The organism is Meiothermus sp. Pnk-1 (assembly GCF_003226535.1).
Lineage (GTDB): Bacteria > Deinococcota > Deinococci > Deinococcales > Thermaceae > Allomeiothermus.
In genome coordinates, this window is sequence record NZ_QKOB01000002.1 from 278,858 (window position 1) to 336,528 (window position 57,671).

The following is a 57,671-nucleotide window of genomic DNA, read 5'->3' on the forward strand; positions in this document are numbered from 1 at the left end:
GCGCTACACCGGCGCCTCGGCTCATTCTTCACATAAAACTTTAGCCACATCTTGTCAAGATTGCTGCTTTATTTCATTTAGATTTCATTTTTGTGCCCTAGCTTCAAAATTGAGAAACTAGGCGTTGGAGGTGCGAAAGGTGCTACGTATCTTCGCTGCGTTGGTGTGGTGCGTTGGGATGCTGGCCTCCGCTCAGCAAAACTATCGGGGACTGGCGCTGTACACTCCCTACCCCAGCCAGAGCGTGGGCACGGAGGAGAGTGTCACCTTGCCCATCACCGTCAAGGGCTTCGGTCTGAGCCCCCAGGTGGTGCAGGTCCAGGTGACCGAGGCTGCCCCAGGCTGGAAAGCCAGCCTGCTGGGGTCGGGGCGGGTGGTGAGCGCGGTATACGTTTTACCGGACGGGGAGCAGAGCCTTACCTTGCGCCTGGAGCCTCCTTCCAAGGTCAAGCCCGGCACTTACCGCTTCCGTTTGGTGGCCGCGGGGCAGAACACCCGGGCCGAGCTTCCCATCTCGCTTACGGTGGGACAGGTGCTGCCCCGCAGGCTTAGCCTCGAGACCGACTTGCCCGTACTCAAGGGGCCTCCTTCGGCCAGCTTCCGCTACCGGGTAACCCTCAAAAACGAGAGCGACCAGGATCTGTTGGTCAACCTCGAGGCCGACGCCCCCAAGGGCTTCCAGGTAAGCTTCACCCCCTCCATCGGCAGCCAGGAGGTGACTAGCCTGCCGGTCAAGGCCGGAGAGTCCAAGGACCTGGACGTGGCGGTGACGCTGCCCCAGGACGTGGAGGCCAAGCCCTACGCGGTCACCCTGCGGGCTTTGGCCGGGGAGACCAAGGCCGAGCTGGTGGTGAACCTCGACGTGACCGGTACGCCGCAGCTCAGCCTCAGTACCCCGGAAGGCAGGCTCTCCGGACGGGCCTACGCTGGGCAGGAGAACCCCGTCAAGCTGGTGGTGAAAAACACCGGTAGCGCCCCGGCGGAGGGGGTGAGCCTCTCCTCCAGCGAGCCCTCGGGCTGGGAGGTCAAGTTTGATCCAGAGAAGATCGACAGCATCGCTCCGGGGCAGGAGTCGCAGGTCACGGCCCGGATCAAACCCTCCCCCCGGGCCGTGGCGGGAGACTACATGGTGACCCTGCGGGCCTCGGCGGGGAGCGCCTCAGCTTCCGCCGACTACCGCGTCACCGTGCAGACTTCGACGTTGTGGGGCCTGGTGGGCATAGTCCTGGTGGCCCTGGCGGTAGTGGTGGTAGGGTTCGCGGTGTCTCGCTATGGCCGGCGGTGAGGCGGAGTGGGGGTATGGTCATTCAGACGCATGGGCTGAGCAAGCGCTACGGTCGGGTAGTGGCCGTACAGGACCTTGACCTCAACATCGAGGCGGGCGAGGTGTTTGGCCTGCTGGGCCCTAACGGCTCGGGCAAGACCACCACCATCCTGATGCTGTTGGGGTTGACCGAGCCCAGCGGGGGTTGGGCCCGGGTGTTGGGCTTTGATCCGGCGCGCGAACCGCTCTCGCTCAAGCGGCGGGTGGGGTATCTGCCCGACTCGGTGGGGTTTTACGGGGAACTCACCGCGTGGGAGAACCTGGCCTATACCGCCCGCCTCAACGCCATCCCCTCGCGCGAGGCGGAGGGGCGAATCGGGGCAGTATTGGAGCGCATGGGCCTCGGCGAGGCGGCGCACCGCCCGGTGGCGACCTTCTCGCGGGGGATGCGCCAGCGGCTAGGGCTGGCCGAGGTGCTGCTCAAAGAGCCTCAGGTGGTGATCCTGGACGAACCCACTCTGGGCCTCGACCCCGAGGCGGCCCAGGCTTTTTTAGGCATGATCCGCCAGCTCAAGGAGGAGGGCATCACCGTACTGCTCTCCTCCCACCTACTGCAGCAGGTGCAGGCGGTATGCGACCGGGTAGGGTTATTCCACCAGGGCAAGCTGGTGCTAGAGGGGAAGGTGAGCGAACTTGCCCAGCGGGTGTTGGGCGGGGCTTACCGCATTCACCTCGAGGTAGGGGCTGCGGATGGCCTAGCCGAGCGGCTACGGGCTTTGCCTGGGGTGAGCCGGGTGGAGCCCGACGGGGCCGGGCTGCGCCTGGAAGCCGCCCAGGATGTGCGGTCGCTGGTAGCCCGCACCGTGCTCGAGGCCGGAGGAGAGCTGCGCGCGTTGAGGCTGGAGATCCCCAGCCTGGACGAGGTCTATGCCCGCTATTTCCAGGAGGTGCGCCATGCTGCCTGAGGCCAAACAATCGCGCCGCTTTCGTGAGGGTTCGCCCTGGGCGGGAATGTGGGCGGTGTTCTTCAAAGAGATGGCCGACCACCTCTCGAGCGTGCGCATGCGGCTGCTCGAGGTGTTGATCTTCCTCTCGGCCATCGGCGCGGTGTACGCCAGCACCCAAACCCTGCGGCAGACGGTGGGCGAAGACCCTTTCTTGCTCCTCCAGGTATTCACCGCCGCGCAGGATCCGCTGCCTTCGTTCGTCACTTTTTTGAGCTTCTTCCTGCCGCTGGCGGCCATCGCGCTGGCCTTTGACGCGATCAACGGCGAATACAACCGCAACACCCTTTCGCGGGTGCTCGCGCAACCGATCTACCGCGACGCCTTGCTCTCGGGGAAGTTTTTGGCCGGCCTGGCCACCTTGGGGCTGGTGTTGCTGGCGCTGTTTTTGTTGGTAGTGGGGCTTAGCCTGCTGTTCTTAGGGGTGCCTCCGGGAGGGGAGGAGGTGGGGCGGGCGCTGCTGTTTTTGCTGGCTACGCTGGCCTACACCGGAGTCTGGCTAGGGGTGGCCCTGGTGTTCTCGGTGTTGTTTCGTAGCCCCGCCACCTCGGCGCTAGCGGCGATTGCGGTGTGGTTGTTCTTCGCCTTGTTTTGGGGGATCATCGCCCAGCTGCTGGCCCAGGCGATCGCCCCGGGGGATGCCCTCGATCCGGAAAGCGCGCTGCATCAAGCCCAGACCTTGGTGGCCGTCTCGCGCCTCTCGCCCAACACCCTCTATGCCGAGGCTTTGCAGGCCTTGCTCAACCCCGGGGTGCGCAGCCTGGGACCGGTGCTCTTCAGCCAGCTCGAGGGGGCGGTGTTGGGCACCCCGCTCTCGTTGGGGCAGAGCCTGCTGCTCGCCTGGCCGCAGCTCACCGGCCTGATCGCGCTGACCCTACTGCTGTTTGCTTTGGCCTACGTGCTGTTCCAGCGGCGAGAGGTGCGGGCCTGAAAAACGCCTAACCAGCGAGGGTCTCCTCGCTGGTTTTCGATTGGGGATGCCCTAGGCCTTGGCAGGTTCCCGCATCATGAAGCCCACGTAGCCCAACACTACTCCTATCACCAGGTGCAGGAAGTGGTCCGCCGTGTTGGTGTTGAGCAGGCTATTCATGAAGCCGGAAGCGATGAAACCCAGCACGGTCACCACCAGGTAGACGACGCCGAAGATCTGGTTGTAGCTCCTGGGCCAGCCGCTGTAGCTAGCCCAAAGGCCGAGCAACCCGCTCACCAGATGCACGATGTTGTGCAGGGCGTTGATCCCAAAGCCGAGAAGGCTGGAGCCGCTGAAGAAGCCCACCAGCCCTACCACCGTCAGCACCGCACCGACGATCCGTGCTGCTAAGGTTTGCGTGCCCATGATGGACCTCCTTTCTTCTGTCGTGCCCTTACTTTCTACCCAGGGCTCCTAGAGGACAAGCTTCCAGTGCACAATTGCGCCTTGCTCCTCGAGGGCGGCGACGGACATTTGACTAAGCGCTCATATATTGCTATGCTCTGCTTATAGATGAGCGGATGCTCATATATTGAGTTTCCTCTCTCAAGAAAGGAAGATTATGGCCACATACTCCTCCGAGATCTCTCCACCGGAGTATTGCTACCGGGTGGAGGGTATGGACTGCGCCGAGTGCGCCAGCAAAATCGAGACCGCGATCCGCAAGATCCCTGGGGCTAGCGATCCGCGAGCGGTGTTGGCCACCCAAACCCTAAGGTTTCGCCTGGATGAGTCGGTTACGCCGAGGGAGCGGGTCGAAGCCAGCCTTCGGTCGCTCGGCTACCAGCCAACCCTGCAAAGCGCCCCGGGGGAAGGGCAGGCTGCGGGGCTCGAGCGCGATCACGCGCCTCGGCCCTGGTACGCTACCCCCCAGGGGCGCGGGGTGCTCTTTACCGGGGCCCTGCTGGCGGCGGCCTTCGCCTTCGGCTTCCTCGAGCCCCGCCTCGCGCACTGGGGCTATGTCGCCGCCACGCTAGCCGGGGTCTGGTCGCTGGCCCTTAAAGCCTGGGCCGGGGTGAGGCTGGGCAATCCCTTTGGCATCAACACCCTGGTCACGGTGGCGGCCATAGGCGCACTCCTCATTGGCGAGGCAGCCGAGGCCGCGGTGGTGGTTTTTCTGTTCGCGGTGGGCGAGTTATTGGAAGGCATCGCCGCCGGAAGGGCGAGGGCGGGGATCAAGGCTCTGGCTGCGCTGGCCCCCAAGACCGCCTTTCTCCTCGAGGGGAACCGTACCCGCGAGGTCCCCGCCAGCAGCCTGCGAGTCGGGCAGGTGGTGCAGGTGCGCCCAGGTGGACGGGTTCCCGCCGACGGTACCATCCTGAGCGGGTTCTCGGCCCTGGACGACTCGCCGGTGACCGGAGAATCGGTGCCGGTGGGCAAAGGCCCCGGCGACAGCGTGTTCGCTGGCTCCATCAACACCGACGGGGTACTCACCGTACGGGTGGACAAGGACCCCTCCGACAACACCCTAGCCCGCATCATCCACCTCGTGGAGGAGGCCCAGGAAAGCAAAGCCCCCACCGCCCGCTTCGTCGACCGCTTCAGCCGCTACTATACCCCTGGGGTTCTGGCGGTCGCGGGCTTGGTCGCGGTGGTGCCCCCCCTGTTTTTGGGCGCAGCCTGGCACGAGTGGCTCTATAAGGGCTTGGCGCTGTTGCTCATCGGCTGCCCCTGCGCGTTGGTGCTCTCGGTGCCGGCGGCCATGGCTTCGGCCATCGCGGCGGGGGCGCGAAGGGGGCTTTTGCTCAAGGGTGGGGCCGTGCTGGAGACCCTCGCCCGGGTGCGCACCATCGCCTTTGACAAGACCGGCACCCTGACCGCCGGCAAGCCCCGGGTGACCGATGTGGTTACCCTGGAAGGCTCCGAGGCCGAACTGCTGGGCCTCGCTGCTGCGGTCGAACAAGGCTCCTCCCACCCTCTGGCTAAAGCCATCGTGGAGAAGGCCGAGGAGGTGGGGGCCACGGTGCCCCCTTCCGGCAACCAGCAGGCCATCCAGGGCAAGGGGGCGCAAGCCGTCGTGCAGGGCCGAACCCTGGTGGTCGGCTCGCCCAGGTACGCAGCCGAACTCGCTCCCCTGGCCACGGAGGTGGCCGGGCAGATCGAGGCCATGGAGCTTCAGGGCAAGACCGTGGTGCTGCTCTTGGACCCTCCCGCTTTGCTAGGTCTTATCGCCATTCGCGACGAGCTTCGTCCCGATGCGCGGGAGGCCTTGAGCCAACTCAAGCGGCTGGGCGTGGAAGGGGTGATGCTCACCGGGGATAACCCTCGCACAGGCCAAGCCCTGGCGGCAATGCTGGGCATCAAGGCGTATGCTGGGCTATCGCCGGAGGACAAGCTGCGCATAGTTACAGCGCTCGAGCGCAGGGGGCCGGTGGCGATGGCGGGGGATGGCATCAACGACGCCCCGGCCTTGGCCCAGGCCGATGTGGGCATCGCCATGGGCACCGCTACCGATGTGGCGCTTGAGACCGCCGACGCGGCGGTGCTACAGGGATCGGTACGGGGGGTGGTGGGGCTGGTGCAGCTCTCGCGGAGTGCCATGCGAATCGTCGCGCAGAACATCGCCCTCGCGCTGGGCTTGAAGGCGTTGTTCCTCGCCACCACGCTGCTGGGCCTCACCGGGCTGTGGCCCGCTGTCCTAGCCGACACCGGGGCCACTGCCTTGGTCACGCTAAACGCGCTACGGTTGTTGCGTTGGCGCTCCGGATCGTGAACTGCTCCCACCGCTGATGTGGCATACTCGAGCGTGGAGGTAATGATGCCGGTTTCCTCAGATCGGGGTGGCTGCGAGGAGCGGGGCATCCACCCTGAAGCCCTGGAGAAGGCCCGCCAGGCGGTGCCCGACGGGGTGCAGATGGCTCGAGCTAGCCGGTTGCTCAAGGCGGTGAGCGACCCCACCCGGCTGCGCATGCTGGCCGCGCTGGCCGCGACCGAGCTGTGCGTGTGCGACCTGGCCGCCCTCACCGGCATCAGCGAGTCGGCCGTGAGCCACCAGTTGAGGCTGTTACGGGAGGAGCGTTTGGTGACTTTTCGCAAGGAGGGGCGGATGGCCTACTATCGCCTGATGGACCACCACGTCACCGAACTCATCCGTAGCGCCCTCGAGCACGCGCGAGAACTGGATTGAGGGGCTGGTAAGTTGATTGGCCGCATGTCTTATGCGCCAAGCGCGGCTTACGTCGTACGCTGTAGGTCTTACGCTAAACGCGGGGGACCGGCGGGGCCGGTACACCCGGGGTAGATTCCCTGTCGGGACGGGCTACGCCCGTACACCCGGAGGTAGATTCCCTTTGGGACGGCGTACCGCCGTACACCTAGGGGACGATTCCCTGCGTTCGACGTACGACGTAGGACGTTTGACGTATGACGTACAACGTCGGATAGTCGCCAGGGCATTTAGTACTCTTCCAGCAGGTGCTCGAACTCCTGCTGGCCGCTCCGGATGGCCACAAGCCCTTCGCGGTAGAGCATGCACAGCAAGCTTGCCGTCTCTTCGGCGCTGGCTTTGACCTCCTGTCCAACCTGCTCGGCGGTGCGTTCCCCGTCGCAGGCTTTCAGGAAGAGGTTGGCTCGGATGGAAGCGGGCGGATGGTAGTTGTTACCCAGATGGGCCCGCTCCGGTACGATCAGCCGCAAACCCTGCACCGCGGCGGGCTCCAGCAGGCCTTTAGCCAGCAGGCTCCTTATCGCGGCCCGTCCTTCCGCCTGGCCTAACCCGGAAAGCTCCAGCGCACTGCCCAGGGAGCGCCGCCCGTTGAGCCAGCGCAGCAGGGACCACTCGGCCGCCTCGAGGTGGAGCGCGGCTTCGGAGCGGGCCAGCCGAAGCGGTTGGGACAGCGGCAGGGGAATTGGCTGTTCGGCGGCCTCCAGCAAGGCTTGGGCCACCGGGAGGGCGGCGGTAGGGGGGGGCAAGGGGGGGTGGCGGTAGAAGGCGTAGCGCTGATTCTGTAACCGCAGCAGGTAGCCAAGACCTTGCCGGATCTGCTGCCGTAGGGCTTCGACCAACCCCTCCGCACTCAGCAGACCTTCTAGCAACAACCGCCGGTGGAGGTCGGGGCTGTGGGGGTTGATCCGGGCTAACGCGCTGGGGTTGACCATCCCCAGGCGCACCAGGGTTTCGCCCAGGCTCTCGACCCCCTCTAAAGCCTCCATCAGCCCCGCGCGCAGGTGAATCCGCGCCCCCGAGGGGGAGAGCACCAGCACCCCGGCGGCTTTTTCCCCCGCCAGCCGAAGCAGCGCCGATTGGATCGAGAGCTCGTCCTGGTGCCCGGTGAGCAGGGGCTCGGTGCGCAGAAAGAGGCCCTTGGTCAACACCTTTCAAGGTAGCCGCGGCGCATCATTGCACCGTCAAACCACCGCCGGTGCAGGTGCACCCCGGAGCGGTGGCGCCCTTTGCTACCCTTAGGGGGGGTCAACCTTACCTTGGGCCCTAAGGACTGCATGGCACGAATGGATCCCGGCGTCTCCCGACCAGCGGCCCACCTGAGCCTTCCCTGCGAGGTTACCCACAGCATCTTCGTGGTGCGCACCGACCTGGAGGGCCGCATCACCTATGCCAACCGGGCCTACCTGAGCTATATGGGGTGGGAGCAGCCCCCGCTGGGGGCCGACGCGCTGGAGCAGGTGGAGCCCGATGAGCGGCCTCGCGTGTTGGAGGCCGTGCGCCAGGCCCTGAGCCGACCGGGGCAGCCGGTGTGGTTAGAGTTCGGAAAACCCCGTGCGGCTACCGCCTGGAGCCGCAGCCGGTGGGAGTTCGTGGTGGTATGCGACGCTTTGGGGCAGCCGGCGGAGGTGCAGTGTACGGGTTACGATATCTCCGACGCCTACCGCCAGGAGCGCTTTCGCGAGGAGGTGACCGCGCTGTTGGCGCGGGCCTTGCAACAGGAAACCTCCCCGGCGGCGCTGCTGCGCCGGGCCTTGGCGGCGGCGATGGGTACGGTTCCGGTGGCCCAGGCCGGTAGCGTAACCCTGAAGGGGCCCGATGGCCGTTTCCACTTTGTGGCCGCCCAGGGCTACGATCTGGCGGCGCTCTCTAAGGTGAGCCTGGATCCCTCCGAGCCGCTTTCCCTAAGCCGCCACATCCGCGCTCGGGTGTTCGGCCCCGCCGATCTGGCCAGCTTCAACGCCAGGCTGGATCCAAAGCGCAGGGAAATCCTCGAAACAGCGGGGTGCTCCAACCGCATCCAGGCCATGCTCTCGGTTCCGGTGGTGGTGGCAGGGGAGCCGCGGGCTTACCTCTACCTGGACCACTTCGAGCGCAGCGATGCCTTTGACGCGCTGGACATGCAGCACCTCGAGGCGTTGGCCTACTACGTAGCCTTGATGTTGCAGGAGAGCGATCTGCAACGGCAACTGCTCCACCTCCGCTACCACGATCCGCAGACCGGGCTGGCCAACCTGCGGCTTTTGCTGGAGCGGCTGGGGCGGCGCTTGGCCACAAGGCGGCGTCAGGATGCCACCCACCTGGCGCTGCTGGCCGTTCGCATCCCGGCCCTCGAGCGCCTGCAGGAGCTATACGGTCCGCTAGGGGGAATCACCGCCATACAGACCGCCGCTCGGCGCATCCTCGAGGCCATCCGCTCCGACGATCTCCTGGCCTGGGACTTGCGGCAGTTCTGGCTGCTCCTGGGTGGGCTGGCCCGCCCCGAGGATGTTTGGCCGATAGTGGAGCGATTGCGACAGGCCCTCTCCTCGCCGCTGCTCCCAGGGTGGGAAGGATATGCTTCTACCCCTATGCTGGGGGTAGCCCTGGCAGCTCCGGAGAGCAACCCGGAAGACTTGCTGCAACAGGCAGAGGCGGCGGTGAGCCAAGCCTCGAGGCCGGGAACGGTGGTCTTCTTCGATCCTGCCTTGCGGGAGGCGTTGCAAGAGGAGCGCTGGTTGAACGAGGCGTTGCGCCAGGCCATCTCCCTTCGTCGGCTGGTGCTGTATTTTCAGCCGGTGGTAGAACTCTCCAGCCGGCGCCTGCTGCACCTGGAGGCCCTGTTGCGCTGGCCCCATCCCGAGCGAGGGTTCATCCCTCCTGCCCTCTTTATCCCCTTGGCCGAGCGCCAGGGCTGGATGGGGGAGCTGGGGGATTGGGTCATCGCCGAAGCCGCCCGTAAGGCTGCCGGTTGGGGGATTCCCGTAGCGGTCAACCTATCCGCGTCGCAGCTCACCCCCGCCCTCCCTCAGGCCATCGCTGCACGCTGCCGGGAAGCGGGTATCGGACCGGAAGGGCTGATCCTGGAGATCACCGAGAGCCAGGCGCTCGAGCCCGCGGCGTTGGAGGTGCTACAGGCGCTGGCGGAGGAGGGGTATGCGCTGCACCTCGATGATTTTGGTTCCGGCTACTCCTCGCTGGAACAGATCACTCGCTTGCCCATCCGGGCAGTTAAGCTGGGCCAGGGTTTTTTGAGCAGCCTAGGAAAAGATCCCCGCCCGGAGTCTCCTCCCGCTCGGGTGCTGACCGCGGTGAAGGGCATGGGGGAGGGGTTAGGCTTGGAGGTGATCGTGGAGGGGATCGAGACCAAAGCCCAGCATCGCTATTTGCTAGCGCAGGGCTTCCGTTTCGGTCAGGGGTACTTGCTGGGTCGTCCGGTGGAGGCCCGGTTTATAGCCAGGCGGCTCAGACAAAGAGGCTGAGAAGGGACCCCCCTATACCAAGCCGTGGGGCCGGTCGTAGACTGGTGCAAAGCACCATGCGGACGCTTTGGATCCTGTTGGGGTCGCTCGGGGGGCTCGCCGGAACTTATCTGCTTCACCTTGGCGAGGGGTACCGGTTTCCCTGGCTGTTGATCGCCGTAGCTACCCTAGCCTCGCTCTTCGGCCTGGCCTGGGGGCTGCTGGGAGCAGCCGCAGCCTGGGGGTTGGAGGGGCTGCTCCCGGGGGGCCATCCGGGGTATGCCGCGCCGGTCCTATTGGCTGCGGTGTTGCTCGCCGACTTTGGGGGCAAGGAACTGCGCCGCGCGTACCAGCGGCAAAGGGAGACCGCGGCTCAGCTGACGCTGCTGGTAGCGGCGCTGGAGGAGCTCTCCGGCCTCACCAGCCAAGAGGCCATTCTGCGGGCCTTGCCGGGGTTGCTGGGGCGCTATGACCAGGGGCACGTGGCGGTATGGCAACCTCAGCCGGGTGGGCTGCGCCTGGTATGGGTAGAAGGCCTCGATGATCAGCCTCCGCTCTGGGTTCCTGACAGCGGGGTGATGGGGCGCTGTGTGCGCGAAGGCCGGGCGGTATACGTCCCGGATGTGCGCCAAGACTCCACCTACATCGCTGCTCCCCAGCGCGGTCTCCGAAGCGAACTGGCCTTGCCGCTCAAAGAGCGCGGCCAGGTGGTGGCGGTGCTCAACCTCGAGCGCAGCCGCCCCTTTGGTCGGCACGAGCTAGAGGGGCTCGAGCGCTTCGCCCGTGCGGTGAGCTTGCAGCTTAGCCAGCTCTCCGAGCGGGCCGAGCTGCAATTTTTGAACCAGCTTTCGGCTTCGTTGGACTCGGCCAGTACCCCCTCTGGAGTAGCCGAGCGGGCCTTGGCCTTGCTAGCCCAGGCGCTGGGGGTGGATCAGGGCAGGTTGTGGATGCAGCAAGGTAGCCGGATGGTGGCGGTGGCGGGGTTTGGCGGGGTGGATGAGGCAGAGGAGATCCCTTACGGCCAGGGGTTGGTGTGGCAGGTCTACGCCACCGGTCGGCCTATCTACGCGCAAAACTACGGCGATGTCCCCCAGGCGCTACCCCGCTTTCGCGAGGCTATCGGAGGGGTGGTGGTGCACCCGGTCTTGCTGCCTAACCAAGAGCGCCCACGTCTGGTGCTTTCCCTCTACCAGGGTTCCCCTCGGCGTTGGCGGGAGAGCGAGCAGGACTTGTTGGCGGCGGCCTGCCGTACCCTGGGCCTGGCCTTGGAGGGGGTGTTGGCTGCACAACAGCGCGACGTGCTCATCTCCTTGGCGCGCGAGGCGGTGGAGATCCCCGCGGAAGCGGTGTACGAGAGGCTGCTGCGGGCAGCGGTGCACATGGTGCCGGGGGCGGAAGCCGGCAGCTTGGTGGTGCGGGAGGGATCGAGGTTTTGCTACAAGGCCCTTCTGGGCTACGAGGAGGGGCTGAGGGGCCAGTCCTTCAGCGAGGCCGAGGAGCTTCGCTGGTATGCCGGGGCGGCTGACGACTGGCGAAGGGGCGAGCCGCGTATCCTCTCCAGGCTTTCCACCGATTTCACCCGCCTCAAGGGTGAAGCTCTGGGGGCGGCGGGGCGGGTCGAGGAGATCGCAGCCAACCTGGCCTTACCCGTGGCCCACCGCGGAGAAGTGCTGGCGGTGTTGTACCTCGATAACTTGCACGACCCTGCGGCCTTCGGTGAGGACTCCCTGTACGCGGCCCGGTTTTTCGCCGCTCCCATCGCGGCTTTGCTGCACGGGGTACGCTACCGGGAGCTTTTGGAACAGGCCGCCACCACCGACCCGCTGACCGGGCTGGCCAACCGGCGGGCCTTTGATCAGCGCCTGGAAGAGGAGTTCGGGCGCGCAGAGCGTTACGGCCAGCCGCTTTCCCTGCTGGTGATGGACCTCTCCGGCTTCAAGCAGGTCAACGACCGCCTGGGGCACGCCAAGGGCGATGAGGCGCTGGTGGAGGTGGCCCGGGTGCTGAGGGCCAACCAGCGCGATGGCGATACCCTGTTTCGCTGGGGTGGGGACGAATTTGCGGCCCTATTGCCCCACACCGAGCTGAGCGGCGCGGTAAAAGCGGCCCAGCGCTATGCGGAGTCCATCCGGCGGATTTGTCTCGAGGGCCTCGCCCTCGGGGTAAACATCGGGGTAGCTACCTATCCGGGCGATGCGGATGATCCCGAGGCGCTGCTGCGGGAGGCCGATGAGCGGATGTACCGGGCCAAGCGCTGCGGGGTGTCAGTGCTGGAGGCTTAGGGGATGGGCATTTTTTACAGCGCGGATGAGCCAGCCTGGGTAAGATTCTATTGATGAATCCGCCCGACCCCGGCTCGGAGAAGCCCCCTTCCTTTCCCAGAGGTCAGAGGGAGGAAGTGGCGCTGCTGCTGGAGTTGAGCCGGATCTTGGCGGTCCAGCTGGAGCTACCCCAGATCTACCGCCAAGCCGTGGAGGCTGTGGCGCGCACCTTCGGCTACGCCTTGGTTTCGCTGTACACGGTGGAGGGGGCGGAGCTGGTGCTGCAGCACCAGGTGGGGTACAGCCGGTTCATCGAGCGTATCGCCCTGGGGGAAGGAACCATGTCCCGTGCGGTGAGCAGTGGCCAGACCGTGTTTATCCCCGAGGCTGCGCGCGAGCCGGATTTCCTCTACGCCCTCCCGGGAATTACCTCAATGGTGGCGGTGCCGATCTATGCCCGAGGCCAGGTGCGCGCGGTGCTATGTGTGGAGAGCATAGGTTTCTCGCTCTGCGAAGGGGATTGCCGCCTGCTCGAGGGGGTGGCCTTGCAGGTGGGTGGGGCGGTGGAGCGGGGGTTGCTGGCTGCTGCGCTGCTGGAAGGGGAGCGGCTGTACCGTGCCCTGGTAGAGACCATGCCCGCGGCGCTGGTGCTGTTCGACGAGAAGCGCTTCGTCTACGCCAACCCCCGGGCGTTAGAACTCCTCGGGGTATGTTCTTTGGAAGGGTTGCAGCAGCGGAGCCTGGCCGACTTTAGCCACCCGGAGGCCCCCTTGAGCCTCGAGCGCTACCTCCGGGTGCTGCAAGGAGAAGCCATAGAACGCGCCGAGGACCGGCTAAACAACCTGCGGGGGGAGGTGATTGACTTCGAGGTGAGCGCGTACCCCGTAGAGCTAGATGGGAGGGTTCTGGGGCTGGCCATGGGGCAGGACATCACCCAGCGCAAGCGGGCCGAGGCCGCCCTCAGGCGCAGCGAGAACCTGCTGCGTACCCTGATGCAGCATAGCCGTGAGGTGGTGCAGATCCTTGACCCCCAGGGAAACTTGCTCTACACCTCGACAAACGCCGCGGTGCTGGGGTTTGGCACTTCGCAAAGCCTCCTCAGCTGGGTGGTTCCCGAGCATCGGGACAAGGCCGGCCACCTGTTCGCGGAGGCCTTGGGCCGTACTGAAGGGGTGGGACCGGCGATCTTGCCCCTGCAAAACCCCTCTTCCCCGGAGGAATGGGCGTGGTTCGAGGTCTCCTGGGAGAACCGGTTGGCCGATCCCGACATCGGAGGGATCGTGCTGCGGGCGCGGGATGTTAGCGAGCAAAGGGCTTACCAGGCCACCATTCAACATCTGGCTTACCACGACGAACTCACCGGTCTGCCCAACCGCCGCAGCTTCCACGAGCAGGCCGCGGCAATACTGCGTCGCGCGGCATCGGAGGGGAGTGGGTGTGCGCTACTTTACCTGGACTTAGACCAATTCAAGGGCATCAACGATTCATTGGGGCACGCCGCGGGGGATAAGCTCTTGTTGCAGGTGGCTCGTCGGCTGGAGCGGTGCGTACGGGAGGGGGATCTGCTGGCTCGGCTGGGTGGCGATGAGATGGCCATTATGGCAAAAGGAGTTGGCGAGGCCGGTGCTCAAGCCCTGGCTGGGCGGGTGCGCAGCGCCTTCGCCGAGCCCTTTTCGCTGAGCGGGTTGCAGGTGGTGGTGACCGTCAGTATCGGCATAGCCCTGTTTCCTCAGCATGGGGCGGACCTGGACGGGCTGATGCGGGCGGCCGATCTCGCCATGTACGCCTCCAAGGAGGGGCGGGACCGGTGGACGGTGTATCAGCCGCGCTTCTATCGCGCATCGCGGCGTCAGCTCGAGCTGCTGCAAGACCTGCGCAAAGCCTTGCGGGAGGACGCCCTCAAGCTGGTGTATCAGCCAATCCTGCCCCTGCGACAGGAGCTGGCGCCAAAGGCCGAGGCGTTGTTGCGCTGGGTTCACCCTGCGCGCGGTCTTATCCCTCCGACGGAGTTTATCCCTCTGGCCGAGGTCCACGGTCTGGCCTCGGCCCTGGACACGTGGGTGCTCAGGCAGGCGCTACGGGAGGGGCCCTCGAAATCGTTTCAGATAGGCGTCAACCTTTCGGCCATAACCCTGCTAAACCCCCGCCTGGTCCGGTGGCTGAACCGCGCGCTGCGTTCGGCCAAGCTAGATCCCAGCAGCTTGTACCTCGAGGTGACCGAGACCAGCTTGCTGCGCGACTTTGCCTCCGCCCGGGCCAACCTCGAGGCGGTGCGCCAGCTAGAGGTACAGGTGGCCTTGGACGACTTTGGCGTAGGGCACACCACCCTGGCTTACCTTAGCCGCCTGCCGGTGGATCTGGTCAAGGTGGACCGCAGCTTTACCGCAGGCATCGGTAACCCTTCGGGAGAGGCGCTCTTGGCGGGCATTCTATCCCTGGCAAAGGGGCTGGGGATGTCTACGGTGGTCGAGGGGGTGGAGACCCCCCCTCAGCTCGACTGGCTGCGGGCTAACGGTTGCGACTACGTGCAGGGCTACTTTATAGCCAAGCCCGGCGGGCGGGAGGAGTTAGCCTGAGAGGTGGAGCAGCCAGCGCGCCATGCTCAAATAGATCACTAGCCCGGTGATGTCGCTTAGGGTAGCGATGAGCGGGTTGGAGATGAGGGCGGGGTCGAGGCCGACTTTTTTGATCCCGATGGGCAGCAGCGCGCCAAGGATGTTGGTCGCGGTCATCAGCACCGCCAGCGAGGCCGCCACCACCAACAAGATTTCCCCGTGGCCGTCTATCCATACCTTGATGGAAAGCAAAGCCGCCAGGGTGATGCCCAGCAGGGCTCCTACCGAGAATTCCTTGAGCAGAATCCGCCACCAATCCCGGCCCCGGATGTCTCCGGTGGCGAGCGCTCGTACGATGAGTGTGCTGGATTGGTTGCCGGTGTTGCCACCAGCGCCGAGCAGGATAGTGATGTAAAAGGTCAGGGCGGTCACCGCCTGGAGAGTTTTTTGAAAACCTTCCAATATGCTGCTGGAGAACATCGCCCCCACGATCAGGATCACCAGCCAGCGCACCCTAGCGCTCCACAAGTCCCATACGCTGCTGCGGCTGTACACCAGCTCGGGCGACTCCACCGCCCCCAGGCGGTATATGTCCTCCGTGGCTTCCTCTTGGATCACGTCCACCACGTCGTCAATGGTGATGATCCCGGAGAGTACTCCTTCCTCGTCCACCACCGGCAGCACCGTGAAGTTGTAGTCGGCCATGAGCCGGGCTACTTCCTCTTGGTCGGTATCGGTGCGCACCCGTACCACGTCGGGGTTCATGATCTCGCGGACTTTGGTCTTGGGATCGGCTACGATCAGATCGCGCAAGGAGAGCACCCCCTCGAGCCGATTCGCCGCGTCTACCACGTAGAGGTAGTAGACCTGTTCGGCGTCGGGGGCCGCCCGGCGCAGGAAGCGAAAAACCTCGTCCACCGTCATCGAATCGCGCAGGGCGATGTACTCCGGGGTCATCAGCCCCCCGGCTTCGTCCTCTTCGTACTCGGAGAGCTCCTCCACCTCGGCCCGCGTCTCGGGGTCCAGCTGCTCGAGCAGGGCCTCGGCCTGCTGGGGGTTCTCCTCCTCAACAGCTTGAAGGGCATCGGTCAGGTCATCGAGAGAGAGCTCGCCCAGCAGCTCTTTGACCCGCCAAGGCGGTAAGGCCTCCAACAACTCGGTCTGCTCGCCTTCCTCGAGGTGGCTGAAAACCTCGGCGGCCTCCTCAGGGGGCAGCAGGGTCAGCACGGTAAAGCGCTGCTCTCGGGAGAGCTCGTCCCAGTGCTCCAGGAGCTCCTGCGGGTAGAGCTCGCCTAGGGCTTGCTGCACCTGTTGCGCATCGCCCCCGGCCAAAGCTTGCCGCAAAGCCTGCCATCCGGCCTGTACATCCATCTCCGGCATGTTTCCCCCTTTCCGCGTAAGACAGCGTGGTTCGCTGCGGGAGAAAGCATCCGTGGCCTTCTGCGAATTGTCAGAGGGGAGCTATTCGGTGCCTGAGTGAGGCACCGTCTCACTCTGACGACTCGAACTGGAATCTTCCACGGTACCTCCTCGGCAAAGACAACCCGGCTAGACCTGTTCTAGCGGGTGGCAAAAAAGCCTCTGTTAGATTAGCACCGGGGAGTTTTCCTAAGCAAGCTTTTTATTGGCTGCGGATCAGCAGCGCTTGGAGCTTCTCGAGATGGGCGGTTTCGTCTGCGATTAGGGACTGGGCCAGCGCCGCAATCTTTGGGTTTCGGGAACGGGCCTCCACCATCTTGGCCATATTGACGGTGGAAAAATGGTTGGTGAGCATCAGGTTGGCGAACACCGAATGGACGTTTTCGCTCTTTTGGCTTTCCCGAAGGTTTACCCAGTCTTTATACATCTCGCGCTTCATCGTGGCCTCGGCGCTGGGCTCGAGGCCCCCTAGCTGCTGGAGGAGGGCTTTCCATTCGTTGATGCGCTCTTTTCGCTCCTTGATGAGGGCCTGCACCCAGCTTCGCATCTGGGGGTCTTGCGCTTGGGGCAGGTAAGCTTCGGCCATGTCTAGCATTCCCTGGTAGTGGGGAATCAGCATGGAGACCAGCACCCGGTCAAAGTTGCGGCTGGGGGATCTGTTCAGCACCTCCCAGATGTCAGAGCCACTGAAGCCGCACCCCAAGGCCGATCCAATGAGAACCACCAACCCCGCCAGCTTGCGCATCGCTCCAACCTCCGGGGGCCACCCCGAGCCCATTGTGGTCCTCGAGGGTCGGTTATAGCAAGCCATGCCGACCCAAGTTGATATTGACACGCTCAAGGTCTTGCTGCTACCCTGGCGGTCGGCCTTGAAGAAGTGGGCCGGAAATCACACAAAAAGCTTGAGTGATTTCTTGAGGCCACGCAGGCGGGTCCGGGCTTTTGAAGTAGGGTGAGTTACGCATGTTCGAGACGCTAAGCCAACGCATCCGCGCAGCGGTAGACAAGCTGCGCGGGCGGGGTCGGATCAGCGAGGCCGACCTCAAGACCACCCTGCGCGAGATCCGCATGAGCTTGCTCGAGGCCGATGTGAACTTCGAAGTGGCGAAGGCTTTTGTCGGCGCCGTGCAGGAGAAGGCCTTGGGGGCTCGGGTGCTGGAGAGCCTCACGCCCGCCGAGCAGATCTTGACCATCGTCTACAACGAACTGGTCCAGACCCTGGGTGGCGAGGCCAGGCAGCCCACCTTGAAAAGCGAGGGCAACCTGTGGTTCATGGTGGGTTTGCAGGGTTCGGGCAAGACTACCACCAGCGGCAAGCTGGCGGCTTTCTATAAGTCCAAAGGCCGCCGCCCCCTGCTGGTAGCCGCCGATACCCAGCGCCCCGCGGCCCGCGAGCAGCTTAGGATCTTGGGGGAGAAGGTGGGGGTGCCGGTGCTCGAAGTGGCCGACGGGGAGCGCCCCGAGGTCACTGCCCGCCGCCTCCGGGAACACCTTACCTTCGACTACCGCGACCTGGTAATCGTGGACACCGCCGGGCGCTTGCAGATTGACGAGGCCCTGATGGGCGAACTCGCCAGGCTCAAAGAGGTGCTGCGCCCTACCGAGACTTTCTTGGTAATAGATGCCATGACCGGCCAGGAGGCGCTCAACGTCTCCAAAGCCTTCGACGAGCGCATCGGGGTCAGCGGGCTGATCCTCACCAAGCTCGACGGCGACGCCCGGGGTGGGGCGGCGCTCTCGGCGCGGCACGTCACGCAAAAGCCCATCGTCTTCGCCGGGGTCTCGGAGAAGATCGAGGGCCTCGAGCCCTTCTACCCCGACCGTCTGGCCCAGCGCATCCTGGGCATGGGCGACCTCCAGACCCTTCTGGAGAGGGCCAAGGCTGCCGAGCTCGAGGCCCCCCCCAAGGCTCCCGGGGAGATCACGCTCGAGGACCTGATTGCCCAGATGCGCCAGATGCGCAAGATGGGCTCTTTTGCCGACATCCTCAAGATGATCCCGGGGGTTTCCCGGGCGTTGCCGCCCGGGTTCACGGTGGACGAAAAGGCCGTCAACCGGCTCGAGGCCATCGTGCTCTCGATGACCCCAGCGGAGCGCCGCGACCCCCGGATCCTCAACGCCTCGCGCCGCAAGCGCATCGCGGCGGGTTCCGGCACCAGCGTGCAGGAGGTCAACCGGCTCATCAAAACCTTCGAGGAGACCAAGAGCCTGATGAAATCTTTGGCCAAGCAAAGGGGGCGGGGCTTCCGCAACCCGTTTGGAAGATAGCGCAAAAGGAGAACCTCATGACCAAGATCCGTCTTTCCCGTTTTGGCTCCAAAGGCAACCCCCACTACCGCATCGTGGTGGTGGACGAGCGCAGCAAGCGCGATGGGGCTTACATCGAGCGCATCGGCTACTATGATCCTCGCAAAACCACCAAGGATTGGCTCAAGGTGGACGCCGAGCGGGCCAAATACTGGCTCGGCACCGGGGCTCAACCCACCGATACCGCCCGGAAGCTCCTAAAGCAGGCCGGGGTGATCGAAGACAAATAATACCCCTTTATGCTGTACCCTTCACCCGTGACCGTGGCCGAGCGAAGTGTCGTACGTCGTACGCCATACGCAAGACGCTAAACGCTGAACGCTGAACGCCAAACGCGGGGGACGATCCCCTTTGGGACGGCGTACCGCCGTACACCCAAGGGACGATCCCCTATCGGGACGGAGGAGGCTCCGTACACCGGGGGTGAGGGAATCTGCATGAAAGGGTATAACCACACTTGCGTGAGCTGATAGCCCCAACCCTCGAGGCTATCGGCTGTTTGCTATAAGCTATCGGCATGAAGGATTTAGTCGAATACCTGGCCAAGGCCGTGGTGGACCAGCCCGAAGCGGTACGCGTGGACGAACGCCGGGGCCGCGAGGGGCTGATCTATTACGTGGAAACCGCCCCCTCCGACAAGGGCCGCCTGATTGGCCGTCAAGGCCGGGTCATCGAGAGCATCCGCACCGTGGTGCGGTCTTTTGCCAAGGGGCGAGTCTCGGTGGAGGTGAGGTAGGGGCTGAGTTTTTCCCATGCGAAGAATTGAGGTTGGACGGGTAGGGTCTCCCTATGGCCTCGAGGGGGGCTTCAAGTTCCGCGGCGAGCCCTGGGTGGCGGATCTGCCGCGCATCTACCTCCAGGGCCTCGGCTACCGGAACCTCGAGGAGGCTTACTGGGTAGGCGAGGAGCTGGTTCTTCATCTAAGCGGGGTAGAAGATCGCACCGACGCGGAGGCCTTGGTAGGGCTTGCGGTCTACGTGGACGAGGGCGATCTGCCTGAACTGGAGGAGGGTTCTTTCTACTACTACCAGCTCGTCGGCAGGAAGGTCTTTGTAGACGGTGCGCCCTTCGGCGAGGTGGTTGAGGTACAGGAAGCCGGGGCCCAGGACCTCTTGGTGGTCAAGCGCTTTGGGACTTCTCTTCGTGCGCGCTCGAAGACCTACTTGGTTCCCTTTCAGGCTCCGTATGTCACGGTGAGGGATGACGGGATCCACATCGAGGCGATCCCGGGGTTGTTTGACTGAGAGGCCGCCTGCCCTATGCGCTACACGATCCTGACCCTCTTTCCCGCCCTGATCCGGCCCTGGACGGAGGAGTCTATCCTGCAAAGAGCCATCGAGAGAGGCCTGATCTCGGTGGACGTGCGCGACATCCGCGACCACGCCGAGGGGAAGCACCGCGTAGTGGATGATACCCCCTACGGCGGCGGGGCCGGTATGGTGATGCGGGTGGATGTGGTGGTACGAGCCATCGAGGCCGCTTTACCTGCCGACGAGGTGATCTTGCTTTCTCCGGCGGGGAAGCCCTTCAACCAGCGGATGGCCGAGGAGTTGGCACAGAAAGATCACCTGGTCTTGGTCGCGGGCCGTTATGAGGGGATCGATGCCCGCGTCGAGCACTTCGTCACCCGCGAGGTCTCTATCGGAGATTACGTGCTGATGGGGGGGGAGGTGGCGGCGCTGGCGATTTTGGAAGCCACCGCCCGGCTTGTCCCGGGGGTCATCAAGGAGGCCCAGAGCCACCAGCAGGATTCGTTTTCCACCGGTTTGTTGGACTATCCTCATTACACTCGCCCGCCCGAGTTTCGGGGTTTGGGTGTGCCGGAAATCCTGATCTCGGGGCACCACGCTAAAATTGCCGAGTGGCGGCGTAAGCAGGCGCTCAGGCGCACCCAAACGCGCCGCCCGGACCTCCTCGAGCAGGCCGAACTCACCCCCCAGGACCTAGCCTGGCTCGATGAGTTTGACGCAGGCCCCGAGTAGCTGCTATACTCACCAACTGCTGACGTTCGAGTATCTGCCCAAGCGGGTACGTTGGAGAACGCAAAATTCCTAAGAACCCCCGAAGGTTCCGCTGGGAACAGGAGAACCCTATGAACCGTGGTGCCCTGCTCAAAGTCGTCGAAAGCAAGTACACCCGTGCCGATATACCCGAGTTCAAGGCTGGGGATACCGTTCGGGTCAACTACAAGGTGCGCGAAGGGAACCGCACCCGCACCCAGGCCTACGAGGGCGTGGTGATCAAGATCAAGCGCAACGGTTTCAACTCTTCCTTCACCGTGCGCAAGATCTCCTTCGGCGAGGGAGTGGAGCGGGTTTTCCCGTTCAACAGCCCGCTCATTGACAGCGTGGAGGTAGTGGCGCGGGGCAAAGTGCGGCGGGCCAAGCTGTACTACCTCCGTGAACTGCGCGGCAAGGCGGCGCGCATCAAGTCTGACCGTAAGCGCACCAACGAGGACGTTTCGGCGCGCAATGCGGAAGGCCCCAGGGAAACTCAAGAAGAATAAGAGATCTTCTTGCCCCTAGCGCAACGCTACCCCGTCCTACGGTCGGCGAAACAGACACCTCGGGTGGGGTTCATATTCGATTAGACAGGTGGCGTCTTAGGCCGGTGGCTGAAGGCGCCGCCACATCATTTGGAGCCTCTGGCCGACCTCGAGCGGTTTTTGGCGAGGCCCCCGGGCTATCGCCAGCCCGAAGGCCCCAGCGGACGATTCCCTCCGCATTCCCTGAACCTAGCCCCTGGCGCCCGCCGCAACTAGGTTCCATAACCCCTAGGCCGCGGTGTCGCCCTAGGGTTGTGCGGCGGTTTCGGGTTGATGCCACTCCTGTAGGGATTTCACCCCCAGCTCGGCGTGCCGGGCCCGCCGGATGGCCTCCAGGCTCCAGCGGGCGCCCTCGAGGGTGGTGATGAAGGGCTTGCCGCTTTCGACCGCCCGGCGCAGCTCGGGGTGGGGTTCCAGCGAGATTAGGAGGTCGTAGTCGCCCTCGGAGATCTCGAAGCCCGCCGCGCGCCACTCCGCCTCGAGGGCCTGTGCCCCAATCAGGCGCACCCTGCCCGCGAGGGGCAGCCTCTGGCCCACCCCCAGCTCGGCGCGGTAGTAGGCCAGGTAGGGGTCGCGGTCGATGCCCATGCTCTCGCCAGTCGAGCGCATCTCGGGGCCCAGCACCGGGATCACGCCGGGGAACTTGAGCCAGGGGATGAGCACCTCCTTGACCGAGTAGAAGTTGGGGGTGGGGTCTTGGGTGAAGCCCAGCTCCTCGAGGGTCTTGCCCACCGCGATCAGGGCCGCGTACTTGGCCAGCGGGTGGCCGATGGCCTTGGAGACGAAGGGCACGGTGCGCGAGGCGCGGGGGTTGGCCTCGAGGATGTAGACGGTGCCGTCCTTGAGGGCGTACTGCACGTTGATGAGCCCCCGCACCCCCACCGCCAGGGCCAGCTTGCGGGTGTAGGCCCGGACGGTCTCGAGCTGCTCCGCCGTGAGGCTCACCGGCGGCAGCACGGTGGCCGAGTCGCCGGAGTGCACCCCGGCCCGCTCGATGTGCTCCATGATGCCCGCCACCACCACCCGGCTCCCGTCGCAGATGGCGTCCACGTCGAGCTCGAGGGCGCCCTCGAGGTACTGGTCGAGCAAAATCGAGGGGCGCTCGGAAAGCGCGGCGTAGATGCCGCTCAGATACCCCTGAAGCTCCTCGGGACTATGCACCACCTGCATGGCCCGTCCGCCCAGCACGTAGGAGGGCCGCGCCATCAGCGGGTAGCCGATCTGCTCGGCGAGCTTGAGGGCCTCGTCGGGGGTGCGGGCCACCGCGCCTTTGGGCTGGGGGATGCCCAGCTCGGCGCACAGCGCGTTGAATTCGGCGCGGTCTTCGGCCTTGTGGATGGCCTCCCAGGAGGTGCCCAGCAGCCGCACCCCGGCTTCGGAGAGCCGCTTGGCCAGCTTGAGCGGGGTCTGGCCGCCCAGCGTGGCGATGACGCCCAGGGGACGCTCGTGCTCGGTGAGGTTGAGCACGTCCTCCAGCGTCAGCGGCTCGAAGTAGAGCCGGTCGGCGGTGTCGTAGTCGGTCGAGACGGTCTCGGGGTTGGAGTTGACCATGATGGTCTCGTAGCCCTGGGCCCCGGCCTCGCCGGGCCGCTCAGGCGGTATCACGGCCTCGCGCAACGCCCACACCGCATGCACGGTGGCGTAGTCGAACTCGACGCCCTGCCCGATGCGGATGGGACCCGAGCCCAGGATCACCACCTTGGGCTTGTCGGTGGGGCGAACCTCGTCCTCGAGCTCGTAGGCCGAGTAGTGGTAGGGCGTGTAGGCCTCGAACTCGGCGGCGCAGGTGTCCACGGTCTTGTAAACCGGTCTGGCTCCCGCCGCCAGGCGCTCCTGGCGGGCCGCCGCTTCCGAGACGCCCAGCAGCTCACCGATGCGGGCGTCGGAGAGGCCCAGCCCCTTGGCGTAGCGCCAGTCCTCGCGGTCTGAAAGCCGCCACTCGCCCTTGGCGAGCGCCCGCTCGGCCTGCACCACCTCTGCGAACTGGTGCAAGAACCAGCGCTCGATGCGGGTGGCCTGGTAGAGCTCGTCGATGCTCATCCCCCGGCGCAGCAGCTCGAGCACTGCATAAATTCGCGTGGGGCTAGGGTAGAGCCGGGCCAAGAGCTCGGCGTCGGTGAGGTGGGCAAACTCCGCGCGCACGTCGGCCTCGAGGCTGCGCAGGGCCTTGCCGAAGGCCTCCTTGAAGGTGCGACCGATGGCCATCACCTCCCCCACGCTCTTCATCTGGGTACCCAGCCGGTCGGAGAAGTGGCCCTGGGTGTTGGGCAGGGTGCTGAACTTCTCGAAGGCGAAGCGGGGGATCTTGACCACCACGTAGTCGATGGTGGGCTCGAAGGAGGCCGGGGTCTTCTGGGTGATGTCGTTGGGCAGCTCGTCGAGGCGGTAGCCCACCGCCAGCAGCGCGGCGATCTTGGCGATGGGGAAGCCGGTGGCCTTGGAGGCCAGGGCGCTGGAGCGCGAGACGCGGGGGTTCATCTCGATGACGATCATGCGCCCGCTCTTGGGGTCGATGGCGAACTGGATGTTCGAGCCGCCCGTCTCCACGCCGATCTCGCGGATGATGGCCTGGGCCGCGTCGCGCATCCTCTGGTACTCGACGTCGGAGAGGGTCTGGGCCGGGGCCACGGTGATGGAGTCGCCGGTGTGCACGCCCATGGGATCGACGTTCTCGATGGAGGTGATGATGACCACGGTGTCGCCCCGGTCGCGCATGACCTCGAGCTCGAACTCTTTCCAGCCCACGATGCTCTCCTCCACCAGCGCCGAATGGGTGGGCGAGAGCGAGAGCCCCCGGCTCAAGATCTCGACGAACTCGGCCTCGTCGGCGGCGATGCCGCCCCCGGTGCCACCCAGGGTGAAGCTCGGGCGCACCACCACCGGGTAGCCCGTCACGCTGCGGGCGAACTCTAAGCCCTCCTCGAGGCTATGTACCATCTTGCCCCGCGGCACGTCGAGCCCGATCTTGAGCATGGCCCGCTGGAACTCCTCGCGGTCCTCGCCTTTCTTGATGGCCGCCGCGTTGGCCCCGATCAGTTCGACGCCGTACTTCTCGAGGACCCCCCCCTCGTAAAGCTGCATGGCCAGGTTGAGCGCAGTCTGGCCGCCCAGGGTGGGCAGCAGGGCGTCAGGCCGCTCCCTGGCGATGATTTTCTCCAGGAACTCCACGGTGAGGGGCTCGAGGTAGGTGCCCTCGGCCAGCTCGGGATCGGTCATGATGGTGGCCGGGTTGGAGTTGACCAGCACCACCTCGTACCCCACCGAGCGCAGCGCCTTGAGGGCCTGGGTTCCCGAGTAATCGAATTCCGCCGCCTGGCCGATGGTGATGGGGCCAGACCCGATGATCAGGATTTTCTTGATGTCCGTGCGTGCTGGCATCGTGTCCTCAGCTCTCCAGCCGGTCAGCCTACCACTTTTGGCCGCCCTCGGCTCCAAGCGCCCATGCTACCCGAATAAAGATGTCGGGTTCAAGCATAAACTTTCAATCCACGCCGCCCATGCGCGGGACGGGGCAGGCCACGCACACACCTAGTCTTGCGACCGGACCACGGCCATGATGCCGCCTGGTTGCAATCCCCTTGCGGGGCTTTTTGTTTGCGACGGGCGAGGTTCGTGGCCCCGGCGAGCTGCCCCGGTGGGTGGCGTTGCAATCCCCTTACGGGGCTTTTTGTTTGCGACCGTGAGTATGCGGGTGCTCACCCGGCGGAAATAGCCCCGCGTTGCAATCCCCTTACGGGGCTTTTTGTTTGCGACGAGGTCATTCAAGAGACCGATTGGCTGGCCGTGGTGGAGTTGCAATCCCCTTACGGGGCTTTTTGTTTGCGACGGGTGGTACTTGAACAAGTGGGCGGGACGCAGCGGTGACGTTGCAATCCCTTTGCGGGGCTTTTTGTTTGCGACGGCGGTGGTGGTGGACCCCTACCCCTGCGTTGCAATCCCCTTACGGGGCTTTTTGTTTGCGACATCTCGGCGACCAAGGTATCCGCCGAGAATGCGCGGACGAGTTGCAATCCCCTTACGGGGCTTTTTGTTTGCGACGCGCGCCGAGTATGCGGAGATGCTTCGCAAGGCGGAGCAGGTTGCAATCCCCTTACGGGGCTTTTTGTTTGCGACAGCATACCCCATAAAACCCCGTCCTGTACAGGGGTGCCGGAGGGTAGATTTATGAGAAAGTGGAGTTATCCACAGCCTCCCTGTGGATAAGCGAGGTGAAAAGCGGGATTTATGCCGATGGGTGCTTACTTCCCTGCACATTTAGATTTTGTGTCGCAGGGATTTGCGATGGAGAAGGGAAAAACTGGCTTTCAAGGTGCGCTGCGGGTGGCCCCGCTAGGAGGATTATAGCATTTTGCGCAAAACATAACGCCGGGTTTTGAGAAGCGGGCTTTGTGCCCTTCCAGACAGGGATGGTGCCCACTTTTTCCAGCGAGGGGGTGCGATCGCGCAGGGATTTTTTGCGGGTTTCCCCTTGGCCGACGTATCCTGGGGGTATGCGTAACCTCAAAGCCGAGATGCTCGAGACCTTCCTCCGGGAAAACCCCCTCATCGTGGACGTGCGGCCCGAGGCCGAGTACCTGCGAGGGAGCCTCGAGGGGGCCATCCACCTGCCGGTGCAGGCCATCCAGCACGGCGATCACGACCTGCCCAAAAACCGCCCGATCCTGCTCGTCTGCGAGCGGGGAGCTATGAGCGAGCTGGCCGGGCTTTACCTCGAGGCCGCCGGCTACGAGCAGGTCTATAACCTCGAGGGCGGCCTGCGGGCCCTGAGAAAAGCATAGGGGCGCACCACGGTGCGCCCCGGCAGCCTGAAGAGCTTACTCCTCCGGCCCCTTAGCGATGGGCACGCCCACGCTGTTGCCCCACTCCGTCCAGCTCCCGTCGTAGTTCTTCACGTGCGGGTAGCCCAGCAGGTACTTGAGCACAAACCAGGAGTGCGACGAGCGCTCGGCGATGCGGCAGTAGGTGATGACCTCTTTGTCGGGGGTCACACCCTTGGGTTCGTACAGGGCCCGCAACTCCTCTACGGGCTTGAAGGTGCCGTCCGGGTTGACGGTGCTGGCCCAGGGGATGCTCTTGGCCCCGGGAATGTGACCGCCGCGCAGTACCCCCTCCTGCGGGTACTCGGGCATGTGGGTCTTCTCGCCGGTAAACTCCGCCGGGCTACGCACATCCACCAAGGCACCTTGCCCGGCTTTTACCTTCTCCAGGTGTTGCAACACCTCGTCGCGGAAGGCCCGCAAGGCTGGGTCGCGCTTTCCTGGGGTGTAAGAGCCCTTGGGGTAAGTGGGCTTTTCGGTGGTGAGGGGTTTGCCCTCTTGGATCCACTTGATCCGCCCGCCGTTCATCAACTTGAGGTGCTGGTGGCCATTGTAGCTGAAAAACCAAAAGGCGTAAGCGGCCCACCAGTTGTTCTTGTCGCCGTACAAGACGATAGTGGTGTCGTTGGAGATCCCTAGGCGTTCAAAAAGCTGCGCCAGCTCTTCGGGCTGGATGAACTCGCGAATCACCGGGTCCCACAGGTCGGCTTGCCAGTCGATCTTTTGGGCGCCGGGGATGTGGCCGGTGTCGTAAAGCAGGATGTCCTCGTTGACCTCGAGGACGCGGATGTTGGGGTCATTGAGGTGTTCTAGTACCCAATCGGTGCTGACCAAGACTTCAGGGTGGGCATAGCTCATACCTTCCTCCTTATGTGGGCTAGCTGCTTGGGTCGCCTCGCAGCGGCTTCCGCGTAAAACGACCCCACTGCCGCTACACTAACACAGTTTACAAACCCTGTAAACTATATTTATGCGTCTTTCCACTACCGATATCTACGCTTTCAAGGCGTTGGGCTACCTAGGCACTCAGCCTCCTGGGCGCTATGTAGGGAGCGAGGAGCTGAGCCGGGCCACCGGGGTGCGGCGCACCTACTTGGTACGGATCCTGGCGGCTTTGGTCGCCCAGGGGTTGGTGGCTTCCAAGAAGGGGGCCGGTGGGGGTTATGCCCTGCCCCGGCCTCCTCAGGAGATCAACCTGCGCGACGTGATCCGGGCAGTGGACGGACCTATTGCTCCGCTGTCTTGCGTGAGCCTGAAGTGGCCTAAAGTCTGTCTTGAAGAAGGCCGCTGCCATGCCCGCAATCGGATCTGGATCAAGGTACGCGACGCGGTGCTGGAGGCGTTGAGCCAGGTCAGCGTGGCCGATCTGGCCGAGGACTTCCATCAGGGCGTGGGGTACGATGAGTGCTTGGAGCACCTGTTGCCCCCCAGCGAACTCTTCAAAGGGGCTTACCTGCCAGTGGGGCAGTAGGAGCCGGAAGACTCAGGGGTCCGGTAACGCGCCCTTCGGCCAGGCGAGGCGGGTCCACTGCGTCTGGCGCTTAGCGTTTGTACACCCGCCGCTCGGCCTCGATGGCGCGCTGGGTTTCTTGAATTTCCCGTAGGAGCTCCACGCTGGGCCTGGACTTGAGTTCTTGCTTGAGCTTGTCCAGCCGGATCTCGTAGTAGACCTCGCGTAGCCGAGCCATGCTGAGGTGGAGCTGGTTCTCGAGATCGCTGGGGATCTCGTCGGGCCGTTTCATCAAGGCATCGAAGAGCCGGTCCCCCTCGCCCCGTTCCTGGAAGTGGCGGATCACCCGGGCTTTCCCCACTCCCGACTTCGCTACCTGCATGAACTCGGCAAGCAAGCTTCCCTCAGGCGGCCAGGTGTGGTCTTCCACGTACTGCGCCCACTGCGCAAACTCTTCATCGGGGGCCGAGTAGAGCAGGGCGATTACGTCCAGCTCGCGTAGCAGGCGCTTTTCGGTGAGGTCGGGGCGGGCTAGGCCAAAAGCGGTGCCGGGATTAGGCTGGGGCTCGCGGCGGCTGGGGGGGGCCTTGCGGCTCCTAAGGTAGTCTTCTAAAGCCCGGCGCTCGAGCCCGAGCCGCTCCTGCACCACCCGTTTGAGCGCTTCGGCTACCCCATCCAGCGGATCGTTGGAGAGCAAGCGGGGTAACAGCGCCTCGAGCACCCGCCGCTTCCCCTCCACCGACTCCAGGTTGACCCCTTGGGCCGCCGCTTGGAAGCGGAACTCCACCTCGGGGAGCGCCGCCTCGAGCGCCCGTTGGTAACGCTCAGGCCCATCTGGGAGCAAGAGCAGGTCGCCGGGATCCTTGCCCCCCTCCAGCGCCACCGCGTACACCAAGAAGCTGCGGGCAATCTCCAGCTCGAGGCTTTGTAGCGTGGCCTTGCGCCCAGCCTCGTCGGCGTCGAAGGAAAGATAGATTTCGCGGACTTCGTGCCGCTTGAGGAGCAACCCCTGTTCGGGGGATAACCCTGAACCCAGCACCGCCACCGCCTCGGTGAAGCCCATCTGGTGCAGGGCGATCACGTCGAACAGGCCTTCCACCACGATGGCCCGGCCCCGTTCGCGCAAAGAGGGACGGGCTTGGGGGAAGCCGTAGAGCAGTAGGCTCTTTTTGAAGAGAGGGGTCTCGGGAGAGTTGAGGTATTTGGGGCCGTCCTCCTTGCCGAGGGTCCGCGCAGTGAAGGCCACCGTGCGGCCCAGCGGGTCCTGGATGGGGAAGGTGATGCGGTGGCGGAAGCGGTCAAAGTAGCGCCCCTCCCGTTCGGCCAGCACCCCGGCGGCTAGCCCCTCTTCGGGGCTCACGCCCTTGCTGCTCAGGAACTTGATCAGCCCGTCCCAGCTTTGCGGCGCGTAGCCCAACCCGAACTTCTCCACCGCCTCATCGCGCAATCCCCGCCCCCTCAAGTAGGCGAGGGCTTCGGTTTTGAGGTTTGCCCGGAAGTATTCCTGGGCCAGGTTCAAGACCTCGTACAGCTCCCGCTTTTTGCCCTGGCTCCTGGCTTCGGGGAGCTCCACCCCCGTCTCTTGCGCCAGCCGCTCGAGCGCCTCACGGAAATCTATCCCTTCAATCTTCTGCAAAAACCCGAAGATGTCTCCGCCGGCTTTGCAGCCGAAGCAGTAGCACAGGCCCTTGGTCTCGTCCACATGGAAGGAGGGGGTCTTTTCCTGGTGGAAGGGACACAACCCTTTCCAGCGTCCCTTGCCGGCTGGCTTGAGGGCTACGTAACGTCCCACCAGCTCGCGGATAGGCATCCGTGAGCGGATGAGTTCGACAGCTTGGCTGCTCCTCGAGTCCATGGCGGAAACTACGGGAAACCAAAGGCTAGGGCCAAGTCTAGGGCTTGGTCGGGGTGGGGCCAGGAGACGTGCTGGACGGCACGGACCGACTCCTGAAAGACCCGAGGGGGTCTACCGGATCAGGATACTCTAAGCTCGAGGGTGGTAGGTTAGAACAGCCCGCCCGCTGCCGGCACGAACCCTACAAATCCCGGCTGGGGCGCTTGGGGCTTCAGCCCGTACCGGGATGCAATATGTTGCCGTCGTGCTGGGTGATTTTTTGGGCTTGGATCTGGAGGCGGGCTTGGGTTTTGAGGTGCTCGCTGTCCTCGTCCTCGAGGGTTTCCAGCCAACTCAGGGCCTGCAGAGCCTGCCCCGCTTCCAATAAGCGGCGCGCCACCTCCTGACGGAGGCTACGGTTCAGGGCGGGGCTGGGAACGATGAGCAGAGCTTCGTTGTAGGCCTCCAGGGCCTCAGCCCTGCGGCCTCGGAACCAGCGTTCTTGCGCTACCAGCCGCCACAACCGGAAAGCAGCCGCTTGTTCCCCGGCCATACTCAAGTAGAGAGCGGCTTGTTCAAGCTGCCCGACTCCCTGACACCACTCCGCGGCCTCGAGCCACCACCGCTTGGCTTGCTCGGGGCTCACCAAGGTCAGGGCCGTTTCGCGCAGGTAGGGTGCGGCAAACACCAACCGCTCTCCCTGGAACTCGAGGAAGCCCTCTTCCACCAGACGGTGGAGGTGGGCTTCGCCGTTTAGCAAATGGCGTACCAGCGCCAAATCGGCCCCCTCGCCCAGCACGGCTATGCACAGCAGGGCAGAGCGAGCGGGACGAGGTAGGCTGTCGAGCCGCGGCTGGTAGGCCCAGCTTCCCCAGGCGGCCAGATCGGCCAGAGGGTCTTGATTCCCCTGGCTGCGCGAGAGGGCTTGGAGCATCAGGGGCAGGCCACGGCTCTTGAGGGCCAGGATCTGATGGGCCGCTTCTTCGAGGTCGGGGCGCAACTCGCGGGCACAGGCCAGGGTGCCCGCCTCGTCCAAGGGCGCCACTGTTAGCACCTCCACGCTTCCTGCTTCCCACAGGTTGCGCCGGGAGGTGCTCAACAGCAGAACCCGGCCACGCGGGCGGTGGTGGAGCAGTTGGATCAGGAAAGGGTCGGCGGCGTGGAGGTCTTCCAGCAAGATCACCAGGGGTTGGGATTCGGAGAGCAAGGCCAGAAGCTGCAACCAGCCCTCGATCATCAGCCGCTCCAGCTCGATTTTGGGCGCAGGAGCCTGGGGCAACAAACCTACGCTGTAGGCCAAGGCTTGCTTGAGGGAAGGAGGCAGCGGCGTTCGCCCCAACCACTCCCCCACATCCCCCTCGATCAGCTTGTGCAGCGCCAGGTATAAGCTGTGGCGTAGAGAGCCTTCCCTGCTGAATCGGGGGGCTAGAACACCCCGCACTCCGGCGGGAAGATGGCCCAGGAAATGCCGGGCCAGGTGGGTTTTGCCGCTACCCAAAGGGCCCACCAGGGCCAGGTGTTGGCCCAAACCGTGCCGAGCCGCCTCGAGGGCCTCATGCAGCCGCAGAATTTCGGCCTCACGCCCTATCAGGTTATGGATGCGTTCCTCGAGGCCCAGGTAGCGGTGGGGGCGTAGGGGGCCGCCCTGGCCTTTGAAGACTTGGAGCTCGAGGGGGTGGTGGCGGCAGAGCGGGACCAGCCGCAAGGTGACGGCGTCGCTCCAGACTTCTCCTGGCGGGGCGGCTTGGGAGAGCCGCTGGGCCAGGTTGACGGCGGGACCCAACACCGTGGAGGACCCTGCCTGTCCATCCCCCAAAGGGGCCCGCAACACCAGCCCGCTGGCTACTCCGGCGCGGGCCGGGAGGGGGCTCCCGGTTACCATGGCCAGCGCTGCTTCCAAAGCGGCCCCGGCGTCGTTTTCGCGGCTGCGGGGAGCGCCGAATACCGCTAGGAGCCCATCGCCCAAATACTTGTCGACGTGCCCACCGTAGCGGCGGACCTGGGTTGCGGCCTCCGAAAGGGTGCGCCTTACGGCCCTCCAGGTGATTTCCAAAGGGTTTTCGAGGGCGAACTCGCTAAAGCGGGAAAGGTCGAAAAAGACCACGCTGACCCAGCGGCGCTCATGAACCAGAGCGTGTTCGCTGATGCCGCACCCGCAGTTTCCAGCATCGTAGACATAGTGACCGCAGTCAGGGCAGCGCATGGTCATCTCTGGGCGTCGGGGCGGAAGGCCATCAGCGGGGGGGCGGTTACCACCCGAAGTGGCCCGGAGAACAGGTCGGGGCCGATGAGATGGCTGGGTAGGCCGAGCACCACCGGAACCCCTATGTCCATCAGGTAGAGGTTCCGGGCCAAAGCCTGCACCACCCGACCGCGCAACTCGTAGCGGCCCCGCTCCATGGGGTAGGCTCCGGGACTGGCTTCTCCGCCGTAAGACAGGTGTTCAACCTCAGCGTGAAGAAGGAGCCGGGCCCGCCCGGTAGGGGCTGGAGGCAGACCCCGATCAAAAGCCAGGAACACCCCTGCGGAGGTGACGACCTCGAGCACCGGGCTGCCCTGGGGCTCGGGGGCCAGATTGGCCTCCAGCGCATAGGCGGCGAAGCGCTCGAAGAAACCTTCGGGGGTGTCCTCGAGCACGGTGGGCCGTTGGCTTAGGGCTTCCACATCCATAGCATTATGAAAAATCTTAAACAAAATATAAAAACGTAAATCAAAGATACATCCTTTGCCCTGGCGTGTCAAAAAGCAGGGCTCGCTTTAGCGAGCCCTGCTGGGTTTCGTGGGTGCTGGCTCAGAACAGCGGCCCCAGGCGGAAGTGGAACTTCCCTTGGGCTTGCCCCTCTACGAACCCCACCCCGTAGTCGAAACGGATCGAGGGCAACAGGGCCCCGAAGAGGTTTAGGTCGAGCTGGAGGCCTAGGCCAAACCCCATGTGGAGCTGGGGTTGGGGGTTGGCCGCGCTTCCCCAAGCGGTTCCCAGGTCGGTAAAGGCGATCCCGATGACGTTAGTACCGCCGCTTTCCGAGAAGCGGAAGTCATAGCGGTACTCGAGCGAGCTGGTGAAAAAGTACCGACCTGTCTGGAACCGCGTATCGTAGCCGCGCAGGGTCAAGGCCTCGTCGAGGGTGCCGCCCACCCCGAAAAGGGCTTCGCTAGGGATGGTCCCCGCCACCCCCAGCATGGTCCCGGTAGAGACCCGCAGGGCCAGGGCTTGGCGCTTAGCCTGATCCAGGCTCCAGTAAGTTTTGCCGGTGAGGCTGAAGGGGATGTACTGCGAACTGCTTCCGTTGCGAGGGAGGGTCAGCACGTAGCTGGTTTGGGCGCTGGCCCCGAGACCCTGGGTGGGGAAGCTGGGGTTGTCGGCGTTGGAGTAGGTGGCGGAGAGGCTCAGGGAGAAGTTGTTGCTGGGAGAGGGAAGCAGGGCTCGAGCTTGATCTTCGGTGACGCCGGTGTAGCTGGGGTCGCTACACTGCGGTTTTTGGGTGTTGTTGGGGTCGTTGACACAGGGGCGGTTGGGGTCGTAGATCTCGAGGCTGGGCGATTTGTACTCATAGCGCAGGGAGGTGCCCAGGCGCAAGTTGGGTAAGCTTGCGGAGAGCGGGCGAGAAAGCCCAAACTCGAAGCCGGTGCTGCGCTGGGTGTACTGCCAGCCGGTTTTATTGCCGTTGGAGTCGTAAAGGTCGTAGTTGGGCACCGGGCGGCTGAAGACGCTGAAGCTGGCCGCGGTGCGAACTTCTTTGAAGTCGGCGAAGTCCAGGTAAACCCAGGGAATCTGGTAGGCCAGCGAAAGCGAGAGGTTATCGCCGGACTCGTTGAACCCGAAGGAAAGCTCGGCGCTCAGCTTGTGGTTGAGGCCCCACAGGTTCCCCTCATTGTACGTGACGGAACCGCTCCACCCCTCCAGGCTGCTCCAGCCGATGGAGGGCACGAAGGCCCCGGTGCGCCCCTCTTTGAGGCCTAGCACGATGATGATCTCGTCGGGTTTCTCCCCCGGCTCCACCGTGCGCGAAGGCGGCTCGGCCAAGACCCCGGTGCGCAGCACGTTGGAAAGCCCATTGAGGAAGGCCCGGACCGAGAAGAGGGTGCCCGGCTTGGGCAGCTCGCGCAGGATCACCTCGTCTTGGGTACGGTGAGGCCCCGACCAGTTGAGCTTGTACCCCCCGATCTTGACCTCGCTGAGGGTTTGGGTATAGACCCCGTTCTCAAAGGTGATTTTGGGCTGGGCGACGATCTCGTAGCCCTCGCTGCGATAGAGGTTCAATAGTCGTCCGAAGTCCTCGTTGGCCAGAGCCGGGCTGAAGACATCGCCGGGTTTGAGGCGTAAGGCCGCCCTAAGCCTGGCTTCCGGGATAGCGGTGGCCCCCACGATGCGGACCTCACGGATGGGGCCATAGGTCTGCTCGCCCGGCTCGAGGATCAGCCGCACCCCGTCGTTTCCCACCGACTCCGCGCGGAAGCCCACCTGCCGCCCGGTGGCCTTGGTGAGGGCGTTGATCCCGTCCAGGAGGCGGTCGTAGTTGAAAGGGTCGCCCGGCTTGAGCCCCAGGTTGGCCACGTCCAGTCCGTTGCCCTGGATCTCCGCCACCTTGAGTTCACGCAGCCGCACCTTGAGGGTTCCCTCTTCCAGCACAGAGTTGGCCACGTCCACCCCGCTGCCGCGGAAGCCCGCCTGGGCGTAGATCTGGGCGATCTGCTCGAGGGCCGAACGGTAGCGCTCGAAGTCGAAGCGCCCTCCCTGCGCGATGGTCTGAACGATGGGCTCGAGCCGATCTTTGGGTACGAAAGTGGGGTTATCCAGCTCGACCTTCTTGACTTCGGGGGTCTCCTGGACCTTGAAGCTGAGATTGACCCCCTGGGTGACGGTGCTGGCTTCGAAGGTGACGACCGGGCTAAAGGGAAAGCCCTGTTGGCGGTAGTACTGGGAGAGCCCCTGGGCAGCTTCGTTGGCCCGCTTGGGGTTATAGGTCGCTCCCGGTCCCAGGGCGAACTCGTTGAGCAGGAATTGCTGCGCCACGGTTGGCGGCAGCACTTTACTGTCGAAGGTAACGGTGTTGATGGGGGGGTTGGGGGTCAGCTCGACCACCAGCTTGTTGCCTTCTAGCCGCACCGCCACATCTTGGAAAAATCCCGAGTCCAGTATGGCTTTGCGGGCCGCCTCGAGGTCGCCCGGCTCGTCACCTACACCAAACGGTAGGGCGATACGGGCTAGGGCCTGGAGCACCGGGTCGCCGCCGCGAATCTCGAGGTCTTGAATCGGTGCGGCCAGGGCCAGGCTCACCACCATGAAAACGAGAGCTAGAGCACGTTTCATCCGCCAAAGGATAACGGAGCGGGGTGAACAAGGAGTGAGAAGCACCTAACAACGGGCAGGGGGTCGAGAGAGGCCGGGTTGGGCGACGGACCTAGGCCCGGGCCGGGATTCGACGCCGCCGGCTTTTGGTTTGGTATCGTAGGGCTTATGGATAGCCTGGGTATCTACGAAGCTATTCAGCAGACCGTCGCTTTTATTCGCCAGCAGACCGACTTCGTACCCGAGGTGGGCATCGTGCTGGGTTCGGGGCTGGGGCCGCTCGCAGACGAGATCGAGGCCGTGGCCAGCTTTCCCTATGCGGACTTACCGCACTTCCCTCGTTCGACGGCCCCCGGTCACGAGGGAAGGTTGATTTTAGGGAAGCTCGAGGGCAAAAAGGTGCTGGCCTACAAGGGCCGGGTGCATTATTACGAGTCCTACACCGCCGCCGAGGTGGTCTTTCCGGTGCGGGTCGGCTTTTACCTGGGCGCCAAGACCTTCTTCCTGACCTCCGCCGCCGGGGGGCTCAACCCTCACTGGAGGGCCGGAGACCTGATGCTCCACCTCGACTACCTCAACATGGCCGGGATCAACCCGCTCAAGGGTCCTAACGATGAGCGCATGGGGCCACGCTTCCCGGTTATGTTCGACGCTTATGACCCCGAACTCAATGCTTTGGCCCGCAAGGTGGCCCGCGCTCAGGACCTGAGCCTGCGCGAGGGGGTTTATGTCTGGTTTGCCGGGCCCGCCTTCGCCAGCCGAGCCGAGCTGCGCATGTTGCGCCTTCTGGGGGCCGACGCCATCGGCATGAGCATGGTTCCTGAGGTGATTGCCCTGCGCCACCTGGGGGCGAGGGTCTTGGGGTTGTCCACCATTACCGACATGGCCCTCCCCGACTCCACCCACCACGCCACCGAGCAGGAGGTGCTCGAGGTCGCAGCCCGCACCGGAGCTACCTTCCGCAGGTTTGTGCGGGGGATTTTGGCCGCTATGTAGTATGGCCTTACCCCAGGTTCTCGAGCGCATCCAGGCCGCGGCGCGCCGCGCCGGGCGTGACCTTGGAGCCATACGGCTGGTGGCGGTAACCAAGGGACATAGCCCCCAGGAGATCCAGGACAAGGTGCTGCGATACGGGAATTTTCCCTTGGGCGAGTCCCGCGTGCAGGAAGCCCTGCCCAAGATGGCCGCACTTCCGGGGCTCGAGTGGCACCTGATCGGCCCCTTGCAGCGCAACAAGGTCAAGTTCTGCTCGGGTTTTGGCCTCATCCACTCCTTGGATTCGCTCAAGCTGGCCGAATACATGAGCAAGAAAGCCAGGGAGATGGGGCATGCTTTCCGGGTGCTGGTGGAGGTCAACCTGAGCCTCGAGCCGCAAAAACACGGCTTTTGGGAGGGCGAGCTGGCCGAGGTAGTGCCGCGCCTGCGCGAGATGGAAGGGCTCGAGGTGCAGGGGCTTATGACCGTCGCCCCCTATACCGAAGACCCCCGGACGGTGAGGCCCCTTTTCGCCCAGCTTTCCCGCCTGGCCGACCGCTTTGACCTGCCCGAGCGCAGCATGGGCATGTCCGGCGATTTCGAAGTGGCGGTGGAGGAGGGGGCCACCTTGGTACGGATCGGCCGCGCGTTGTTCGAGTAGATGGGGGCGCTTTACAGAAAGCCAAGCGCTTCGGGCGTATAATACGCGTAGCGGTGTTTTTGTGGCTAGCCGGTGTGGTAGGTTGAAATATGCCGGATAAGGTGGACGACTCTATCGAAACGGTGATCGCGACCCTGCCGGGGGTACAGACCCAGCTTACTGCGCTCGACGTGCGCTACCAAGAATTCAAGCGGGGGATGCGGGGCTATGTGGTGGCGGACGTGCGGGAGTACCTGGGACGGGTCGCCGACCAGCTCGGAGCGCTCCTGGAGCAGAACGAGGCCCTGCGGACTAGGATCCGTACCCTCGAGGCCGAGCTTGCCGAGGCCAAGGAGGGCGAGGCCGAGCTGCGCCGTGCGGTGGTGGCCGCCGAGCGCATCGCCCGCGAGATCAAGGCCCAGGCCGAGCGGGACGCCGAGTTGATCAAAAAAGAGGCCGAGTCGGCCCGCGAGGTCTCGTTACAGGAAGTGGTAGCCGAGATGAAGCGGGTCCGGGTGGAGATCGAACAGCTCAAGAACGAGCGCGACCTGTTTGTCTCGCAGTTCAGGGCGCTGCTGGAGGGTTACCTAAGCTCGCTGGAGAAATACCGGCGCTAACTTGCCCTCAGCGCACCACCCCCAGGCGGGCCAGCAGGCTCAGTAGGCCCTCGCGCCAGTAGTAGCTCGCGCTGAAGCTGCCGCGCACCGGGTAACCCTCGGCGTTGAGCCCCAGGCTTTGGGCTAGGTAGAGGGCCCGCGGTAAGTGGGGCTCGTCGGTCACCACGACGATGCCCTGCTTGCCCACCAGGCCTTTGATGTTGCTGAGGTTTTGCCAGGTGCTCTGGCTTTGGGTCTCGCAACGCAAAGCGGTGGGAGGAACCCCCCGGTCCCTCAGGTAACGGCAGCCTACCTCGCCCTCGCTGTAGCGATCCCCCGGCCGCTTGCCCCCGGTCACGATGATGCCCGGGGCGAGGTGATGGCGGTACAGGCGCAGGGCCACCTCGAGGCGGCCTTTGAGGATGGGGCTGGGGCGACCGTTGTACTGGGCGGCCCCCAGCACCACGATCCAGCCGGGAGGGGCACCGTGTCCGTATTGAGGGGCCTGGGCCCATCCCAGGGTCACGGCCAGGAGCAGGGCCAGGATGCGCAGACCAACCACCGCTAACCTCTTACAACAGCTTAGCCTCTTTTAGGGCCAACAGCAGCTCATTTGGGCTTCCAAACCGGGGCGAGAGATCGGCGTTGGTAGGGGTCGCCAGGAAAAAAGCCCGTATCCCGGCTTGCTGGGCAGCTTGTTGGTCGGCCCAGGAATCCCCCACGAAAATCGCTTGGCGCCTGTCCAGGGCGAAGTGCTCGAGCGCTTTGAGCAGGAGATCGGGAGCAGGTTTGGGCGGCCCGTCCTCGCGGGTGAGGACCAGGTCAAAGCGCAGGCGGTGCTTGGCCAGGACGGTGGCGGTGCTCTCGCGGTGGTTGTTGGTGATGAGGGCGGTGTACACCTTGCCCTCGCGCAGCGCCGCCAGCAGCTCCTCCACCCCCGCTCGCAGCAGGGCCGATTGCGAAAGGGCCAGTTCCATGGCTTGGAACTCCTCGAGAATGGCCTGTCGTTCCGCCGCGGGGTAGTGGCGCACTCCCTCGATCACCAGCCGGTCTAGCGGGAGCCCCCACTTGCGCTTGAAGCCCAGGAGGGGAGAGGGGTGCCGGGGCTCGAGCAGGGTATCGTCCATGTCGAAGAAAACCGCGCGCACGGAAGATATCCTAACCGATGCGCGGCGTACAGGGCGAATGTGATCTTCCTCAAGGCCGGGCTGAAGGGGCGTGTTATCCTTGGAGAAGAGCGTGGACAGAATCCTCGGACGTACCAACGGACTCAAACCCAGCCAGCTCCGACAACTCGCCAACCTCTACCGCCGCCGGATTCCGGCGGGACGCTTGCTTAATGCCGAGCTGGCGCGGACGCTGGCCCACCTTTCCGCCGAGCTCCATAAGCCCATCGCCTTGCTGATGGACCGTCAGGGGCACGTGCTGCGGGTAGCGGTGGGCGACGCCAAAGAGATGCCCATGCCGCAGATGGCCTACGTAGAGACGCGCCTGAGCGGTTACCGGCTCCTGCATACGCATCTCGGCGGTGGGGGGTTATCGCGCCCCGACCTCACCACCCTCTTTCTCAACCGCCTGGATGTGCTGGCGGCTTTGGATGTGGACGTGAAAAGTGGCCTTCCGGGGCAGTTGCATATCGCTCAGCTTTCCCCCCCCGGCGCCCTCGAGGAAGACTGGCAGATCCTCCCCTCGAAGCCTTACCACGACTACCTGGAGTGGGACCTGACCGGGGCCACGGCGGCGCTGGAGGAGGAGCTGGCCCGTCGCTCGCGCACCTACGAACTCCAGGATGGGGCCGGGGAGCGGGCCATCCTGGTGGGGGTAGACCGGGGCGAAGGGGTACAGGCCGAGGTGGACCTGTCGGAGCTGGCCGAGCTGGCCCGCACCGCCGGGGCTGTTGCCGTCCACAAGGAACTGGTGTTCCGCCCTGGCCTGGACCCGCGTTACGCGGTGGGTCGGGGTAAGCTCGAGGAGCTGCAAAGCCGGGCCTACCACGAAAACGCGGGAACCTTGATCTTTGGGATTGACCTCACCCCCGCCCAGGCCCGCGAGATCGAGGCGGTCACGGGCTTGAAGGTGTTGGACCGTACTCAGCTCATCCTCGACATCTTCGCCCAGCACGCCCGCAGCCCCGAGGCCAAGGCCCAGGTCGAGCTGGCCCAGCTCAAGTATCTTTTGCCGCGGCTGGTGGGCAAGGGCAAGGAGCTCTCTCGGTTGGGAGGTGGCATCGGTACGCGGGGGCCGGGCGAGACCAAGCTCGAGGTAGACCGCCGCCGCCTGCAAGAGCGCATCACCCTCCTCTCCGATAAACTGCGCGAGATTGCGGGCCGCCGCCAGGAGACCCGCCGCGCCCGCGAGCGGGCTGGGCTTCCGGTGGTGGCGGTAGTCGGCTACACCAACGCCGGGAAGACCACCCTCATGCAGGCCTTGGCCAAGAACGGGGATGCCGGCGAAGACAAGCTCTTCGCCACCTTGCGCCCGCTGACCCGCCGGGGCTTTGTGCCGGGCGTCGGAGAGGTGCTCTACACCGACACCGTGGGCTTTATCCGGCACATGCCCGAAGAGCTGGTAGAAGCCTTCCGCTCTACGCTCGAGGAGCTGCGCGAGGCGGATCTGCTCTTGCACGTGCTGGATGCCTCGAGCGAGGGAGCCCTGGAGCGGCACGCGGTGGTAGAAGAGCTGCTGGGGAGGTTGGAGGTTGAAGTCCCCCGGGTGTTGGTTCTCGCCAAGGCCGACAAGGTTGGGGGATATGACCTCGAGTTCGTTAGAGAGCGCCTGGGGGGGATTCCCGTCTCGGCGGTAAAGGGCACGGGCCTGCTCCAGCTCAAGGAGCAGATCGCCGCTCGGCTGCTCTCGAGCGGGGTGCGCCCGGCAGGGTGGGCCAGGGCCAATGCCTGGGTGTCCTGAGCCCGCTAGCGGATGCTGAACCCCCTAAGCCCGGTGGATTTGCTCCACTGCACGTCCAGGCCGGTTACTCGGGAGAGCCTAGGGCCTTGGCGCAGAAATTCCAGGAATTGTTCGAGCTCTTCCCTTGGCCCTTCGGCCACCACCTCCACCCGCCCGTCGCTCAGGTTCTCGGCGTAGCCACATAGGCCCAGTTCCATTGCCCGCTGGCGGGCGTAGGCCCGGTAGCCCACGCCCTGCACCGTTCCCGTCACCAGCACCACGATCCGCTCCATCGGAAATTAGCCTATGGCATGTTGCCAATTTTTGGCTCCCCCCCCGGCTAGCGCCGCGGAAGAAACCCACCTAGGTTTCCCTCACGCTTTCCCAGTAAGCTATACAGGATGCGCTTTCGGCGCTTCTGGCCTCTGCTAATCCTTTTGGCGCTGGTGTCGCTTCCCGCAGCGCCGCCCCTGTTGGATTTACTGCTCAAACAGGGCCTGGCGGCGGCGGGGTTCCAGGGCCGGTGGACAGGGATCTCCGGGTATGTGTTCACCGGCCTTCGCCTGAAGGAGGGAGAGCTCCAAGGGCCGGGGATTAGGGTAAGGGCCCAGGAAGTCACGATCAGCTATCAGCTTTTCGGATTGCTGCGGCGTGAGCTGCCGTTGCGCATCCGGGTGAGGGGCGGGACCGTCAACCTGGAGTGGGATCGGCTGATTCCGGAGAAGCCCACCCAGCAACCGCCGCCCCCCTTTCGGCTGAGGGTAGAGCAGCTCGACCTCGAGCACGTGGAGGCCACCATCGCCCAGGGGCAGCGCCTTCCCATTCCCAAGCTGCGGCTTAGCCTCGGGGGCCGAGGCCCAGAATACGGCTTCCGCGCCCAGACCCCCGACGGGGCGATCAAAGGGACGGTCAAACGCACCGGCCTCGAGTTCGAGTCGTGGGAGATCCGCTTTGCTGGGGAGGTGCGGGCCGCCCGCTTCTGGTATCCGGGCCTCGAGGGGGGGAGGCTCGAGGGGACCTGGAAGCTCGGCCCCCAGGGCGTATTCGGCGACAACTACGTCCGTGGCGGGCGGATCAGGATCCCTGGGGTGCCCTTTCTCGCCGAGGGGGTAGAAGGGCCGATCGGTTTCGCGAAGGATCAGGTCACCGCCCGCCTCGAGGGGCGAACCCTGGACGGGCCGGTGTGGGCCACGGTGCGGGTGGACATCGCCGGGCGGCGCTATTCCTTCCACGTCGAGGGGACCCCCAGCCTCCCGGCCCTGGCCAAGAGCTACGGCTTGAGCCTGCCGGTGGAGGGCCGGGGGCCGCTTGTGCTCGACGGCGAAGGGTGGGAGAGGGTGCGGCTCAAGGGGCAGTTCCGCGGGGAGGGGGCGCTGACCGGCGAGCCCCTGGTGTACGCGGGGGATTTGGCCCTGGATAGGGCCTTCACCCTGCAAACCCAGGTGCGGGGGCGGTTTTTCGACCGGGAGTACCGGGCTGGCGTGAGCCTCGAGGGCGCCCACTACCGGGTCAACCTGACCGATAACTTCGGCAGCCAGCTCGCCTTACAAGGTGCAGGCGACCGGGCCAGCGGTGAGGGCAGCCTGGTGTGGCCGGTGCCGCTCAAGGGTAGGGCCCAACTGGTGTTCGACCTCGGGCGAGGCCGCTGGAACCTGGGGGTCCGGTCGCCGGGCGTGGGGTTTCCCCTGGCCCAGCCCCTCGACCTCTCGGGCCGCCTGCAGGGGGAAGGGAACCGAGTCAGCGGTGCACTGGGGCCGGTGGGGTTAGCGGGAAGCTGGGAGAACCTGGCCTTGGTGGTGCGCAGGCTGCCGCTGGTGGTGGGGGAGGTGGAGGGGAGCGGAAGCCTGCGCGGGGGGCGCTTATCCGCCGACCTCGCGTACACCTCGCCCTACGCCTCGTTCCCCCTGGCGGTGCGCCAGCAGGGCACGGCCTGGTTGCTCCGCTCGCCCCACGCCTGGGGGCGCTACGAGGGGGGTGTCTTCACCCTGGGCGTAGACGGCCAGCCGCTCACCCTGCTCGAGCCCCTCCAGCTTTTCGGGAAGGCGGTGTACCGCGACAACACCCTCTCCGGCGACTGGCGGCTGGTGGGGGAGCGGCTCGAGGTCCGCGGGGTGATCGAGGACCTGGCGACCCGCTTCGGCGGCGTGGTGCGCACCCCGGTGGGAACCCTGCCCCTCTCGGGCCGAGCCGATTCCGGCGGGGTGCAAGCACGGCTCTCGACCCTTAGCGTCACGGCGGGCGCCGGGGGGGTGCGGGTGCAGGGGCCGCTCGAGCTCAAGCTGGCCCCCGGCCTCGAGGTCTCCCTCCGCAGCGACCTCACCTACCAAAACGGGGAATTCTCCGGCACCGCCACCGCCGTCACCCCCTACCTGTCGGCGCGGCTGGAGGGCCGGGGCCAGGGCCTCTGGGTGACTACCCAGGGCTACGCCGAGCTTTCCGGGCCGGTTTTCCCCGACCCCCGGCTTTCCGGGCGGCTCACCCTGCCGAGCTTGGGGGCGGTGCAGATCCCCAACCTGCCCGCGCGCGTCACCCGCGACGGGGTCACCCTCGGCGAGAGCCGGGTGGACTTCAAACCTGGGCTTCCCTTCCGGGTGCTGTTACCGGCGCGGATCGGCGGCATCCCGGTCACCCTGCGGGGGACGGGAAACCTGGAGGGGGGCGACCTCGCGCTCCGGCTTCCCTGGGGCGAGGTGCGGGGTAGCGGGGACTGGCGCGACCTAAAGGTGACGGGCGAACTGGCCCACGCGCCGCTAGGGCAAGGTCAGCTGAGCGGTTCGGCGAACCTCTTCGAGGGGAGCTATGCCCTGCGCCTGACGGTGCCCAAGCTGGGCGGCGCCCTGCGGGTCTTCGGCAAGGGGGCCAGCCTGACCTACGCCGGAAGCTTCCAGGACGGGCGTTTGGAGGTCTCCGGAGCATACCGGGCGGGGGCCGGGCGGGAGGCGCTGGAGGGTCTCAGGCTGTGGGTCAAGGCGAGGGATGTTGACCTCACGCCCTTGGGCATCCCCTTCCGGCTCAGCGGGACCTGGGGGGATGGCGGCGGCCTGCTCCGCACCCAGACGGATTTCGGGGACTTCGAGGCGCGGGGGCAGGGCCTCCTGGGGCCGCTCGAGGTGCGCGGCGCGGGGGAGTGGGGCCGCCTCCGGGGTACCCTGGACGCCGAGCGGATCTCGGCCATAGCCCAGGTCACACTTCCCGCGCTCGAAGGGCAGGTGCGCCTGGCCGGACCTTGGAGCAACCTCGAGCTGCTGGGGCAGGGCCGCTATGACCTGCCCTACCTCGAGCAGGCCGGGTGGCGGCTCGAGGCCAACCTCAACCGGCAGACCTGGCGGCTTTCCGGGCCGCTGGAGCTTTCGGGGCAGGGGCTCGAATACCGTGGCCGGATCGTGCGCTGGGGCTACCGGGTAGCGGGCGAGGGGGGCGAGCTCAGCGGGCAGGTCGGCGGGGAAGGAACCAAAATCCGGGCCGAGCTCCAGACCACCTACCGGGGGGTTCCCCTGGCGGTTTCAGCCCGCACGGATCGCCTCGAGGTCCGGGCCGTGCAAGCCGACCTGCGGCTGCCCGAGGGGGAGGCGCACCTCGCCGAGGGGAAGGTAAGCTTCGACCTCGAGACCGCCCCTATCGCCAGGGCGTTCAGCCTTCCGGTCGTTGGGCGGCTCGCCGGATGGCTGGAGGTGGAAGGATTGCTGCGCGGCGACCGCCGCCCGCCGCCGGGTGAGGCCAAAGGCCGCCTCAAAGCCTGGGGCGAGAGCGTGGACCTCGCCTACCAGGGCCGCCAGCTGCGGGTCTTCCTGCCCGAGCGAAACGTAGGGGTTAACGCCGAGATCGGGGATCAGATCCGGCTGGAGGCGCTGGGCGACCTCTCCGGGGGGGTTCGGCTCGAGCCCGATCTACAGGGCGAGCTGCGCTACGCCGTCGGAGGCAATACCTTTACCGCCCATCTCGCCGGAACCCTGCAAACCCCACGGGTGCAGGCCGAGGCGGTAGGCGCTTGGGGGCAGGCGGTGGCCCAGATTGCAGCCGACCTGAAGGAGCAGACGGCCCGCGGCACGCTCGAGGTGCGCACCCCCTGGGCCGACGCCGGGGTGGTCTTTCACAGCGAGAAAACCCGCTACGCTGCGGCAGGGAACCTAAGGAGCAAACAGTACCTCGAGCAGGCCGGGCCGCTGTACCTGGAGGGGGAGGGCCTGGCCTGGGAGCTCGACTGGAAGGCCCCCCTGGGCGTGCAGGCGGAGGGCCGGGGCCTGGACTTCGAGCAAGTCCGGCTCTTCGGGGCGAACTCGGTGAAGGTCGCAGTGCAGCCGCAACCGCGGCCCGGCGATACCGGGGCTCGAGAGCGCAACTTCGACCTCCGGGGCGACCTCACCTACCGCCGGGCGGGTGGGACCTTCACCGGGCAGATGGCGGTCTCGAGCCCGGGGATCCGGCTCGACCTGCGCGGGGAGGGGAGGCGGTTATGGGCCGAGGGCGAGGCTTTCGGGGTGCAGCTGGCGGTCAACGGCGACGACCAGGGGAACCTGGGGGGAAGCCTCAGCTACACGCGTGTCTTGGGCCCCAGCCGCCTCGAGGTCGGCGGAGAGCTCTCGGGAAACCTCCAGGCCCCTAAGCTGGAGGGCCGGGGCTTGGTGCGGGGCCAGGGGAAGGTGATCGCCCTGCGCTTCAGCCACGCCGGAAAATTCTTCGCCCGGGCCGAGGGGGAGGGGGTGGACATCCGGGTGCAGGGCCCGGATTTGCTACAGGCCGGAGCCCTGGAAAACATCCGCTTGAGTGCGCACCTCGATGCTGACCTGGAGCCTTTCACCGGGGTCCCGGTACACCTGCGCACCCAGGCCGAGGGCCCCTGGCAGACCCTGGTCTTTCCCGTCGTGGTGAGCGGTTTCGATGCCCAGGCCACCGGCGAGGCCCGCCTTGACCCTCTTCAGGCCCGGCTCGAGGGCGTCTACCGGGGTCAGGGATTCCGGGTGATCTACCGGGACGGCCTCTCCGCAGAACTGACCGGGCCGTATCTGCGCGGGACCGTTCGCTGGGGCGAGGCGGGGCCGGCTGGGGAGGTGGCGGTGGAGTTTCCCTTGCCTGGTGGGGGTTTGCGCGGCCAGGCCGATCTAGCCCGCGCCGAGGCCGAGCTGAAGGGCTTTGGCGATTGGCGCGGCGCGCTCTCGGCGCGGCTGCCAGGAGGCTGGCGCGAGCCGGCACGGATCCGGCTCGAGGCCGACCTTGCGGGGCGGGTAGAGCTCCAGGGAGACCTCCAGGTCGAGCTTTCGCCCCGGGCGCTGGCGGGGCAGATGGTGGGGAGATACCCTGGGTGGGGCAGCGCACGGCTCGAGGGGAGGGGGACTCAGGTGCAGATCCGGGGGCAGGAGGAGCTAGCCCCCCTCACCGCGACCCTCGACCTAGCCTCGTTGCGCCTCAACTGGAGCTACGCTGGGGAGTTGCCCCAGGGGTTAGGTCGGCTCCGGGCCAGGGGGACCTACCCTGGGACTTGGCTCTCGGGTGAGTACCAAAACTTCGGCAAAACCTTGCTCCTGCGGGGCGAGGGAGAGCGGCTACAGGTCTCGGGCGGGGGGCTCCAGGGCCAGCTGGACCCCCAAGGGCCCTCCCTGCGGCTGCAAGACTTCACCCTGGGCCCGGCGGTGCTCAGCGGTACGGCAGCAGGGACGTGGTCGGCCCTCGACTTCAACCTCGCGTGGCAAGCGCTAGGCCGTGCAGGGGAGGTGCGTGGCCGTTATGGCGAGGGCCGTTTGCAGGCCAGTCTCCTTGGGGACGTAGCCGGTCAGGTGCTGCGGGGGCCGAGCTGGTCGGGGCGTCTTCGCATTCGTGAGGGAGAGCTACAGCTCTCGGGTTCGGAGGCGGTCCCTCGGGTGAGCGGGGAGTTCTTTGGGCTCCAGGCCAGGCTGGATTACCCCCTCCTGGAGCTGGCCACCCCCCGCGGGGAGAACCTGGGCGTGAACCTCCTGACCCGCCAGGCCCAGGGCCACCTGACCTATCAGGGCGTCGAGGTGGAGGGCTCGGAGGACAAGCTCACCGCCGGGTATCCCCTGGCGGATGGGCGTTTGCAGGCCGAACTCGACCTCAATACCCTGGCCCTCACCCTGAGCGCCCCCGACCTGGGGCAGGGCAGCCTCCGCTACACCGCTGGGGGGCTCGAGGGGGAACTCGGCGCCCGGCTGTATGGGGTGGACCTGACCCTGCGGGGGGCGGGCCAAAGGCTTTACTTAAGCGGGAGCCATCCGGCGAGCGACTGGATCTCCTGGGGCGCGGGCCGTTTCGAGGGGGAAGTAGGGCTTTCCGCCGATTGGAGCCTCAGCTACCAAGGGGAGGGGCAGACCTTCCAGGCCAAAGGGCGCGGGCTCGAGGGCCAGCTCCAGGCCCAGGGCCGCTGGGTCCAGGGCGAGCTGGCTTACCGCGGGGATTGGACGGGTGCGCTCGAGCTCGACATACCCCTCCAGCCGCTAGAATCCCGGCTCAAGGGTGAGCTTGCGGCCCGGAGCCCCTTGCAGGTGAGCGCGGTGCTCTCCGGAGCCATCGGCCAGATCAACTTGAACGCCCGGCTCGATGGCGGTGTGCCGGTGGCCCGGGCCGAGATGGCCCGCGTGGCCCTAGAGGATCTGCCCTGGCTACACCCGGTGGTGCCCTACCTGAGCGGGCGGGTCAGCGGGGCGGTGGACTATCGTGAGGGAAGGCTATCCCTTTCCTTGCAAGCCCAGGCGTTGCGGGTGAAGGGGGATGAGACCCCGCTCTCGATGCAGTTGGCGGCCACCTGGGGGGGCGCTCAGGCCAGGGGCGAGCTGCGCTTGGGCAAGAGCACCGCCCAGCTCGCGTTGGGCCAGGGTCAGCTTAAGGGGCGGGTACAGGCGGTGAATTTCCCGTTGCACTGGTTTCTTGCCGCCTGGGCGGGCGAACTCAAAGGACAAGCCTTCTGGACCGGCGAGGCCAGCTTCCGCTACAACTTCCTCGATCCCTGGGCTTCGCAGGGGTTGCTGGTAGGAGAGCGGCTGCGCTTTGAAGGCGGGGGCGATGCTTTGACCGGGCAGGCGGTGCTGCGCTACGAGAAGGAGCGCTTGGATATTGACAAACTGGACCTCTTTGGCAAAGGCACCTGGCGGGGAGAGGGCTACTGGAGCCGCAAAGGAGGAAGCCGCCTCCAGCTCGACCTACAAAACACCTCCTTCACCCCGGTGCTGCAGGTGATCCCCCCCTTAAAGCCCTTCTCTCCCGAGGGCAGCGGTACCCTGCGGCTGAGCTCGGATGGAAACCAATTCGCGCTCGAGCTGGAAAGGTTCCGATTCAAGCTGGGGCCGGTGGTGGGGGAGTTCCCCCAGGCCCGCCTGCGGCTAGGCGAGACCGCGACGGCGGAGGGAACCCTCAACCTCGAGGCGCCCTACCCGGCTCAGGCCCGGCTTTCCGGGGAGGGGAACCTCGAGAGCTTCGTGGTGCGGGCTCGAGGGAGCGCGCAGATTCCCCTTTTGGAACCCAACCAGCCCCTCAGCGTGGAGTTCCGTTACCCCGGTTATGTCACTACCGTCTCCACCGAGACTGCGACCCTCTCCGGTACGGTGTTCCCGCTGGCGATGGGCTTTTACGGGGAGATCCCGGTGAGCGCCCCTCGTTACTACTTGCAAGAAGGGCGGGTGCGGGTCAACGGATCGCTCAACCAAGAGGGGGGGCTCTTCAAGCTACGGGGGAACGTGGAGGTGCTGCGGGCCCGGCTGGCCCTACCCAGCGGGCAGCAGGAAGTCGCGGTGCCGGTGGGGGATTCTTCCAAGCCCGCCCCCCCAGGAAACCCCTCCGAGGCCGCCCCGCTGGAGTTCGTCAACCTGCGGATTACCGCGGAGCGCGGTATCCTTTTCCAGGAAGCCTTGGCCCAAGGAGAGTTGGCTGGAGACGTGTACCTCAACGGTACCCTCTCAGACCCCTTCCTGAGCGGGGAGGTGCGCCCCTTGCGGGGTGAGGTGCGGCTGTGGAATAACGTGTTTACCCTGCTTGAGAGCGTTCCCGACGAGGGCGGGGAGTTCCGTAGCGTGGCCGCCTTTAGCCCCGATCAGGGGGTTTTCCCCGTGGTGAGCGTGGTGGCCGGCGCTTCCCAGATCCGTGATCAGGCCAGTGGGGCAACTTACAATGTGCTGCTCAAGCTGCGGGGGCGCTTCGTGCGCGAGGGGGGTCAGGCCCGGTTTGCGGTAGACCAGGGGTATCCGCAGCTTGTCGCCACCGGGGTCTCGGGGCAGGCCGCAGCGCTTTCCCAGGCTCAGATCTATACCCTCCTCACCCTGGGGCGCAGCGATTTGGAGAACGTTCCGGCGAGCTTGGTGCAGTCCGGTTTGCAAGCCGCTTTGCAGAACTTCCTGTTCGGCCAGCTCGAGCGCGAACTGGCCAAGGCGCTGGGGCTCGAGCAGCTCCGCATCGATGTGCCGAACTTTAGCGGAGGCGATTTCCGCTTGGAGAACACCAGCTTGAGCTTTGGCATCCGCATCGCCCCCGAGGTGCTGCTGAGCACCACCTTCGCCTTTACCGGGGAGGGGATCATCACGGCGGAGTACCGGCTGGATGGTTTTACCTTTACCGTGGGCACCAAGTTCGTCTCCGAGACCACCGGCGTCAAGCTCAGGCCTGAGTTTTCGTTGGGCTACGCGATCTTGCCCAACCTGGACCTTAGCCTCTTTGTGCGGGACGATACCAAACCCGGCGGCGACTCGGACGTGCGCTTTGGCCTGGGGTTAAACCTGCGCTTTTGATGGCGGGGCTTCCGTCGAGGGAGCGGGCAGGCTTTCCTCGAGCACCCGCTCGGCTAAGCGTTCCCCGGCCTCGGCAAAGGGGTGGAAGATCAGGCGGGCTCCGGCGGCCTCGAGCACCGCATCCTCCTCCAGGTGGTAGCTGGTAGCGGCGATCTGCCCCGCAAACCTCCGGCGGCGCAGTCCCTCCAGGGCCCGCACCTTGGACTCGAGGTCGGGTAGGGTGAGGAGCACCCCTTTGAGCCCCTCGAGCTCCAACCGCTCCCACAGCTCGGGGTCCTCGGCGTCGCCGTAGAGTACCCGGCGGCCCTTGGCCCGGTGCCGCTCGAGCTTGTCGGGGTCGGAGTCGAGGCCCACCACCCGCTCACCCCGGCTCTCCAAGAGCTTGTAGGCGGCGCCCCCAGTACGGCCCATTCCCACCACCAGCCATCCGGCCTCGCCCAGCGAGGTTGGCTCCTCGTCGGGGTGGCGGCCTTTGCGCTCGAGGCGCGATAGCCAGGGCTCGAGGCGGGCGTAGATGCGGTGGGCTACTCGGTTGAGTGGGGCGGCCACGGCCAGGGAGGAGGCGACCGCCACCGCCAGTACCCGGCCCCAGCTCTCCTCCAGGCGGCCCGATTCGATGAGCGGGGCGGCGACGATCAAGGCGAACTCGCTGTAGCTGGAGAGGGCGATGGCGGTTACGAAAGCGGTTCGCGCCCGCAGGCCGAACGCCACGAACAGGGCGAAAAAGATCAAGCCTTGCAGCGGCAGCAGCAGCAAAAGCTCCAGCCCCACCAGCAGCTCGCGCAAGGTGGGTAGCCCGGCCAGCCCGATGTTGAGGAAGAAGGCCACCAAAAAAGCCTCCTTCAGCCCCCACAGGGTTCGCGAAAGCTCGGTGGTCTGGGGGTGCCCGGCCAGCACCGCCCCGAAGAGGAGCGCCCCCAGCTCCGGCGAGATGCCCACCCGCTGGGCTATGCTGCCCCCGGCCAGGGCCAGCCCCAGCCCGAACAGCAGCAAAAGCTCGTCGTGGCCGCTCTTGGCCAGGAGCCAGGATACCAGTGGGCGCAACAGGGGCAGCGCCAGCAGGGCCAGTGCCCAGGGGCTTGGGGTTTTCACCCCGGCGAAGGCCAGCAGGGCCACCGCCACCAGGTCTTGCAGGATCAGGATGCCGACGGCTACCCGCCCGTGATAGCTGCTGAGTTCGCGTTTGTCCTCGAGCACCTTGATGGCCAGAACGGTGCTCGAGAAGGCCAGGCTCAACCCCAGATACACCGCTGCCTGACCGCCCAAGCTGAACGCCAGCGGAACCGCGATGAGGCTTCCCACCAACAGCAGGTGGAGCCCACCTCCCCCTAACACTTCAAGCTGGACCAGGCTGACCGGTCGCAGCTTGAGCCCCACCGTGAACAAAAGCAGCAGCACCCCGATCTCGCCCAGGTAGTGCAGGACCTCCCCGCTATGGATATCGAACGCGGCGAGGGCGAACCCAGCGGCCAGGTAGCCCACCAAAGGAGGAAGCCCGAATCGGCTTCCCAACAATCCCAAAGCAAACGCGGCGCCTACCCAAAGGGCTTCCATTCCGCCCAGTCTGGGGTTTACACGACGGGCGCGTCAAGGATTCTTCCCTCATTTTCCTACACAGAAGTTGCGAAACACCCGTGCGATCACCTCCTCGCTCACGTCCTTGCCCAGGATCTGGTTGAGCGCGTCCAAGGCCGCCTGCACCGATAAGCCGGCCAGGTCTTGGGGGGCGCTGAGGGCTTCGAGCAGGTGTTGCCGGGCTTCGTAGAGCGCCTGGGTATGGCGTTCGTTGCTGATCCAGATCTCGCCCTCGGGGGCTTGCCCGATCAGCTTGTCGTGGATGGCTTTTCGCAGGGCCTCGAGGCCAAAGCCAGTTTGGCTCGAGACCCGGATGAACTCCGCGTCCTCCCACGCGGGTGGGAGGTCGGCCTTGGTCGCCACCTTGATGACCCGCTCCCAGGGCAGGTCGGGCGGGGTGGGTAGGGGCGCTGCGGCATCGACCAGGTAAAGCACCAGGTCGGCCTCCTGGGCGATCTTCAAAGCCCGCTCCACCCCGGAGCGCTCTACGGGGTCCTCGGTCTGGCGCACCCCGGCGGTATCCACGGCGGTGATGGGAACCCCGGCGATCTCGAGTGGGGCTTCCAGGTAATCCCGCGTGGTGCCGGGGATCGGCGTGACGATGGCCCGCTCGTAGCCCAGCAGGGCGTTCAGCAGGCTCGACTTTCCCGCGTTGGGAGCCCCGACCAGGGCCAGGCGCGCTCCCTTGTGTGCGATCCGTCCGGCGGGGGCGGTGGCCAGCAGGCGCTCGATCTCGGCCAACACCTCCGAGACGGCAGTTTGGATCTCCGCGGGCTCCACCCCTTCCTCGGGGTAGTCGAGCCAGGCCTGGATGTGAGCCAGCAGGTCGTACAGCCGCTCGGCCATAGCCTCGATCTGCCGGGAGAGGCTCCGCGCTAGCCCGCGCAGGGCCTGCCGCCGGGCGGCCTCCGACTCCGACTCGACCAAAGCCAGCACCGCCTCGGCCTGAGCCAGGTCCATCCGCCCGTTCAGGTACGCCCGTAGGGTGAACTCTCCCGGTTGGGCGAGGCGGGCCCCGGCCTCGAGCAGGGCCTGGAGCACCTGCCGCAGCACCGCGGGCGAGCCGTGGATTTGAAACTCCACCGCGTCTTGGCCGGTATAGGAGTGGGGGGCGCGGAAGACCAGCATGAGCGCTTCGTCGAGCACCTCCCCACGGGCGTCGACGATTGTGCCATGGGTAAACCGCCCCCCCTCGAGCCTCCGGGGGTCTTTGCCGCGCCAGACCCTGGCGGCGACCTCGAGGGCGTTCAGACCGCTAAGGCGGATGATGCCCACCGCACCCTTACCGGGTGGGGTGGCGATGGCGGCGATGGGGTCGTGCAAAGAAGGTAGAGGCATGGTCAATTTGGCTTCGCTGCCCGGGCATAGCGGTTGGTCAGGGCTTCGGCTAGGGCCAAAGCGGATTTCTTGTCGAGCGGTTGGTTGCCGTTGCCGCACTTGGGGCTCATGGTGCAGCGCGGGCAACCCCGCTCACCCTCGCAGGGGCAGCTACGGAGCAAATCCCGGGTGGCCTGAATCCAGCGGGGGAACTGCCGGGCCGCGGCCTTAGCGTAGCCTACTCCGCCTGGATAGCCGTCGTAGATGAAGATCGTCGCACCCCCCTCCGACGGCAGCGGCCTGGGGTAGAAGGGGTAGCTGACCCCGCCCACGTCGGCCCGCTCGGCCAGCACGAACAGCGGGAGCAGGCCGATCATGGCGTGCTCGAGCGCGTGGATTGCGCCAGGGAGCAGCACCTCCGCTAAACCTGGGGCCTCCCCGTTGGGGTGAAACCAGACGGCCTCCGTCTGAAAGCTCAGCTCGGGCATTACCAGCGCCACTTCCTCCAGCACGGTCTCGCTTACGAAGCGCTTTTTGACGTACCCCGTCACCCGCTCGCGCAGGTTCACCTTGCCCACCCAGACCCCGGGCAGCACCTCGTAGCCCTCCAGGGCATCCAAGTTGGTTTCGGCCCGGGGCTGGGTGTAGTACTCCTCCAGCCCCGGCAGCAGCACGATCTCGCGCCGCTCGAGGTCCAGGTTACGCACCAGGTAGCTCTCGCCGGCGTGCAGGTAAACTGCACCGGGATGGGCTTCCCAGTAGGCTTGGCGCTCGTCGAGGGTGCCCAGGACGCGGCCCTGGGCGTCTTTGAGGGTGAAGGTGTAGCCCATGCCGCGCAGGGTGAGTTCGCGGTGGGGGCTTCGCTTGGGGCTATAGAGCCGCTCGCCCTTTTGCACCAGCCCGGCGGATAAGAGCGGGTGGTAGATGGCCTCGGTGGGGTGGATCGGGAGTTCCCTGGCTGCGCAGTGCAGGTGCAGCGGGTAGAGCACGGGGTTTTCCGGATCGGCCACGGCGGACTCCGCTGAGCCGGCCAAGAGCAGTTCGGGACGCTCGAGGTAGTACTCGTCGAGGGGGTCTTCGCGGGGAATCCAGACCACCAAAGCCCGCCGGTTCCCCCGCCCGGCTCGCCCGGCGCGCTGCCAGAAGGCCGAGAGCGAGCCGGGATAGCCCAAGAGCACCACCATATCCAACTCCCCGATATCCACACCCAGCTCGAGGGCGCTGGTGCTCACCAACACCTTGGTCTCGCCCGCTCTGAGAGAGGCTTCAAGCCGCCTTCGCTCGGCGGCTGTATACCCGGCCCGGTAGGGGCGCACCTCGGGAACTCCCGCATAGCGGGCCACCAGTTCGGCGGTGCGGCGGGAGTTGGCGAAGACCAAGGCCCGTAGACCCGCTTCTGCCGCGTATCGGGCCAGCAAAGCCGCCTCCAGGTTCGCGCTTCGCCGCACCTGGCCCTTTTTGTCCAGGGCTTTGGGCACCCAAACCACAAACTCGCGTTCGGCCTTAGCCAGCGCCGCCGAGACCTGGGCAAAGCCTTCCCCGGTGAGATTTTCCCCGTGTTCGGCGGGGTTGGCGATGGTCGCGGAGGCCGCGATGATCTGGGGGCTCGCGCCATAGTGCCGCGCAAGGCGCAACAGCCGCCGCAGGATCAACGCCACGTGGGTGCCGAAGACGCCTCGGTAGGCGTGGAGCTCGTCGATGACCAAATACCTGAGCTGCCCTAAAAACCCGGCCCACTCGGGGTGCAAGGGGAGTAACCCGAAGTGCAGCATGTCGGGGTTGGTGAGGATGACCCGGCCTTTTTCCCGGGCTAGCCGCCGTTGCTTGTCCGGCGTATCGCCATCGTAGGGGAAGATGGTACCCTCCAGCTCGAGCTTCGCCGCCATCTGCTGTAACCGCGCGAGCTGGTCGTGGGCCAGGGCCTTGGTGGGGTAGAGGAGGATCGCGCTTTTACCCTCGAGCGCAGCCTTGAGCACCGGTACCTGGAAGATCAGGCTCTTGCCCGAGGCGGTGGAGGTCGCCGCGACCAGGTTTCGGCCGGACTGGATATCCGCGAAGGCCTCGACCTGGTGTGCGTAGGGAGAAAAACCTAGCCTCTTCAGAACCTCCGCGAACTCTCCCCGGTAAGCGCTTTTTTGCGGGGGTTTGGCGGGCAAAGTTCGCGCGAAGCGGAGCTGGCCCGCGTAGCCCTCGAGGCTCCGGAGCCAGTCGGCATAGCTGGGGTGAGGCGAGATCTCCGGGGGCAGCACGGCCCCATCATAGAGGCTTGGAAAGGCCGAAGTGGAGACCAGCGAACTTTGCCCCCGCGCTCTCAGGATGAGTAGACGCCCGGTTGATCCTCGACCAGCCGAAGCGTCAGCCAAAGCGGGTAGAGCAGAATGGTCACGCCCGCCAGCCCGATGGCCCAGATCCCTACGCCTTCCACCAAAAAACCGGCCAGGATGGGGAGGATGGCCCCGGCCCCATTCGACCACAGATCGAGCCTCCCCACCGCCTGGCCCCGTTCGTCCGGCGCGGTGACGTCGCTGACGACAGTGGTGGCCCCCACGTAAGCCCCCGACCAGCCCAGCCCGACGAGGAAGGTTCCCAGGGTGATGACCGCGTATTCGGCGCTCGTCGCCACCAGCACCGCGCCCAGCCCCGACAACACCAGGCCGCCGAGCATCACCGGTTTGCGCCCGTGGGTGTCGGCCAGCTTGCCCACGAACCAGGAGAGGCCGAACATCCCCATCACGTGGACCGCTACCGAGAGCGAGATCAACTCGAACGAACAGCCTTGGTGGCGCAAGGCCAGCGAGGTCATCGCCATCAGCATCACCATCTGCCCTTGGGCGGCGACCCCGGTCCAGGTGGCGGCGTTGAGGGCGGGCCTCGAGCTCGCTTTACCCTTCCCAACGACCGAAGCCGCTGGGAGGGTGGGATAGTACAGATGCAGGTGTCGCGCGATCTGCTTGGGGTCGGGGCGCAGACGAGAGAGCAGCAGCAGCGCGGGCAGGATGAAGGGCGGAACCAACAACCAAGCCAGGCTCAGCGGGCTTTGGCCGACCTCCGGCCCCAAGCGCTGGGCGAGCCAGACCAGGATGGGGGAGAGCCCCGCCCCCACTAGCGAGCCCATCAAGACCAGGCTGATCCCTTCGCTGCGCCGAGCTGGTGGGTACATGTCGGCGGCGGCCACCCGAAGCTGCTGGGTCGCGCCTACCCCGGCCCCGAACACCAGGATGCCCGCTACGAAAAGCCAGAAGCTCGAGGCCGCCACGGCCCACCCCGTGAGCCCTGCCCCTCCCATGGCGCCCACGAGCCCCAGGTAGAGCCCGGCCTTGCGCCCGCGGGCATCGCTCAGGCGGCCTACCGGATAGGCCGTGAGCATGCGGGCCAGCCCGGCCAAGGCGGTGGCGATTCCGGCCCAGGTGTTGTTGCCCAGAAGCTGCACTACGGTGATCGCCCCCAGCGCGGGGAGCAGCTGCATTCCCGCCCCCACCACGGCCTGGGTGAGCGCGAGCAGCCAGGTGTTGCGCCGGATCAAGGGGGGGATGAGGATGGCCTGGGGCGTGGAATCCGGGGTCTGAGTGGCCATGCCGAGAGTATATCCCTCGGTGGGGTGAGGTTAGGGCTTCAAGTGCTGATCGAGAAAAGCCACCACCGCTCTCGCGATGATCCGCCAGCCCTCGAGCTTCCCCACCGTCGCGGCTTGGTCGCCTGGCTGAGGGCCGTAGGCTCCATAGGAAGAGTGGTTGAAGCCCTCCAGAAAGCGCACTTCGGCTCCTTTGGGTAAGAGTCGAGCGCGCTGCCGAGCTTCTTCCGGCGGCAGCACCCCGTCGTTTGAGCCGAAGAGGGCTAAGGTTGGGATAGTGCTGGCGCTTAGGTCCATCCGCGGGTATGCGGCGAACAGCACCAGCGCCCGGGCGCGGGAATCCTCCCCGGCAAAGGTGGAGGCGGCGACCCCGCCCACGCTGTGCCCACCCACCGCCCAGGCCAGCTCGGGGTGCGCGGCGATCGGCTCTTGGGCCTTGTTCTCGGCGGTGACGGCGAGGCCAAAGGGAACCCACATCAAAGCGACCCGGTAGCCGGACTCGGCGATCTGGCGCATCAAGGGGGCGTAAGCGGTGTACTCGACCCGCCCGCCAGGATAAAAAGCCAAGCCCCCTTTGGGGGTGCCAGAGGGGATGAAGTCGTATCCGTAGCCGGTCTTCTGCACCCTCACCCGGGCGTCCGATTGCAGGGCCTGGGCCGCTTCGGGGGCAGCCGGGAGGGGGCGCAGGGCGAGCCATACGTATAGGGCCACCGCACCGGCCAGGAAGAACATCCCGCCAAAGAAGAACAGCCAGAAACGCTTGCCGACCACAGGAACGCGCTGAGGCTGGCTCATCAAGCCCACCCCCGGAGACCCCCGCGCAAGCCACCCTCGAGTGTGTAACCTGTGGGTGCTCTGGGCCTGCGGACTGCTTCGCAATTGTAAACATCGCCGTTCGTGGCCGGGCCGCTGTAAACCGGCCATGCGCCGCGCCGTGGCGCGGGGTGGGGTGGTTTACAAAAGGGCACCCGCGTAGAAGACAAAGCCCCAGGTCTGTGGGAGCAGGTCCGAAAACTTACGAGCGCCGCGGGCAACGCGGGCTTGGATCTCGAGCTCGCCCGCCCGCAGCGCGCAGCGGAGGGTGAGGCGCAGCTTCCTCTGGTCGATGGGCTTGCAGGTGGCTGAGTCGCTTTCATTCGCTTCCCATAGCGCCGGCCGGGGCCGGGGCGGGCCAGCGCTCCTGGCGCAGCTTCGCGTAGCGCCGCCGCTCGAATAGGTAAAATGCCGCCGGGACCACGAACAACGTCAGGAAAGTCGAGGTCGTCACCCCCCCCAGGATGATGATGCCCAAGGGCTTGCGGAACTCCGAGCCCTCCCCGCTGGACAGGATCAGTGGGATGGAGATGATGAGCACGGTCAGGGTGGTCATCAGGATGGGGCGCAGCCGTAGCCGGGCGGCCTCCACCAGGGCGTCGAAGAGGGGCTTCTCCTGGGCTCGGCGCACCGCAAAGTCGAGCAGCAGGATGGCGTTTTTGGTGACCAGCCCGTTCAAGAGCACCAGCCCCAGCACGCTCACCACGTCCAGGCCGCTGCGAAAGATGAATAGAGCCCAGAAAGCGCCCACCAAAGCCAGCGGGATCGGCACGAGCAGGTACAGCGGGTAGCGGAAGGTGTTGAACTGGCTAGCGATCACCAGGTAGTTGAGCAGCACCGAGAGCCCAAAAGCGATGGGCAAAGCCCCGAAGAGGTCCCCGGCGAAGGCGGTGCCACCGGTGCTCTCGAGCCGTACCCCGTCTTTGAGCACCCCTTGGCGCTCGAGCTCGCGCTGGATCTGCTGGCTGTACTGGAGCACCCCGCCGCTGGCCCCGGGGGCCAGGTTGGCGGTGATCCCGGCGGAGAAAGCTTGGTTGTTGCGGGCCAGGGTGGCGGGGCTCTGGCGGCTCTCGAAGCGGCTCAAGAGCGAAAGCGGGAGGGATTGTCGCAGGGCCTGAGAGAACACCGGCAGCGATTGGAGCGCGCTTTGGTCAGGGATCAGGGCTGGGTCGGCCCTGACCACGATGGGAGTTTCCTCGCCCCCGGCGCGCAGCTTACCCGCCTCTACGCCGGCGTTGTAGATCCTCAGGGTCTGCGCCAGGTCGCTGGGGGTCAGGCCGGTGCCCACCAAGGCGGCTTGGTTGGGGACCAGCACCCGCTCGGCGGTCTTCTCGGACAGCGAGCTGCTGATGTTGGTGAGGGCGGGGATGCCCTTGAGGATCTCCAGCGCCCGGTCGTTGCGCTCCTCCAACAAGGCCTGGGTGGGAGCCGAGAGGGTAAACTGGAAGTCATCGCCGGCGGGCCCTCCCTCTAACGCTTTGACCTTGAGTTCGGCCTCGGGGTGCTTGGCCAGCAGGCCCTGCAACGCGGCCTCGAGCTTGGGCACGATGGCGTAGATGTTCTCGCGCCGATGCCTCTCCACCAGGTTCACGGTCAGGTCGGAGCGCTCGGGGTTGCCGGTGCCGATGCCGATGCTGGAGGCCCCCACCTCGGTCAGCACCTCCTTGACGTAAGGCTGGGCCAGCAAGTAATCCTCGAGGCGGCGGGTAAGCCGATCGGTCTCCGAGAGCGCGGTGCCTTTGGGCAGCTTGAGCTGGATGTTGATGATGCCGCCATCCGATTTGGGCGTAAAGTTGAAGGGAATCTGCGGGGCCACTACAGCTATCGAAAGGAAGAAGAGGATCCCCGCCGCGAGCACCAGCGGGCTGCGCGGCAAAAGCCAGGCTAGACTCCGAGAGTAGCCGTTGCGTAGCCGGTCAAAGCCCCCCTCGGAGGCGCGGTGAAGGCTGAGGGCGATGGCCCCTAAGACGCTGCCCACCAAAGCCCCCAGCCAGCGCAAAGGGGCCAGCAGCAACCGCAGGGGGGTCAAGACGGCGTTGAGCAGCTTGGCCGAAGGCGGGTAGCGGGGGTCGCGGTAAACCTCCGCTCGGATCGCCCAGGCGAGGTCTTTCCCAAACTCCCGCGCCCGCTTTCCTACCTGTGACCACGAGGGCGGGATGGGGTCGGGCAGGTAAGCCAGGCGAACCGTGAGGAAGAAGAGGGCCTCGAGCCAGCTGAAGAAGATCGCCGCCGCCAGCACCAACCCGAACTCGC

At 65.7% G+C, this 57,671-nt stretch carries 40 protein-coding genes and 1 CRISPR repeat array (1 of these 41 cut by a window edge); of the genes, 21 read left to right on the plus strand and 19 right to left on the minus strand.

Going from position 1 to position 57,671, the window contains the following annotated elements; all coding sequences use genetic code 11:
• Positions 1 to 139 precede the first annotated feature (139 nt).
• Genes DNA98_RS04165 through DNA98_RS04175 form a run of 3 tightly spaced genes read left to right on the plus strand, consistent with a single transcriptional unit; the run spans position 140 to position 3,199 of the window.
• A complete protein-coding gene (locus DNA98_RS04165) occupies positions 140 to 1,285 on the plus strand; it encodes an NEW3 domain-containing protein (protein ID WP_370444430.1) in 1,146 nt (381 codons plus the stop codon).
• A gap of 14 nt (positions 1,286 to 1,299) precedes the next feature.
• On the plus strand, positions 1,300 to 2,229 hold the full coding sequence (locus DNA98_RS04170) for an ABC transporter ATP-binding protein (protein ID WP_110526172.1): 930 nt from the start codon (positions 1,300 to 1,302) through the stop codon (positions 2,227 to 2,229).
• A complete protein-coding gene (locus tag DNA98_RS04175) occupies positions 2,219 to 3,199 on the plus strand; it encodes an ABC transporter permease (RefSeq protein WP_110526175.1) in 981 nt (326 codons plus the stop codon). The genes DNA98_RS04170 and DNA98_RS04175 overlap by 11 nt, the downstream gene beginning before the upstream one ends.
• A gap of 51 nt (positions 3,200 to 3,250) precedes the next feature.
• On the opposite strand, the gene DNA98_RS04180 is transcribed toward DNA98_RS04175, so the two are convergent.
• On the minus strand, positions 3,251 to 3,604 hold the full coding sequence (locus tag DNA98_RS04180; RefSeq protein ID WP_110526178.1) for a DUF4383 domain-containing protein: 354 nt from the start codon (positions 3,602 to 3,604) through the stop codon (positions 3,251 to 3,253).
• Between the two features lie 196 nt (positions 3,605 to 3,800).
• Between DNA98_RS04180 and DNA98_RS04185 the strand changes: the two genes are divergently transcribed.
• Together DNA98_RS04185 and DNA98_RS04190 are read left to right on the plus strand one after the other, a co-directional pair.
• Positions 3,801 to 5,951 carry a heavy metal translocating P-type ATPase gene (locus DNA98_RS04185; RefSeq protein ID WP_110526181.1) on the plus strand — a complete coding sequence of 717 codons (2,151 nt, stop codon included), beginning with the start codon at positions 3,801 to 3,803 and terminating at the stop codon, positions 5,949 to 5,951.
• A gap of 45 nt (positions 5,952 to 5,996) precedes the next feature.
• Positions 5,997 to 6,365 (plus strand): helix-turn-helix transcriptional regulator, encoded by a 369-nt coding sequence (locus DNA98_RS04190; protein ID WP_110526966.1) that lies wholly within the window; start codon positions 5,997 to 5,999, stop codon positions 6,363 to 6,365.
• A gap of 269 nt (positions 6,366 to 6,634) precedes the next feature.
• On the opposite strand, the gene DNA98_RS04195 is transcribed toward DNA98_RS04190, so the two are convergent.
• Positions 6,635 to 7,549 carry a DUF4388 domain-containing protein gene (locus tag DNA98_RS04195; RefSeq protein ID WP_146237981.1) on the minus strand — a complete coding sequence of 305 codons (915 nt, stop codon included), beginning with the start codon at positions 7,547 to 7,549 and terminating at the stop codon, positions 6,635 to 6,637.
• Between the two features lie 129 nt (positions 7,550 to 7,678).
• On the opposite strand from DNA98_RS04195, the gene DNA98_RS04200 reads away from it, so the two are divergent.
• From DNA98_RS04200 to DNA98_RS18390, 3 genes are read left to right on the plus strand one after another with little or no spacing between them, the layout of a single operon-like run.
• Positions 7,679 to 9,862, plus strand: coding sequence for an EAL domain-containing protein (locus tag DNA98_RS04200; RefSeq protein ID WP_233493072.1), 2,184 nt, complete (start codon positions 7,679 to 7,681; stop codon positions 9,860 to 9,862).
• 56 nt (positions 9,863 to 9,918) lie between these two features.
• A complete protein-coding gene (locus tag DNA98_RS04205; RefSeq protein WP_110526969.1) occupies positions 9,919 to 12,123 on the plus strand; it encodes a diguanylate cyclase in 2,205 nt (734 codons plus the stop codon).
• Positions 12,124 to 12,176: 53 nt separating this feature from the next.
• Entirely contained in the window at positions 12,177 to 14,678 is a 2,502-nt protein-coding gene (locus DNA98_RS18390) for an EAL domain-containing protein (protein ID WP_110526190.1), read from the plus strand.
• On the opposite strand, the gene mgtE is transcribed toward DNA98_RS18390, so the two are convergent.
• Both mgtE and DNA98_RS04220 read right to left on the minus strand, forming a co-directional pair.
• Positions 14,670 to 16,037, minus strand: coding sequence for a magnesium transporter (gene mgtE, locus DNA98_RS04215; protein WP_110526193.1), 1,368 nt, complete (start codon positions 16,035 to 16,037; stop codon positions 14,670 to 14,672). The two genes, DNA98_RS18390 and mgtE, sit on opposite strands and share 9 nt — an antisense overlap.
• A gap of 241 nt (positions 16,038 to 16,278) precedes the next feature.
• Positions 16,279 to 16,821, minus strand: a complete 543-nt coding sequence (locus DNA98_RS04220) for a DUF305 domain-containing protein (protein WP_158531600.1) — start codon at positions 16,819 to 16,821, stop codon at positions 16,279 to 16,281.
• Between the two features lie 218 nt (positions 16,822 to 17,039).
• Here DNA98_RS04220 and ffh point away from each other — a divergent pair, with 218 nt between their 5' ends.
• The 6 genes from ffh to rplS all read left to right on the plus strand — a co-directional run bounded on the left by ffh (position 17,040) and on the right by rplS (position 20,889).
• Complete coding sequence (gene ffh / locus DNA98_RS04225; RefSeq protein WP_110526199.1) at positions 17,040 to 18,344, plus strand: signal recognition particle protein; 1,305 nt, start codon at positions 17,040 to 17,042, stop codon at positions 18,342 to 18,344.
• A 17-nt stretch (positions 18,345 to 18,361) separates the two neighbouring features.
• Positions 18,362 to 18,613 carry a 30S ribosomal protein S16 gene (gene rpsP, locus DNA98_RS04230; protein WP_110526201.1) on the plus strand — a complete coding sequence of 84 codons (252 nt, stop codon included), beginning with the start codon at positions 18,362 to 18,364 and terminating at the stop codon, positions 18,611 to 18,613.
• A 287-nt stretch (positions 18,614 to 18,900) separates the two neighbouring features.
• Positions 18,901 to 19,119, plus strand: a complete 219-nt coding sequence (locus DNA98_RS04235; RefSeq protein ID WP_013158688.1) for a KH domain-containing protein — start codon at positions 18,901 to 18,903, stop codon at positions 19,117 to 19,119.
• Positions 19,120 to 19,135: 16 nt separating this feature from the next.
• Positions 19,136 to 19,627 (plus strand): ribosome maturation factor RimM, encoded by a 492-nt coding sequence (rimM, locus tag DNA98_RS04240; RefSeq protein WP_110526204.1) that lies wholly within the window; start codon positions 19,136 to 19,138, stop codon positions 19,625 to 19,627.
• A 15-nt stretch (positions 19,628 to 19,642) separates the two neighbouring features.
• On the plus strand, positions 19,643 to 20,365 hold the full coding sequence (gene trmD, locus DNA98_RS04245) for a tRNA (guanosine(37)-N1)-methyltransferase TrmD (protein WP_110526207.1): 723 nt from the start codon (positions 19,643 to 19,645) through the stop codon (positions 20,363 to 20,365).
• 110 nt (positions 20,366 to 20,475) lie between these two features.
• Complete coding sequence (rplS, locus tag DNA98_RS04250) at positions 20,476 to 20,889, plus strand: 50S ribosomal protein L19 (RefSeq protein WP_110526210.1); 414 nt, start codon at positions 20,476 to 20,478, stop codon at positions 20,887 to 20,889.
• A 285-nt stretch (positions 20,890 to 21,174) separates the two neighbouring features.
• Here rplS and carB read toward each other — a convergent pair whose 3' ends face one another.
• Complete coding sequence (gene carB, locus DNA98_RS04255; RefSeq protein WP_110526213.1) at positions 21,175 to 24,306, minus strand: carbamoyl-phosphate synthase large subunit; 3,132 nt, start codon at positions 24,304 to 24,306, stop codon at positions 21,175 to 21,177.
• Positions 24,307 to 24,494: 188 nt separating this feature from the next.
• Positions 24,495 to 25,041: direct repeats of the CRISPR family, unit length 35 nt; unit sequence GTTGCAATCCCCTTACGGGGCTTTTTGTTTGCGAC.
• A 377-nt stretch (positions 25,042 to 25,418) separates the two neighbouring features.
• Between carB and DNA98_RS04260 the strand changes: the two genes are divergently transcribed.
• Positions 25,419 to 25,706: a rhodanese-like domain-containing protein gene (locus DNA98_RS04260; protein ID WP_110526216.1), complete on the plus strand. Its 288-nt coding sequence runs from the start codon at positions 25,419 to 25,421 to the stop codon at positions 25,704 to 25,706.
• A gap of 36 nt (positions 25,707 to 25,742) precedes the next feature.
• On the opposite strand, the gene DNA98_RS04265 is transcribed toward DNA98_RS04260, so the two are convergent.
• Positions 25,743 to 26,603 carry a sulfurtransferase gene (locus tag DNA98_RS04265; protein WP_110526219.1) on the minus strand — a complete coding sequence of 287 codons (861 nt, stop codon included), beginning with the start codon at positions 26,601 to 26,603 and terminating at the stop codon, positions 25,743 to 25,745.
• 112 nt (positions 26,604 to 26,715) lie between these two features.
• Here DNA98_RS04265 and DNA98_RS04270 point away from each other — a divergent pair, with 112 nt between their 5' ends.
• Positions 26,716 to 27,216: an Rrf2 family transcriptional regulator gene (locus tag DNA98_RS04270; protein ID WP_110526223.1), complete on the plus strand. Its 501-nt coding sequence runs from the start codon at positions 26,716 to 26,718 to the stop codon at positions 27,214 to 27,216.
• Positions 27,217 to 27,286: 70 nt separating this feature from the next.
• Here DNA98_RS04270 and dnaG read toward each other — a convergent pair whose 3' ends face one another.
• The 4 genes from dnaG to DNA98_RS04290 all read right to left on the minus strand — a co-directional run bounded on the left by dnaG (position 27,287) and on the right by DNA98_RS04290 (position 34,340).
• A complete protein-coding gene (dnaG, locus tag DNA98_RS04275) occupies positions 27,287 to 29,050 on the minus strand; it encodes a DNA primase (protein ID WP_110526226.1) in 1,764 nt (587 codons plus the stop codon).
• 211 nt (positions 29,051 to 29,261) lie between these two features.
• The gene (locus tag DNA98_RS04280) at positions 29,262 to 31,232 is read right to left on the minus strand and encodes an adenylate/guanylate cyclase domain-containing protein (RefSeq protein ID WP_158531601.1); all 1,971 of its coding nucleotides are present in this window, start codon (positions 31,230 to 31,232) and stop codon (positions 29,262 to 29,264) included.
• A 2-nt stretch (positions 31,233 to 31,234) separates the two neighbouring features.
• Complete coding sequence (locus DNA98_RS04285; protein WP_174720021.1) at positions 31,235 to 31,699, minus strand: hypothetical protein; 465 nt, start codon at positions 31,697 to 31,699, stop codon at positions 31,235 to 31,237.
• A 121-nt stretch (positions 31,700 to 31,820) separates the two neighbouring features.
• Positions 31,821 to 34,340, minus strand: a complete 2,520-nt coding sequence (locus DNA98_RS04290; RefSeq protein ID WP_110526233.1) for an outer membrane protein assembly factor — start codon at positions 34,338 to 34,340, stop codon at positions 31,821 to 31,823.
• 147 nt (positions 34,341 to 34,487) lie between these two features.
• On the opposite strand from DNA98_RS04290, the gene DNA98_RS04295 reads away from it, so the two are divergent.
• The 3 genes from DNA98_RS04295 to DNA98_RS04305 all read left to right on the plus strand — a co-directional run bounded on the left by DNA98_RS04295 (position 34,488) and on the right by DNA98_RS04305 (position 36,551).
• Positions 34,488 to 35,315, plus strand: coding sequence for a purine-nucleoside phosphorylase (locus tag DNA98_RS04295; protein WP_110526236.1), 828 nt, complete (start codon positions 34,488 to 34,490; stop codon positions 35,313 to 35,315).
• Between the two features lies 1 nt (position 35,316).
• Positions 35,317 to 35,955, plus strand: coding sequence for a YggS family pyridoxal phosphate-dependent enzyme (locus DNA98_RS04300; RefSeq protein WP_110526239.1), 639 nt, complete (start codon positions 35,317 to 35,319; stop codon positions 35,953 to 35,955).
• An 89-nt stretch (positions 35,956 to 36,044) separates the two neighbouring features.
• Positions 36,045 to 36,551, plus strand: a complete 507-nt coding sequence (locus tag DNA98_RS04305; RefSeq protein ID WP_110526242.1) for a DivIVA domain-containing protein — start codon at positions 36,045 to 36,047, stop codon at positions 36,549 to 36,551.
• A 7-nt stretch (positions 36,552 to 36,558) separates the two neighbouring features.
• On the opposite strand, the gene DNA98_RS04310 is transcribed toward DNA98_RS04305, so the two are convergent.
• Both DNA98_RS04310 and DNA98_RS04315 read right to left on the minus strand, forming a co-directional pair.
• On the minus strand, positions 36,559 to 37,092 hold the full coding sequence (locus DNA98_RS04310; protein ID WP_110526245.1) for a YdcF family protein: 534 nt from the start codon (positions 37,090 to 37,092) through the stop codon (positions 36,559 to 36,561).
• Positions 37,093 to 37,102: 10 nt separating this feature from the next.
• Positions 37,103 to 37,678: an HAD family hydrolase gene (locus DNA98_RS04315; protein ID WP_110526248.1), complete on the minus strand. Its 576-nt coding sequence runs from the start codon at positions 37,676 to 37,678 to the stop codon at positions 37,103 to 37,105.
• Between the two features lie 91 nt (positions 37,679 to 37,769).
• Between DNA98_RS04315 and hflX the strand changes: the two genes are divergently transcribed.
• Complete coding sequence (gene hflX / locus DNA98_RS04320; RefSeq protein WP_110526251.1) at positions 37,770 to 39,437, plus strand: GTPase HflX; 1,668 nt, start codon at positions 37,770 to 37,772, stop codon at positions 39,435 to 39,437.
• A gap of 5 nt (positions 39,438 to 39,442) precedes the next feature.
• Here the strand turns inward: hflX and DNA98_RS04325 are convergent, their stop codons facing one another.
• On the minus strand, positions 39,443 to 39,709 hold the full coding sequence (locus DNA98_RS04325; RefSeq protein ID WP_110526254.1) for an acylphosphatase: 267 nt from the start codon (positions 39,707 to 39,709) through the stop codon (positions 39,443 to 39,445).
• Between the two features lie 108 nt (positions 39,710 to 39,817).
• Here DNA98_RS04325 and DNA98_RS04330 point away from each other — a divergent pair, with 108 nt between their 5' ends.
• Positions 39,818 to 48,142 (plus strand): translocation/assembly module TamB domain-containing protein, encoded by an 8,325-nt coding sequence (locus DNA98_RS04330; protein WP_110526257.1) that lies wholly within the window; start codon positions 39,818 to 39,820, stop codon positions 48,140 to 48,142.
• Here the strand turns inward: DNA98_RS04330 and DNA98_RS04335 are convergent.
• The 6 genes from DNA98_RS04335 to DNA98_RS04360 all read right to left on the minus strand — a co-directional run.
• A complete protein-coding gene (locus DNA98_RS04335) occupies positions 48,125 to 49,696 on the minus strand; it encodes a cation:proton antiporter family protein (protein WP_110526260.1) in 1,572 nt (523 codons plus the stop codon). The two genes, DNA98_RS04330 and DNA98_RS04335, sit on opposite strands and share 18 nt — an antisense overlap.
• 48 nt (positions 49,697 to 49,744) lie before the next feature.
• Positions 49,745 to 51,055 (minus strand): tRNA uridine-5-carboxymethylaminomethyl(34) synthesis GTPase MnmE, encoded by a 1,311-nt coding sequence (gene mnmE / locus DNA98_RS04340; RefSeq protein ID WP_110526263.1) that lies wholly within the window; start codon positions 51,053 to 51,055, stop codon positions 49,745 to 49,747.
• A gap of 2 nt (positions 51,056 to 51,057) precedes the next feature.
• Positions 51,058 to 53,283 (minus strand): DEAD/DEAH box helicase, encoded by a 2,226-nt coding sequence (locus tag DNA98_RS04345; RefSeq protein ID WP_110526266.1) that lies wholly within the window; start codon positions 53,281 to 53,283, stop codon positions 51,058 to 51,060.
• 62 nt (positions 53,284 to 53,345) lie between these two features.
• Complete coding sequence (locus tag DNA98_RS04350) at positions 53,346 to 54,608, minus strand: MFS transporter (protein ID WP_110526269.1); 1,263 nt, start codon at positions 54,606 to 54,608, stop codon at positions 53,346 to 53,348.
• Between the two features lie 30 nt (positions 54,609 to 54,638).
• Positions 54,639 to 55,400 carry an alpha/beta hydrolase gene (locus tag DNA98_RS04355; RefSeq protein WP_110526972.1) on the minus strand — a complete coding sequence of 254 codons (762 nt, stop codon included), beginning with the start codon at positions 55,398 to 55,400 and terminating at the stop codon, positions 54,639 to 54,641.
• A 337-nt stretch (positions 55,401 to 55,737) separates the two neighbouring features.
• Positions 55,738 to 57,671: the 3' portion of an efflux RND transporter permease subunit gene (locus DNA98_RS04360; protein ID WP_110526272.1), read on the minus strand. It continues 1,579 nt past the right edge of the window; 1,934 of the gene's 3,513 nt are visible here — the last part of the coding sequence; its start codon lies beyond the right edge, outside the window; its stop codon occupies positions 55,738 to 55,740.

Excerpts from the sequence above, each read along its gene's own strand:
- DNA98_RS04205 (WP_110526969.1), top strand. The coding sequence starts at position 9,919 with ATGCGGACGCTTTGGATCCTGTTGGGGTCGCTCGGGGGGCTCGCCGGA.
- dnaG (WP_110526226.1), bottom strand. The coding sequence starts at position 29,050 with ATGGACTCGAGGAGCAGCCAAGCTGTCGAACTCATCCGCTCACGGATG.
- DNA98_RS04295 (WP_110526236.1), top strand. The coding sequence starts at position 34,488 with ATGGATAGCCTGGGTATCTACGAAGCTATTCAGCAGACCGTCGCTTTT.
- rpsP (WP_110526201.1), top strand. The coding sequence starts at position 18,362 with ATGACCAAGATCCGTCTTTCCCGTTTTGGCTCCAAAGGCAACCCCCAC.
- DNA98_RS04175 (WP_110526175.1), top strand. The coding sequence starts at position 2,219 with ATGCTGCCTGAGGCCAAACAATCGCGCCGCTTTCGTGAGGGTTCGCCC.
- DNA98_RS04180 (WP_110526178.1), bottom strand. The coding sequence starts at position 3,604 with ATGGGCACGCAAACCTTAGCAGCACGGATCGTCGGTGCGGTGCTGACG.
- DNA98_RS04330 (WP_110526257.1), top strand. The coding sequence starts at position 39,818 with ATGCGCTTTCGGCGCTTCTGGCCTCTGCTAATCCTTTTGGCGCTGGTG.
- rplS (WP_110526210.1), top strand. The coding sequence starts at position 20,476 with ATGAACCGTGGTGCCCTGCTCAAAGTCGTCGAAAGCAAGTACACCCGT.
- ffh (WP_110526199.1), top strand. The coding sequence starts at position 17,040 with ATGTTCGAGACGCTAAGCCAACGCATCCGCGCAGCGGTAGACAAGCTG.
- DNA98_RS04300 (WP_110526239.1), top strand. The coding sequence starts at position 35,317 with ATGGCCTTACCCCAGGTTCTCGAGCGCATCCAGGCCGCGGCGCGCCGC.
- DNA98_RS04325 (WP_110526254.1), bottom strand. The coding sequence starts at position 39,709 with ATGGAGCGGATCGTGGTGCTGGTGACGGGAACGGTGCAGGGCGTGGGC.
- DNA98_RS04235 (WP_013158688.1), top strand. The coding sequence starts at position 18,901 with ATGAAGGATTTAGTCGAATACCTGGCCAAGGCCGTGGTGGACCAGCCC.
- mnmE (WP_110526263.1), bottom strand. The coding sequence starts at position 51,055 with ATGCCTCTACCTTCTTTGCACGACCCCATCGCCGCCATCGCCACCCCA.
- DNA98_RS04170 (WP_110526172.1), top strand. The coding sequence starts at position 1,300 with ATGGTCATTCAGACGCATGGGCTGAGCAAGCGCTACGGTCGGGTAGTG.
- DNA98_RS04350 (WP_110526269.1), bottom strand. The coding sequence starts at position 54,608 with ATGGCCACTCAGACCCCGGATTCCACGCCCCAGGCCATCCTCATCCCC.
- DNA98_RS04355 (WP_110526972.1), bottom strand. The coding sequence starts at position 55,400 with ATGAGCCAGCCTCAGCGCGTTCCTGTGGTCGGCAAGCGTTTCTGGCTG.
- DNA98_RS04220 (WP_158531600.1), bottom strand. The coding sequence starts at position 16,821 with ATGCGCAAGCTGGCGGGGTTGGTGGTTCTCATTGGATCGGCCTTGGGG.
- DNA98_RS04260 (WP_110526216.1), top strand. The coding sequence starts at position 25,419 with ATGCGTAACCTCAAAGCCGAGATGCTCGAGACCTTCCTCCGGGAAAAC.
- DNA98_RS04190 (WP_110526966.1), top strand. The coding sequence starts at position 5,997 with ATGCCGGTTTCCTCAGATCGGGGTGGCTGCGAGGAGCGGGGCATCCAC.
- DNA98_RS04265 (WP_110526219.1), bottom strand. The coding sequence starts at position 26,603 with ATGAGCTATGCCCACCCTGAAGTCTTGGTCAGCACCGATTGGGTACTA.
- rimM (WP_110526204.1), top strand. The coding sequence starts at position 19,136 with ATGCGAAGAATTGAGGTTGGACGGGTAGGGTCTCCCTATGGCCTCGAG.
- DNA98_RS18390 (WP_110526190.1), top strand. The coding sequence starts at position 12,177 with ATGAATCCGCCCGACCCCGGCTCGGAGAAGCCCCCTTCCTTTCCCAGA.
- DNA98_RS04290 (WP_110526233.1), bottom strand. The coding sequence starts at position 34,340 with ATGAAACGTGCTCTAGCTCTCGTTTTCATGGTGGTGAGCCTGGCCCTG.
- DNA98_RS04285 (WP_174720021.1), bottom strand. The coding sequence starts at position 31,699 with ATGGATGTGGAAGCCCTAAGCCAACGGCCCACCGTGCTCGAGGACACC.
- DNA98_RS04280 (WP_158531601.1), bottom strand. The coding sequence starts at position 31,232 with ATGCGCTGCCCTGACTGCGGTCACTATGTCTACGATGCTGGAAACTGC.
- DNA98_RS04270 (WP_110526223.1), top strand. The coding sequence starts at position 26,716 with ATGCGTCTTTCCACTACCGATATCTACGCTTTCAAGGCGTTGGGCTAC.
- carB (WP_110526213.1), bottom strand. The coding sequence starts at position 24,306 with ATGCCAGCACGCACGGACATCAAGAAAATCCTGATCATCGGGTCTGGC.
- DNA98_RS04185 (WP_110526181.1), top strand. The coding sequence starts at position 3,801 with ATGGCCACATACTCCTCCGAGATCTCTCCACCGGAGTATTGCTACCGG.
- DNA98_RS04335 (WP_110526260.1), bottom strand. The coding sequence starts at position 49,696 with ATGGAAGCCCTTTGGGTAGGCGCCGCGTTTGCTTTGGGATTGTTGGGA.
- DNA98_RS04305 (WP_110526242.1), top strand. The coding sequence starts at position 36,045 with ATGCCGGATAAGGTGGACGACTCTATCGAAACGGTGATCGCGACCCTG.
- DNA98_RS04200 (WP_233493072.1), top strand. The coding sequence starts at position 7,679 with ATGGCACGAATGGATCCCGGCGTCTCCCGACCAGCGGCCCACCTGAGC.
- trmD (WP_110526207.1), top strand. The coding sequence starts at position 19,643 with ATGCGCTACACGATCCTGACCCTCTTTCCCGCCCTGATCCGGCCCTGG.
- mgtE (WP_110526193.1), bottom strand. The coding sequence starts at position 16,037 with ATGCCGGAGATGGATGTACAGGCCGGATGGCAGGCTTTGCGGCAAGCT.